A 55,526-nucleotide genomic window follows, 5' to 3' on the forward strand; every position below is an offset into this window, starting at 1 on the left:
GCCGTAGTCGCTGTCGTCGGCCGGCGCGACGGCCTCCTCCTCGTCGTCGAAGGGGACGACCACGACGACCGGCCCGAAGATCTCCTCGCGGACGACCCGTATGCGGAGGGTGCAGTCGGCGAGGAGGGTGGGGGCCGCGTAGAAGCCCCGGCCCAGGTTGGGCGGGCCGGACGCCGCCCGTGACGACCCGCGCCCCCTCCTTCCGGCCCAGCGTCGATGGGGTCGCCCTGCGGGAGCCACCCGTCGCCCCGCACGGCGGCCCGGCGCGTGGCGGCGGGCGAGGAGCCGCCCACCCAGATCGGCACCCGCTCCTGAACCGGCCGGGGCCGCTGCCCGAGCCCGCTGAACGCGAACCGCTCGCCCGTGAACTCCGGGTACTCCTCGGGCCCGAGCGCGGCCCGCAGGGCGTCGATGCTCTCGTCGAGGACGCCCCCGCGCCCGTCGAAGTCCGCCCCGACCGCCTCGAATTCCTCCCGTACGTGCCCGGCCCCGACCCCGAGGATCAGCCGCCCGCCGCTGAGGTGGTCGAGGGTGGCGTACTGCAGCCTCCTCCCCTTCCGGCCCGGCGGCGGCCACGCCCCGGGCGACGGCCGCCATCGTCATACCTGACCGGCCATCAGACAAGAGGCGAAGGAGCATCGGGGGTCCCTGCGACGGCGACCGATGAGTGTGGGCCCGGTGGGCAACTACCGCCAGATGCTCCAGAGGCCCGAAAGCCCGTGGTGACCACAGCCGTACGCGAGGCACTGGCGACGACGAGCCGGCTGCCCCGGCCCGCCGCTCGCGACCTCCTGCTCCCGGCCCTGGACGGCTGGATCGTGGGCGAACGCCTGCTGATCCTGCACCACTTCAGCGGCGAGGACCGGCCGGCTTCGGGCCGTGCCGCTCGTGACGCACGGGAGGTGCCGGACCACGCCCTCCCGCAGGCCACAGGCGGGGGCGTCCTCGCCGTCGTACGGGAGGACGCCCCCGGGATCTACGGGCGCGGCGCGATCGGCGCCCGGACCGTGCGACGCCCCATCGGCGCGCTCCGGTGGTGACGAGCGGTCGCCCGCTCAGCAGTTCGGGATCACCGTCCCGTTGTTGTCGCGCGCCTCGTCGTTGCCCCAGCGGGAGAGGTAGTACGCGGAGACATAGGCGTTGCGGCCGTTCTTGCCCGCGTACACGGTGTCCAGGTCGGTGCGCAGCCACCAGTGGTTGAACTGGGTCGCCGTGCCGACCCGCTGCCCCCACACCTTGCAGTACACGTAGTTCGTACCGGCCTTCAGGACGCCCTGGGCGTCGGTCGTGTTCGCGGCGGCGTAGCCGGTGGCGTCGGCGAAGGTGTCGACCCAGTACTTCCCCGCGCCGCCGCGACAGCCGTTGTCGCTCGTCAGGTACTTGTTGTAGTACGAGCCGGGATACGGGGCGAGCGACCGGCCGTTGATCACGATGTTCTGGCCGACGCCGTTGTAGAGCTGCTCGTAGTGGATGTGGGCGCCGGAGCTGTTTCCGGTGGAGCCGGTGGTGCCGATCTGCTGGCCCTGGGCGACCTGGGCCCCGTTGCCGACGGAGAAGGCGGCGAGGTGGAAGTAGTACGTCTTCCAGCCGCCGCCGTGCTCGATCGCGATGTAGTTGCCCGCGCCGCTCGGCTGGGAGTAGCGGTAGGCGGTTCCGGCGGCCGAGGCGAGGACCGGGGAGCCGGCGGTGGCCCCGCCGTCCGTGCGGACGAAGTCGAGAGCCTGCCTGACCTCGGCCGAGTGATGGCTGTACGTCCATTGCTGGCCGCAGGCGTAGGGCGCCTTGAAGTTGGGGGCGGCCGCGGCCGGGCTCGCGGTGGCGGTGACGGTGAGCATGGCTCCGAGGAGCGCCAGCAGGGCCAGCAGACTGGTACGGGTCGAGCGCATGGGCGGGGAATCCTCCGGGTCGACAACCGGGCAGTGGGGTGCGAGGTGCGGAGTACGACGTGCGCGTCGCGAGGTGCGGAGCATGAAGCGTGCCTGGGTCTACGCGAGTTGCGCGGAGACCAGAGTGCCGCAACTTTCGGCGGAGGGACAGACCTCGCGGGCGCCTGGAGGGGCTTTCGGGGGCCGTTCCTCTGCGTGCCCCGGCCTTGCCCTGGTAGCGTTCAGGACATGTCTGCAGCTTCGTGCGCGGCCGCTTGTGCCGCGGTGACCAGGGCCCGCCGCTAGCGGCGGGGCGTTCTGCTCACACACCTTCCAGGGCGTCCAGCCGCTTCGTGATCAGATCCGAGCGGCCTCTTCGTGCTGCTCGGAGCCACTTCTGAGCTACGGAGCACCTGATGTTCTCAGGCATCCTCTCTTCACGCGGGTCTTCACACGGACACGGTCCGTCCCCCGTTCGCGCATGGCTGGTGCTGTGCGCGCTGTCCATGCTGCAGTTCTTCATCGCGGTCGACGTGACCGTGGTCAACATCGCCCTGCCCTCGATCGGCGCCGACTTCGGCGTCGACGGGCGCTCTCTGACCTGGGTCGTGGTCGGATACACGGTCACCGGCGGCGGAATGCTGATGCTCGGGGGCCGGCTGGGCGACCTCCTCGGGCGGCGGCGCGTGCTGCTGCTGGGCACCGGCCTGTTCGGCGTCGCGTCGCTGCTGGCCGGCCTGGCCCCCACCTTCGGCCTGCTGGTGGTCATGCGCCTGTTGCAGGGCGCCGGGGAGGCCGTCGCGCTGCCTGCCGCGATGGCCACCATCATCCTGATGTTCCCCGAGGGGCCGCGCCGGTCACAGGCCCTGGGCGTCTGGGCGGCGGTGGCCAGCTGCGGCCTGGTGCTCGGGTTCGTGCTGTCCGGCGTCGTCACCGCTCACCTGGGGTGGCGGTGGATCTTCCTCATCTCGGTCCCGTTCATCCTGGTCGTCCTGCTGGCGGCCGCCCTCCTGGTCGAGCGCGACCGGCCCGTGACCGAGGACCGGCGGGCGCTGGACCTTCCCGGCGCACTGCTGCTGACCGCCTGCCCGCTGCTGTTCGCGTTCGGCGTGGTCGAGGCCGGCGGCCCCGGCACGCCCCCGTGGGCGGCCCCGGCGGCGCTGGCCGGGGCGGTGGCGGCCGGGGCCGGGTTCGTACGGGTCGAGGCGCGGTCGCACAACCCGCTGGTCCCGCCACGCTTCTTCGCCCACCGCGCCCGGGTCGCGGCCAACCTGGCCACGATGCTGCTGAGCGGGGCCCTGTCGACGTCGTTCCTGCTGTTCACGTTCTATCTGCAGGACCGGCTCGGCCTGGGCCCGCTGGGCGCGGGGCTGACGATGCTGCCCCTGGCGGTCTCGCTGATCGTGTTCTCCCTGTTGGCGCCCCGCCTGCTGGGCCGCTGGGGGGCCCGCGCGTGCGTGCTCGCCGGCATGGGGTTCACCGCGGCGGCGATGGCGGCGATCGCGCTGGTCTCGGCCTCGTCCGCGGGCGGGGCGGCACTCGTGCCGGCGATGCTCCTGATCGCGGCCGGCATGGGGTTCGGCATCGTCGGGCTCCAGTACGCGGCGGTCGCGGGCGTCACCGAGGACGACGCCGGAATCGCCTCGGGCGTCCAGCGCGCCGCTGACCAGTTGGGCGGTGCGGCCGGGGTGGCGGTCTGCCTCGGGGTCGGCTTCGCGCCCACGCTGCACTCCTTCGACCCGTTCCTGGTGGCCACGCTGCTCGCCGGGGCGGGGCTCGTGGCCGGTGCGGTCGCGGCCTGGCGGATGCCCGCCCCTGCTCCGGCCCGCGCGCCCGCCCCCGCGCCGGCCGCCGCCTCCGATCCCTCTCCCGCAGCCGGGACGGACCGGCGGGGGAAGACCGGGTGAGCCACGCCCGCCGGGCCGTGCCGTCCCGGCACTCGGGGCGCACGGCCCGGCGGGGTGCGGCGTACGCGCGTCAGCGACCGGGCCCCGGCCCCCGCCCCTCACTTCCGGTACAACGCCTCGATCTCGCCCGCGAAGTCCCGTGCGATCGCGTCCCGCTTCAGCTTCAGCGACGGCGTCAGCCGGCCCGCCTCCTCCGTGAAGTCCACCGGCAGCACCGTGAACTTGCGGATCGACTCCGCGCGGGAGACCAGGCGGTTGGCCTCGTCGACCGCCTTCTGGAGCGAGGTGCGCAGGTCCTCGTCGTCGACGAGGTCCCGCAGCGGGACGTCCTGCTTCCCGGTCATCCGGCGCCAGTGCTCCAGGCCGTCCGGCTCCAGGGTGATCAGGGCCGTGATGAAGGGGCGGTTGTCGCCCACGACCATGCACTGGCTGACCAGGGGGTGGGCGCGCAGCCAGTCCTCCAGGGGGGCGGGGGTGACGTTCTTGCCGCCCGACGTGATGATGATGTCCTTCTTGCGGCCGGTGATCGTGAGGTAGCCGTCCTCGTCCAGTGCGCCCAGGTCGCCCGTGGGGAACCAGTCGTCCGGCAGGAGCGCCGGGGTGACCTCCGCCCGTTCGCCGTCCCAGTAGCCGCGGATGACCTGGCCGCCCCTCAGCAGCACCTCGCCGTCCTCCGCGATGCGCACCGATGTGCCGGGCAGCGGCCAGCCGACCGTGCCGAGGCGGGGTTTGAGGGGCGGGGTCACCGTGTGGGCGGCCGTGGTCTCGGTGAGGCCGTAGCCCTCGAAGACGCTGATGCCCGCCCCCTCGTAGAAGGCGGCGAGCCGGCGGCCCAGCGGGGAGCCGCCGCAGATCACGTACCGGACCTTCCCGCCGAGCGCCGCCCGGATGCGGCGGTAGACCAGCGGGTCGTACAGGGCGCGGGCGGCGCGCAGGCCGAGCCCGGGGCCCGGTCCCGTGCCGTGCTCGGCGGCCTCGACCGCCTTGCCGTAGCGCTGGGCTGTCCGTGCCGCGCGGTCGAAGGAGGAGGCCCGGCCCATCTTCTCGGCGGTCGCCCGGCCCGTGTTGTAGACCTTCTCCAGGACGTACGGGATCGCGAGCAGGAAGGTGGGGCGGAAGCCGGCCAGGTCGGCGAGGAGGTCGTCCGTCTTGATGGAGGGGGCGTGGCCCAGGCGCACCCGGGCCCGCATGCAGCCGATCGCCACCATGCGGCCGAAGACGTGCGAGAGGGGGAGGAAGAGGAGAGTGGAGGCCGGGTCCTTCGAGACGGACTTGAAGACCGGGTGGAGGAGTTCGATCGCGTTGTCGACCTCGGCGAAGAAGTTGCCGTGGGTCAGGACGCAGCCCTTCGGGCGGCCCGTGGTGCCCGAGGTGTAGATCAGGGTGGCGGGGGTGTCCGGTCGCAGGGCGGTCCGACGAGCTGTGACCGCCGCGTCCGGGACGTCCTTGCCGAGGGACTTGAGGTGGCCGATCGCCCCTGTGTCGAACTGCCACAGATGCGCCAGGTCGCCGAGCTGCCTGCGCTCCCGGCTGATCACCCGGCCCTGTTCCTTCGTCTCCACCGCGCAGGCCACCGCGCCCGCGTTCTGGAGGATCCAGCGGGCCTGGAAGGCGGAGGAGGTGGGGTAGACGGGGACCGTCACCAGGCCGGCCGCCCAGGACGCGAAGTCCAGCAGCGTCCACTCGTACGTCGTGCGGGCCATGATCGCGATCCGGTCCCCCGCCCGCAGCCCTTCCGCCATCAGGCCCTTGGCCACCGCGAGCACCTCGGCGGCGAACTCGGCGGCGCTCACGTCCTGCCAGCCGCCCTCGGCGTCCTTGCGGCTGAGCACCGGGTCCGACGGGGCCTGTCGGGCGTTGTCGAACGGGATCTCGGCCAGCGAGCCGCGCTCCACGGCGGGCGCGAACGGCGGTACGGAGACCTCCTGGACCCTTCCGTCGGGGCCTCGCTTCTTCGTCGGTTCGACCAGAACGGGCGTGCTTGCGGGGGCGGTTGCGGCAGCGGAAGGTGGCGTTGACACGTGCGGCTCCTCGGTTCGGGGGTCGGGCGGGCCGGTTCGCCGGGACGTCCGTCCGGCAGGGGTGCGGAAGCAGCGGGCGGGTCAGGGGCGTTCCAGGATGGCCGTCACCCCCTGGCCGCCCGCCGCGCAGACGGAGATCAGGCCCCGGCCCGGCGCGTCCCGTTCCGCGAGGAGCTTGGCCAGGGTGGCGACGATCCGGGCGCCCGTCGCGGCGAAGGGGTGGCCGGTGGCCAGGGAGGACCCGGCCACGTTCAGGCGGGCCCGGTCCACCGGGGCGAGGCCCCGCTTCTCCCAGGCGGCGAGGGTGGCGAGCACCTGGGAGGCGAACGCCTCGTGGATCTCGTACAGGTCGAAGTCCTCGATTCCCAGCCCGGCCCGCTCCAGCAGGCGCGGCACCGCGTACGCCGGGGCCATCAGGAGGCCGTCGTCGCCGCCCACGTGGTCCACCGCCGCCGTCTCGTACAGGGAGAGGTAGGCGAGCGGTTCGAGTCCGCGTTCCCCGGCCCACTCCTCGGTCGCCAGCAGTACCGTCGCCGCCCCGTCCGTCAGCGGGGTCGAATTGCCCGCCGTCATGGTCGGGTCGGGGCCCGCTGTGCCGAACACCGGCTCCAGGCGGGCCAGTTTCTCCGGTGTCGAGTCCGGGCGCAGGTTCTGGTCGCGCTCCAGGCCCCGGTGGGGGACCACCAGGTCGTCCAGGAAGCCGCGTTCGTAGGCGGCGGCGAGGCGCTGGTGGCTGGTGGCGGCCAGCAGGTCCTGGTCCTGGCGGCTCACCTTCCAGCGGTGGGCGGTGACGGCGGCGTGCTCGCCCATCGACAGGCCGGTGCGGGGTTCGGCGTTGCGCGGGATGTCCGGGAGAAGGTGGCGGGGGCGGACGCCGGCCAGGGCCCTCAGGCGGGCAGCCGTCGTCTTCGCCCGGCGTGCGGCGAGCAGGATGCGGCGCAGTTCGTCGTTGACGCCGAGCGGGGCGTCGCTGGTGGTGTCGGCGCCGCCCGCGACGGCCGAGTCGGCAGCCCCGAGCGCGATGGTGTTCGCGGCGGCGATCACCGCCTGGAGGCCCGTGCCGCACGCCTGTTGGATGTCGTACGCCGGCGTGCGCGGGTCGAGCGCGGAGCCGAGTACGGTCTCCCGCGCCAGGTTGAAGTCCCGGCTGTGCTTGAGGACCGCGCCGGCGACGAATGCCCCGACCCGGTCCCCGGCGAGGCCGTACCGCCGGACCAGTCCGTCGAGCGCGGCCGTCAGCAGGTCCTGGTTGGAGGCGGTCGCGTAGGGGCCGTCGGAGCGGGCGAAGGGGGTGCGGCTGCCGCCGATGACCGCCACGCGGCGCGGCCGGGGCAGCGGGAGGGGAATCAGCGGGCGCGGCGTCGTCACGGTGACCATCTCGTCTCGGTCGGTCCGGGATTGTTCATCTCGACCAGCTCCTGACTCTTCAGTAACCTTACTCAAGAGTAAATCTACGACCGAGCAGGGAGTCAGGACAATGGCCGATCGCTATCTGCACCTCACCGGCACAGCACCCGGCCGCTTCCTCACCCGGCGGCTCGGACTGCCGCAGCCGGTCCCGCTGCGCCGCTGGACCCTTGAGACCCCGCGCCTGGACGGTCCGCTCCTGCACCTGACCGCCGGAGCCTCCGCGATCACCGAGGAGCTGGCGAAGGTGCTGGCCACGACCGGGCTGACCGTCGCCGCGCACGCCGGCCGGCCCGCCGGGATCGTCCTGGACGCCACGGCCGTCGCCTCCGCCGGGGCCCTCGCCCAGGTGCACGCCGCCCTCCATCCCGTCGTACGGTCGCTGGCTCCCGGTGGCCGGATCGTCGTCATCGGCACGCCGCCCTCCTCCGAGGACCACCACCAGGCCGCTGCCCAGCAGGCGTTGGAGGGTTTCGTCCGGTCGCTGGGCAAGGAGGTCGGACGCGGCTCCACCGTCCAGCTCGTGCGGATACCGGCCGGCGGTCCCGCCCGGGCCGCCGAGTCCACCCTGCGCTTCCTGCTCTCCCCCCGGTCGGCCTACGTCAGCGGCCAGGTGATCGAACTGGCCTCCGCCGCCCCCGCTCCCATGACCGACCCGGACGCCCCGCTCGCCGCACGCACCGCCCTGGTCACCGGAGCGGCCCGGGGCATCGGCGCGGCCGTCGCCTCGGTACTGGCCCGCGACGGGGCCCAGGTGATCGCACTGGACGTCCCCGGGGCCCGGGACGCCCTGGTGCGCACCGCCGACCGGCTCGGGGCCACCGCGCTGCCGCTGGACGTCACCGCACCCGACGCCGCGGCCCGCATCACCGCCGCCGCGCCGAACGGCCTCGACGTCCTCGTCCACAACGCCGGCATCACCCGCGACCGCCGGCTCGCCAACATGCCGGCCGAACGCTGGGCCCAGGTCATCGAGGTCAACCTCGACAGCGTGCTGCGCACCACCGACGAACTGCTGGCCTCGGGCGCCCTGAACCGGGGCGGCCGGATCGTCGCCACCTCCTCCATCGCGGGTATCGCGGGCAATGACGGCCAGACCAACTACGCGGCCGGCAAGGCGGGCGTCATCGGACTCGTCCGCTCGCTCGGCCCGCGCGCCGCCGCCGAGCACGGCGTCACCGTCAACGCGGTGGCTCCCGGCTTCATCGAGACCAGGATGACGGCGGCCGTGCCGTTCCTCATCCGTGAGGCGGGCCGCCGGATGAACTCCCTCGCCCAGGGCGGGCTCCCGGCCGACGTCGCCGAGGCCGTCGCCTGGTTCGCGCAGCCCGCCTCCGGCGCCGTCAACGGCCAGGTGCTGCGCGTCTGCGGCCAGAGCCTGCTGGGAGCGTGAGCCCGATGACCCCACTCGGCGCCTCGCTCGTGCGCGGGGCCCTCTCCTCACCGTTCAAGCGCGCCGGACGGCCGGACGCCGCCCTGCCCCCGGACCGCCTCACCCGACCGGCCGCGCCCGTCGAGCCCGGCCCCCTCGCCGCGTACGGCGGGATCTGCGGGTTCGCCGCATCCGGTCCGCTTCCGCTCACCTACCCGCATGTGCGGGCCTTCCCGCTCACCCTGCGGCTGATGACCGGACGCGCCTTCCCGCTGCCGGTGCTCGGGCTCGTCCACACCTGGATCGAGATCACCCCGCACCGGCCCGTGCGACCCGCCGAACCGCTCGAACTGGCGGTGTACGCCGTGGGACTGTCGCCGCACCGGCGGGGCGCCGAGGTCACGATGGCGACCGAGGCCCGGGTCGGCGGGGAGCTGGTGTGGGAGTCCCGCAGCGGCTATCTCTCCCGCCACCGGCGGGCGACGCCGGACCACGCGGCGAGGGGCCGGACGACAGCCGCGCGCGGCCCCGCCGCCCCGGCCGCCGAGGACCTGCCCGCCCTCGCCGAATGGCGGCTGCCGAGCGATCTGGGACGGCGCTACGGAGCCGTCTCCGGCGACCGCAACCCGATCCACCTGCACCCTGCGGCCGCCCGGCTGTTCGGCTTCCCCCGGGCCATCGCGCACGGCATGTGGTCGGTGGCCCGCTGCCTGGCCGAGGCCGGGGACCCGGACGCGGTCCGCTTCCTGCGAGCCGAGTTCAGGGCTCCCGTCCTGCTGCCCGCCACCGTGACGTACGCGGCCGACGCCTCCGGCTCCGCATTCGAACTGCGCGGCCCCGACCGGCGGACGCACCTCGTGGGGTCGGTGCTCCGCAGCGCCGGCTAGGGCGTTGTCAGGGGGCGATCGGGGGCTGCCAGGGGCGGGCGTTCATCAGGTTCTCCAGGCCCGCCCAGGCGAAGTTCATCAAGGTCGCCGCGGCCTCCTTCGCCGAGACGCCCGGGGTGTCGTTGGCCCAGCCGGCCAGCGACTCCGCGGCCCCCACCAGCGCCTGGGCGAGACCGGCCACATCCCGGTCGGCGAGCGCGGGATCGCTGTGCGCCTCGCGGGCCGCAGCCCCGATCAGGCCCGTCACGAAGGCGACGATCTCGTCCCTCATACCGCCGACCTCGCTGACGAACGGCTCCCCGTGGGAGCGCGCCTGGCGGTGCAGGACCGACCAGCCGTCCGGGTTCTCGGCGGTGTGGACGAAGAACGCCCGCAGCCCCGCCCACAGTTGGCCGTCGGCGGGCAGCCCCGGCTCCACCCCGGCCCGCACCGCTTCCAGCAGCGCCTTCGCCTCGCGGCGGATACAGGCGGAGAACAGCTCCTCCTTGGAATTCAGGTACAGGTAGACCAACGGCTTGGAGACGCCCGCCAGCTCCGCGATCTCGTCCATCGACGCGGCCCGGTAGCCGCGCTGCCCGAACGTACGCACGGCCGCGTCCATCATCTGCCGCTCGCGCACGGCGCGCGGCATCCGCTTGTTCTTCACTGCACCCACGTCCGGTCTTCCTCCCCGCCCCCACTGCCCTGCTCCCCGTCCAGGGTACGGCGGCGAGCGGACCGGCGGCGCGGGGGCGATCGCCCGCGCGGGCGGGACGGAGCGGGGCACGGCAGCGCCCCCGGTCCACGTGTACGGAACGTGGCCGGGGGCGCGGTCGTGCGGGGCGTCTGCCGCCCGCGGGGCTACGCGGGGACCGGCAGGGTCACCTTCTGCTCGGCCTCGCGGACGTCGTCCTGGCCGAAGGAGTCGATCGGGGAGGACGAGGCCGAGTTGTAGGCGTCGTGGTCGAGGATCTTCTCCCGGGCCGAGACGATCACCGGGACCAGCGCCTGGCCGGCCACGTTGGTGGCAGTGCGCATCATGTCCAGGATCGGGTCGATGGCCATCAGCAGGCCGACACCCTCCAGCGGGAGGCCCAGCGTGGAGAGGGTCAGGGTCAGCATGACCGTCGCGCCGGTGAGGCCGGCGGTGGCGGCCGAGCCGATCACCGAGACGAACGCGATCAGGAGGTAGTCGCCGATGCCCAGCTGCACGTCGAAGATCTGCGCGATGAAGATCGCCGCCAGTGCCGGGTAGATCGCGGCGCAGCCGTCCATCTTCGTGGTCGCGCCGAACGGGACGGCGAAGGAGGCGTACTCCTTCGGAACGCCGAGGCGCTCGGTGACCCGCTGGGTGACCGGCATGGTGCCGACCGAGGAGCGGGAGACGAAGGCGAGCTGGATCGCGGGCCAGGCGCCCTTGAAGAACTGGAGCGGGCTGACCTTGGCGACGGTGGCCAGGAGCAGCGGGTAGACGCCGAACATCACCAGGGCGCAGCCGATGTAGACGTCGGCGGTGAACGTCGCGTACTTGCCGATGAGGTCCCAGCCGTAGTCGGCGATGGCGTAGCCGATGAGGCCGACGGTGCCGATCGGGGCGAGGCGGATGACCCACCACAGGGCCTTCTGGAGCAGCTCCAGGACCGCCTGGCTGAGGGTGAGGATCGGCTTGGCCCTGTCACCGAGCTTGAGGGCCGCGATACCGGCGACGGCCGCCATGAACACGATCTGGAGCACGTTCAGCTCGGTGAACGGCGTGATCACGTTGTCCGGGACGATCCCGGTCAGGAAGTCGATCCAGCTGCCCTTGGTCTCGGAGAGCGCGCCGTCCTTCGGCGTGAGGCCGGTGCCGGAGCCCGGGTTGGTGATCAGGCCGATCGTGAGGCCGATACCGACCGCGATCAGCGAGGTGATCATGAACCAGAGCAGGGTCCGGGTCGCGAGCCGGGCGGCGTTGTTGACCTGGCGCAGGTTGGTGATCGACACGAGGATCGCGAAGAAGACCAGCGGTGCGACGGCCAGCTTCAGCAGCTGGACGAAGAGCGAGCCGATCTCGTCGAGGGTGGTGACGAGCCAGCCGATCTCCTGGCTGCGGGCCAGCCAGCCGAGCAGGACACCGAGCACCAGACCGGCGACGATCTGGGCCCAGAACGGGACCCTGGGTATACGGAAGCCGGAGCCGGAGCCGGTGGGCTGCTCGGCCTCGGGCGCGGCGGACGCGGGATTCGCGGACACGGACACACTCCAGTGAAGGACGCATCGGGACGCACGGGGGTGTCCGTGCGGTCGTGCGATGGAACGGGGACGGGGGTCGCGGCGCCCGCGTCAGGCGCGGTGCCGCTGCATGATGCCGGTTCAGAACGTGCGGCAACAGACCGCGGACATACAGCGGCAGAGATCGACATGCAGGCGCGCCACGAGCGGGATGCTCGCGGCAGGACGGAGGCGCACAGCTGTCTTCATGACCCATACGCTAACACTGGAACTTTGGGAACCTCAAAGTCTTTCTTTGGCTCCCGGACAGAGCTCCGCCGGTCGGAAAGGGCTGGAAAGCGTCGCAGAACAGGGGAGAACGCCGCAGACCCCGGTGCTGGAGCCGGTCGGCTCCCGCCCGGGGTCCGGCGGAGAAGGGGGGCGCACGGCGTGCGCGTGTGAGAAAGCTTACGCAGCGCCTACAGGCGTTACTGGACCGCGTCCTCACGGGTGCGGTTGGCGTCGAGGCGCGCCTTGGTGCGGTCGACGGTGGAGACGATCTGCTCGGACATCTCGTCGCGCTGCCTGCGCAGCAGCACGAAGCTGAGCGGGGCGGAGAGGAGGAGACCGAGGAGGATCACCCAGACGACGTTGGCGCCTCCGAGCGCTGCGGGCACCACTCCGAAGTGGACGGCGACACCGGCGGCGAGGAAGCAGCCGACGAAGATCAGCAGGCGCAACGCCGTGTAACGGATCAACGCGCTCGGCTTGGCAGCGGACACGACTGGCCCTCTCTCTTCCCATGAACTCTCGACACGCTTCTGCCCGTCCAGTGAAGCATGGCCCGAATTCTCTCGGTTCAGGGGGTTGGCGGCCCGGAGAACGCCTTGTCGAGCGGGAGCAGCATGACGATCTCGTCCCGGTCGTCGCCGGGGGCCACCCGGATCGCGTCCGGCACCCGCCCGACCTCCTTGTATCCGCAGGAGGCGTAGAAGTGGTCGGCGCCGGTGCCGCCCCGGCAGGTGAGACGGATGGCCTCGATCCCCTCCATGGAGCGGGCGGCGTCGGCGGCGGCGGCCATGAGGTCGCGGCCGTATCCCCTGCCCTGGCAGCGGGGGTGGACCATGACCGTGTAGAGCCACAGCCAGTGCCTCATCAGCCGGTGGGTGTTGAGCGTGAGGAACGCCGTGGCGACGACGGCCCCGGACGCGTCCCGGGCGACCAGCAGCCGGGTGCGGCCGCCCTCGATGGCGACGAGGTGCTGGAGCAGTTCGGGCCGGATCTCCTCGGCCGTGACGGGCGGGACGAAGCCGACGGCTCCTCCCGCGTTGGTGACATCGGCCCAGAGGGCGGTGATGCCGTCGCGCAGGGCGGGCGTGAAGGCGGGGTCCAGCTCGAACGTAAGCGTCATAGTAGCAACTTAACCATTACACCTGATGCGGCTCAACTTCCGTCCACGCCCCGGAGCCCCGGCCCGCGCGGCACCCCGTCCGGCGGCCCGGGAGAGTGTCCCGTCGTGGCGGCCCGTGCGGCGCCGCGCACGTGCGAAAGCCCCGGCCGGGGGCGGCGGCCGGGGCTTTCGTTCGGTGCGGTGACGGGCGGGGGCGGGGGCGGGTGCGTCAGACGCGCATCGGCTGCGGCGACTCGCGCCGGTCCGCCTCCGGGCCCGGGTACTCGCGCAGGATCTCGTACCGGGTGTTCCGCTCGACGGGCCGGAAACCGGCGTCGCGGATCAGGTCCAGCAGATCCTCACGGCCGAGCTTGTTCGGCGTGCCGAAGTCGTCGGCGTCGTGCGTGATCTTGTACTCGACGACCGAGCCGTCCATGTCGTCCGCACCGTGCTGCAACGCGAGCTGGGCGGTCTGCACGCCGTGCATCACCCAGAACACCTTGACGTGCGGCACGTTGTCGAAGAGCAGCCGGGAGACCGCGAAGGTCTTCAGCGCCTCGGCGCCGGTCGCCATCGTGGTGCGCGCCTGGAGCTTGTTGCGGACCTTGCCGTCCTTCATGTCCACGAAGTCGTGCTGGTAGCGCAGCGGGATGAAGACCTGGAAGCCTCCGGTCTCGTCCTGCATCTCCCGCAGCCGCAGCACGTGGTCGACGCGGTGCCGGGGCTCCTCGATGTGCCCGTACAGCATCGTCGCCGGGGTCTTGAGCCCCTTCTCGTGCGCGAGGCGGTGGATGCGCGACCAGTCCTCCCAGTGAGTGCGGTGGTCGACGATGTGCTGGCGGACCTCCCAGTCGAAGATCTCCGCGCCGCCGCCGGTCAGCGATTCGAGACCGGCCTCGATCAGCTCGTCGAGGATCTCGGAGGCCGAGAGGCCGGAGATCGTCTCGAAATGGTGGATCTCCGTCGCCGTGAACGCCTTCAGCGCGACCTCGGGCAGGGCTTCCTTCAGCGCGCTGAGCGAACGCGGGTAGTAGCGCCACGGGAGGGTCGGGTGCAGGCCGTTGACGATGTGCAGCTCGGTGAGGTTCTCGCCCTGCATCGCCTTGGCGAGACGGACGGCCTCCTCGATGCGCATCGTGTACGCGTCCTTCTCGCCCGGCTTGCGCTGGAACGAGCAGTACGCGCACGAGGCGGTGCACACGTTGGTCATGTTGAGGTGCCGGTTGACGTTGAAGTGCACCACGTCGCCGTTCTTGCGCGTGCGCACCTCGTGCGCCAGCCCGCCCAGCCACGCCAGGTCGTCGGACGCGTAGAGGGCGATCCCGTCCTCGCGGGTCAGCCGCTCGCCGGCCCGGACCTTCTCCTCCAGCTCGCGCTTGAGTCCCGCGTCCACTAGGCCGCCTCCCATTTCTCCGTACAACAGACTCCGCCCCACGGTACTCCCCCGCCCTCCGGGCGGAATGGGCCCCCTTCGCGGCGAGAAAAGGGCCCCTCCACGGCGCCGCGCGCCTACGGCTCCTCGGGAAGTTCGCCGACCCGGTTCTCCCACTTGGTGGACAGCACGATCGTCGTACGCGTCCGCGAGACGCCCTTGGTGCCGCTCAGGCGCCGGATCGTCTTCTCCAGGCCGTCCACGTCGCCGACCCGGACCTTGAGCATGTAGGAGTCGTCGCCCGCGATGAACCAGCAGTCCTCGATCTCCGCCAGGTCCTTGAGCCGGCGCGCCACGTCCTCGTGGTCGGCCGCGTCCGAGAGCGAGATCCCGATGAGCGCGGTCACGCCGAGCCCCAGTGACGCGGCGTCGACGGTGGCGCGGTAGCCGGTGATGACACCGGCGGTTTCCAGCCGGTTGATGCGGTCGGTGACGCTGGGCCCGGAGAGCCCCACGAGCCGTCCCAGCTCGGCGTACGAGGCCCTGCCGTTCTCCCTGAGGGCCTGGATGAGCTGCCTGTCCACCGCGTCCATATGACTGAAACCTTCCATTGTTCAGCAGTACCGCGAGTCTACGTGTAGAATCTAAGGCGTACAGGGTTGGTGCCCTGTAAATCTTCTAGAACATCCAAGAAACGCTTTCGAATCTTCAGGAGTGAACTTCACCGTGTACACGATCGAGATGGCCTACGCCCGGATGCGCGAGCTGCAGGACCTGGCCAACCGCTCGCGTGCCCACCAGCCCGCCGCCGCGCACCGCGCCGACAAGGCGCGCTCCCCGCGCGCGTACAAGAAGCGCTGACCCGGACCCGTCCGGGCCGGACCCGCCGGACCCGGACCTGCCCTTAGGGGCCCACCGGACCGCGGGAGCCGCCACCGAGCTCTCCTTCCCAGCGGCGGTACAGCCGGTGCGGCACACCCGCCGCGTCCAGCACCCGCCCCGCGACGAAATCCACCAGGTCCTGGATGTGCGTCGCACCCGCGTAGAACGCCGGAGAGGCGGGCAGCACGACCGCGCCCGCCTCGTCCAGGGCCACCATCTGCTTCAGCGTCCGGCCGCTCAGCGGGGTCTCGCGCACCGCGACGACGAGCGGGCGGCGCTCCTTGAGCGTCACGCTCGCGGCCCGCTGGAGCAGGTCTTTCGACAGACCGAGCGCCACCCCGGCCACACAGGCCGTCGAGGCCGGCACGATCAGCATCCCCTTGGCCGGGTAGGACCCGGAGGACGGCCCGGCGGCCAGATCGCCGGCCGGCCAGTGGCGTACGCGCTCCAGCTCCGCGTCGCCCACCGCGAACGCGTCCGGCTTCCCGTCGGCGCCGCGGCCCAGCCAGGCCCGCAGGTCCTCCTGCCAGTGCCCGTCCCGGAACGCGATGCCGGTCTCGTCCAGCAGGGTGAGCCGGGAGGCCCGGCTCACCACGAGGTCCACGCTCTCACCGGCCACCAGGAGCCCGCGCAGAACGGCGGCCGCGAACGGGGTCCCCGAAGCGCCGGACACCCCGACAATCCAAGGCCGCCGCTGCTGATGAGTCACTGAAGTCCTGGATTCCACACCGATGAGCCTATCCGGCACGCCCGCGCGCCCGGCACCCGGAACCGGGCGGGCGCCACGCACGTTCTCCGAGTGACGGGCAAGCCGGGGGGGCAGGGGCAGACCATGGGCGACTACTGGACCACCGACCGCACCACGCACAACGGCCCCACCGGAGGCGGGCGGGCCCTGACCGCCGGAATCCTGATGGCGGGCTGGGTGGCCCTGCTGTGGGTCCTCGAAGGGGTCGACACGGCCACGGGCAACTCTCTGGACACCTACGGCATCAGCCCGCGCGAGGTCGCGGAGCTGCGGGACGTGGTGCCCGCGGCGTTCCTCCACAGCGGCTGGGAGCACGTGGCCTCCAACAGCGTTCCGCTGCTGGTCCTCGGCTTCATCGCGGCCCTCGCGGGGCTGCGCCGGTTCGCCGCCGTCGTCGTGACGATCATCCTGGTCAGCGGCCTCGGCGTCTGGCTGACCGCCCCGCCGAACACGGTGACGCTCGGCGCGTCCGGGGTCGTCTTCGGGCTGTTCGGCTATCTGCTGATCCGCGGCTTCGTGGACCGCCGCCCCTGGGACGTCCTCATAGGCGTCGGCGTCGCCGTGGTCTACGGCTCCCTGCTGTGGGGCGTCCTGCCGACCGATTCGGGCGTCAGCTGGCAGGGCCACCTCTTCGGGCTGGCCGGCGGTGTGGCAGCGGCCTTCTTCTTCCGCCGCCCGCCCCGCGCCCCGGACAACCTGGTCACCGTCTGAACCGGGCCGCGGAGATACGGCTGAGCGGCCGGCCGAGGGCCGACGTCCGGTCGGAGACCGTTCTCGGGTTACGGGGTCAGGCCGCGCACCAGCAGGTCGAGCAGCGCGCAGGCGAACAACGCGATGCCGATGAAGCCGTTCACGGAGAAGAAGGCCCGGTTCAGACGGGACAGGTCGTGCGGGCGCACCACCCGGTGCTCGTACACGAAGGCCAGCGCGACGACGGCCATGCCGATCCAGTAGAAGACCTCGGCGTCCGTGGCCAGGCCGAACCACACCAGCAGCCCGGTCGTGATCAGGTGGCACACCCGCGCCCCCCACAGCGCGGCCGGAATACCGAAGCGCGCCGGGAAGGAGAGCACCCCGTGGGCCCGGTCGGCCCGGACGTCCTGGCAGGCGAAGATCAGGTCGAAGCCGCCGATCCAGATCCCCACGGCGAGCCCGAGGATCACCGCGTCCCACGACCAGGCGCCGGTGACCGCGAGCCAGGCGCCGACCGGCCCGATGGCCTGCGCGAGACCCAGGATGGCGTGCGGGAAGTTCGTGAACCGCTTGCCGTAGGGGTAGACCACCATCGGCACGACGGCCAGCGGCGCGAGCGCCAGGCACAGCGGGTTGAGCAGCGCCGCCGCCCCCAGGAAGACGACCAGGGCGACGAGCGCACCCGTCCACGCCGACTTCACCGACACCGCACCGGTCACCAGCTCGCGGCCCGCGGTGCGCGGGTTCCGGGCGTCGATCTCCCGGTCGATGATCCGGTTGGCGGCCATCGCGAACGTCCGCAGCCCCACCATCGCCAGCGTCACGAGCAGCAGCGTGCCCCAGTGGATGGTGCCGTCCAGCCGGTACATCGCGGTCAGCGCGGCGATGTACGCGAAGGGCAGCGCGAAGACCGAGTGCTCGATCATCACGAGCCGCAGGAAGGACTTCACCCTGCTGCCCGATGGCGCGGGCCCGGGAGGGGACGCCGCCTCTGCCGTGCTGCTCACAGCCCGTATTCCTTCCAGCGGCGGTCGACCTTCGCCGCCGTCTCCGGGTCGGACTCGACCATCTCCGGCCAGCCCCCGTCCCGGGTGTAGCCCTCCTCGGGCAGCTTCCTGGTGGCGTCGATACCGGCCTTGCCGCCCCAGAACTGCTGGTAGGAGGCGTGGTCCAGGTGGTCGACGGGCCCTTCGGTGACCGTGAGGTCGCGGGAGTAGTCGGTGTTGCCGAGCGCCCGCCAGGCGACCTCGTGGAGATCGTGGACGTCGCAGTCGGCGTCCACCACCACGATCAGTTTGGTCAGCGACATCATGTGCGCGCCCCACACGGCGCTCATGACCTTCTGGGCGTGCTTCGGGTACTTCTTGTCGATCGAGACGATCGCGCAGTTGTGGAAGCCGCCCGACTCCGGCAGGTGGTAGTCCACGATGTCCGGCACGATGATCTTCAGCAGCGGCAGGAAGAACCGCTCCGTGGCCCGGCCCAGCGGACCGTCCTCGGTCGGCGGGCGGCCCACCACGATCGACTGGAGCAGCGGACGCTTGCGCATGGTGACGCAGTCGATGGTCAGTGCGGGGAACGGTTCCTGCGGGGTGTAGAAGCCGGTGTGGTCCCCGAACGGGCCCTCGGGCAGCATCTCGCCCGGCTCCAGCCAGCCCTCGATGACGACCTCCGCCTGCGCGGGGACCTGGAGCGGCACGGTCTTGCAGTCGACCATCTCGATCCGCTTGCCCTGGATGAACCCGGCGAAGAGGTACTCGTCGATGTCCCCGGGCAGCGGCGCGGTGGAGGCGTACGTCACGGCGGGCGGCGCTCCGAAGGCGATGGCGACGGGCAGCCGCTCACCGCGCCGGGCGGCGACCTGGTAGTGGTTGGCGCTGTCCTTGTGGATCTGCCAGTGCATGCCGATGGTGCGCTTGTCGTGGCGCTGGAGCCGGTAGAGGCCGAGGTTCCGGACGCCGTTCTCGGGGTGCTTGGTGTGGGTGAGGCCGAGGTTGAAGAACGATCCGCCGTCCTCGGGCCAGGTGAACAGCGCGGGCAGCCGGTCGAGGTCGACGTCGTCGCCGGTCAGCACCACTTCCTGGACGGGCGCGTCGCCGGACTTCACCTTCTTCGGCGGCACGTGCACCATCGAGCCGAGCTTCCCGAACGCCTCCCGCACCCCGACGAAGCCCTGCGGCAGTTCCGGCTTGAGGAGGCCGCCGATCTTGTCGCTGATGTCGCTGTACGACTTCAGCCCCAGAGCCTTCAACAGCCGCCGGTCGGTACCGAAGACGTTCATGGCCAGGGGCATCGAGGAACCCTTGACGTTCTCGAACAGCAGGGCGGGGCCGCCCGCCTTGTTGACCCGGTCGACGATCTCACCGACCTCCAGGTGGGGATCGACCTCGACCTTGACGCGCTTGAGGTCACCATCGCGCTCAAGAGCCCGGAGCAGGGAGCGAAGATCGTCGTAAGCCATGCGGTCCAGTTTGTCATCCCCTCCCGCGCTGCCCCGCCGGGGCTCCCCCGCCGCCGGCCCCCGATCGGTCCGCGCCCGCGCCCGGGCGGCTCCGGCTCCGCGCCCCGGATCCCTCATGACGAGCCGGTACTCTGGCCGCGATACCGGGCTGCCGTTTGCCCACCGCCGCTTCCTGGGGGACGCACCATGAGAGCCCTGATGTTTCTCGTGCCGCTGGCTCTGACGATCTACGCGTTCATCGACTGCCTGAACACCTCCGAGGAGGACACCAAGCATCTGCCGAAGATCGCCTGGGTCTTCATCATCCTGCTGTTCTGGATCGTCGGCCCGGTGGTGTGGCTGGTGGCGGGCAAGGCACGCCGCGGTGCGACGGCGGGCGGCGGCCCCTCCTCGTGGCAGCGGGGCAGGCGCACCCAGTGGGTGGCCCCGGACGACAACCCGGACTTCCTGAAGTCGCTCAAGGGCGACGGGAAGGACGGCGCGAAGGACGGCGGCACGGACGGTGCCGTGGACGCTCCCGCGGGCGAGGCCGCGCCGGAGCGGGCCGGCGCCCCGGCGGAGGGGAAGAAGGACGAGAAGGACCCGTCGGCCCTGAAGGACTGGGAGGCGGACCTGCGCCGCCGCGAGGAGGAGCTCAAACGCCGCGAGCGCAGCGCGGGCCCCGACGACGCGGCCCCGCCCGCCTCCTGACCTCGCCGGAGACCTGACCTCGCCGGAGAACGGGTACGGCCCCCGTACGGATCATCGCGATCCGTGCGGGGGCCGTACCCGTGTGCGGGCCGTATCTGCGGAGGACCTGACCGTACGGTGGTTCAGACCCCCGCGTAGGAGTGCAGGCCGGAGACGAAGATGTTCACGCCGTAGTAGTTGAACAGCCAGCACGCGAAGGCGACGAGCGCCAGGTAGGCGGCCTTGCGGCCCTTCCAGCCCGCGGTGGCCCGGGCGTGCAGGTAGGCGGCGTAGGCCACCCAGGTGATGAAGGACCAGACCTCCTTGGGGTCCCAGCCCCAGTACCGTCCCCAGGCGTCGCCCGCCCAGATCGCGCCGGCGATGATCGTGAACGTCCACAGCGGGAAGACGGCCGCGTTGATCCGGTACGAGAACTTGTCCAGCGAGGACGCCGAGGGCAGCCGCTCCATGACCGAGGAGGCGAACTTCCCGGGCGTGCCGCCGGAGGCGAGCTTGTTCTCGTAGCTGTCGCGGAAGAGGTAGAGGACCGTGCCGACCGCGCCGAGGTAGAAGACGGCGCCGCAGATGATCGCGGTCGAGACGTGGATCCACAGCCAGTACGAGTGGAGCGCGGGCACCAGCTGGTCGCTGTCGGTGTAGAGCGTCGTGACCGCGATGCCGAGGTCCAGCAGGACGGTGGTGACCAGCGGGAGGCCGATCCAGCGGACGTTCTTCTTCAGTGCGAGCAGCACCAGGTAGGAGCCGACCGCCACCGTGGAGAAGGTGATGGAGAACTCGTACATGTTGGCCCAGGGGGCCCGCTGCACCGACAGGGCGCGGGTGGCGACGCCGCCCGCCTCGACGAGGAACGCCACCACGGTCAGCGAGACCGCGATCCGGCCCCACAGGTCACCCTTGAACGTGCCGCCGGCAGCGCCCGGGCCGTCGGGCACGTCACGCGTGCCGGAGGCGGAGCGGGTGATGACCTCGGGCCGCTCCAGCACCGCGGTGCCGCCGCTCTGCGCCTTCCCCGTGGAGACCGCGGCGGCGGAGGCAGCCGCTCCGGAGCCGGACAGCGCGGCGGCCGTCCGGCCGACCTTGCTGCGGCTGCCGAGGACCCACTCCGCGATGTGCGCGAAGAAGGCCAGGGTGTAGACGGCCATCGACGAATAGATCAGCACATTGCTGGTGTGCGCCAGGCTCTCGTTGGTTGCGGCGGCGAGATTCACTTCTCAGCCCCTTCGGCAGGTGCTTCGGCAGGATGTACGGGCCGGTTCCCGGCCTCGTTCGTGGCATCGGTCGTGGCGTCGGCCGCACCGGGCCCGTCCGGCGCATCCGGTGCGTCCGGCGCTTCCAGTGCGTCCGGCGCTTCCGGCTTCTCCGGAGCGGCGGGGGCGACGGGCGCCTTGGTGACGAGAGCGGCCGACAGGTCGCCCAGCTCCTCGGGGAGTTTCGCGGACTCACTGCGCCCCAGGCCCGCCATCTCCACGACCGTGACGCCGTCGGGGCCCCGGACCGCCCGCACCCACACCCGGCGGCGCTGGATGAACAGCGAGCCGGCGAGACCGGCGATGGCGGCGACGGAGCCGCCGAGGGCCCAGCCGTTGCCCGGCTGCTGCGAGATCTGGAAACTGGCCCACTCCTCGACGCCCTCGAAGGTGATGGACCCGGCGCCGTCGGGCAGGTCCAGCTTCTCGCCGGGCATCAGCATCTTCTTGAGGAGCTCGCCGTCCTCGCCCGTGAACTCCTCCATCTTGGACGTGTCGAGCTGATAGACGTTCTGCGCGAGCCCGGAGTCGACGCCCAGGGAGCCCTGGTAGGCGCTGAGCGCCAGCACGGGGAAGTCCAGGCCGGGGAACTGCGAGAACATCTGGCCCTTGCCCTCGCCGGCGAAGGTCGGCACGAAGAACGCCTTGAAGCCCAGCTGGGTCTTCTCACCGTTCCTGTCCTTGTAGCCGTCCATCACCTTGATGGCGCCGGACGAGGTGATGTTGTTGTCGATCGGCAGCAGCGGCACGGCGGACCGCGAGACGACGTCGCCCTTGCCGTCCCGGACGGTGACGACGGGCGCGTAGCCGTGGGCGATCAGATAGACCTTGGTGCCGTCCACGGTGAGCGGCTCGTTGACCTTGATGACGCCCTTGCGCTCCGCGCCGTCGGCCCCCTCGGCGTAGGTCACCCGGGCCTCGAAGGTGCGCGGGGTGCCGCGCTGCGGGCCGCTCTTCTCGTACGTACCGACGAAGTCGTCCAGCACGAAGCTGAACGGTGCCAGCGAGTCGGAGTCGTAGAGCGAGCCGGACCTGAAGTCGTCGTACTGGGTGAGCGTGTTGGAGAAGCCGTCGCCCTCGACGATCAGCTTGCCGCCCTCGGACTTGAACAGCTGCCCGGCGGCGAAGGCCACCAGCATCACGATCAGGGCGATGTGGAAGACCAGGTTCCCGGCCTCGCGGAGGTAGCCCTTCTCGGCGGCGACCGCGTCGCCCACCACGTGCGCCCGGAAGCGCCGCTTGCGCAGGACCGCGAGGGCCGCCTCGCGGACCTCCTCGGGCTCGGCCCCGGTGCGCCAGGTCGTGTACGCGGGCAGCCGGGTCAGCCGATTCGGCGCGCCCGGCGGGCGGCTGCGCAGCTGGCCGACGAACTGGCCGGTGCGCGGCACGATGCAGCCGATGAGCGAGACGAACAGCAGGATGTAGATCGCGGAGAACCACACCGAGCTGTAGACGTCGAAGAGCTGGAGCTTCTCGTAGATCGGGGTGAGGGTGCCGTGCTGGTCCTTGAACGCCTGCACCTTCATGTCGTCGACGCTGGTCTGCGGGATCAGCGACCCCGGGATCGCGCCGAGGGAGAGCAGGAAGAGCAGGATCAGGGCCACCCGCATCGAGGTGAGCTGACGCCAGAACCAGCGGGCCCAGCCGATCACGCCCATCGCGGGCACGCCCGCCCCGGTGTCGGGGCGCTCCTCGCGGGGGGCGGTGGAGAGCCGTTCGCCGGCCGCGCCGTGTGCGGAGTCCTGCGCTCGCTCGTCAGCGCGCCGCGTCTCCGTGCCGTTCGCCTTGCTCATTGGACTCAGATCCCTACAACGAAGCCGCTGGACCAGCTCTGCATGTGCTGCATGAGCGTGGCCCACGCACCGGTCAGCAGCAGGATCCCGGTCACGATCATCATGCCGCCGCCGATCCGCATCACCCATGCGTAGTGGCGCTTGACCCAGCCGAACGCGCCGAGTGCCCTGCGGAAGGCCACCGCGGCGAGGACGAACGGGACACCGAGACCGAGACAGTACGCGACGGTCAGTATCGCGCCGCGTCCGGCGGTGCCCTCGGTGAACGCGAGCGTGCTGACGGCGGCGAAGGTCGGACCGATGCAGGGGGTCCAGCCGATCCCGAAGAGCGCGCCCAGCAGCGGTGCGCCGGCCAGTCCGGTCACCGGCCGCTTGTGGAACCGGAACTCCCGCTGCGTCACTCCTGGCAGGAGCCCCATGAAGAAGACCCCCATGAGGATCATCAGGACGCCGAGGACCCTGTTGAACAGCTCGGCGTGCACCTGGAGCTCCCGGCCGAAGTAGCCGAAGAGGGCCCCGCCCGAGACGAAGACGACGGTGAAGCCGAGCACGAAGAGGGCGGCGCCCGTCACGACACGCCCCCGGCGCGCGTCGGCGAGATCGGTGCCGCTGACTCCCGTGACGTAACTCAGGTAACCGGGGACGAGGGGCAGCACGCAGGGCGAGAAGAAGGAGATGAGGCCGGCCAGCAGGGCGATGGGCAGGGACACCAGGAGGGTCCCGCTCATGACGGTCTCGTTGTACGCGGCCAGCGTGACGGTCTCGTGGTGCGCGGCGAGCGGGATCACCGGATCACTTCTCCGCGATGATCGGGTCGATCATCTTGCGCAGCTCGTCCGCGTCGAGCGCCTGGAGCGTGCGGGCCGCGATCTTCCCGTCCCGGTCGAGGACCACGGTGGACGGGATGGCCTGCGGGTTCAGGGTGCCCTTGGGGAAGCGGAGGATGAGCTTGCCGATCGGGTCGTAGAAGCTCGGGTACTCGACCCCGTAGTCCTTCTCGAAGTTGATCGCCTTGTCCCGCTCGGGGTCCCGGGTGTTGATGCCGACGAACTGGACGCCCTGGTCCGCCGTCTCCTCGGAGACCTGTGCGAAGTACTTCGCCTCCAGGCGGCAGGGACCGCACCAGGAGCCCCAGACGTTGAGCACGATGACCTTGCCCCGGTAGTCGGCGAGGTCGAGCGGCTTGCCGTCCAGGCCCTCGCCGTCGAGCTTCGGCGCCGCCACCCGGTCGCTCTTCGCGACGGTGGAGATGCCCCCGCTGCCGGTGACGAAGTTGGTGTTGCCACCGCCCCCGGCCTGGCTGCCGCCACTGCACGCCGACAGCGTCAGGGCACCGGCCACTGCGGTGGCGGCGAGCAGGGTGAAGCGGCGTCGGGACGCACGGCCAAAGCTCATGTGAAAAGTTTCGCATGGCCCTTTCCAGGCTTGCCCGCGCCCCCCTCAGTGCCCGTAAAGCCCCTTGTCAAGCCTGTTTAAAGAAGGAGTTCCAGCCGCCGGCCGGCGCCTGTCCGACGTCCAGCGTCCGCAGCTTGGCGAGCACGGCGGGATCCTGCACGTCGAGCCAGTCGACGTACTGCCGGAAGGAGACGAGACGCACGTCGTCCTTGTCCGCCACCTTCTTGATCACTTCTTCGACGGCGTCCATATAGATGCCGCCGTTCCACTCCTCGAAGTGGTTGCCGATGTAGAAGGGTGCGCGATTCGACTCGTACGCGCGCTGGAATCCGGCGAGATACGCCCCGGTCGCCTGGGTGCGCCAGCCCGGATAGCGCGAGGGCATGCCCTTCGTCGAGTTCTTCGACTGATTGGCGAGAATGTTGTAGTCCATCGAGAGCACCTCGAAGGAGTGCCCGGGGAACGGCATCGCCTGCAACGGCAGGTCCCAGACGCCGCCGCGCTTCACGGGCCAGGTCTGACGGCCGCCGGGCGAACTGGCGTCGTAGCGCCAGCCGAGCTTGCTCGCGGTCGGCAGGAGATTGTCCTGGCCGAGCAGGCAGGGGGTGCGTCCGCCGATCAGTTCCTTGCGATAGTCGAACGGGAGCGGATCCTCGTTCTCCCAGCCGGTGTTGGTCCGCCATTCCGTGACGAACGACACAGCCTGATTGATCTCGCTGTGCCATTGCGCGGGCGTCCAGCGCTCCACGGACCCGGAACCGCCGCAGAAATGCCCGTTGAAGTGGGTGCCGATCTCGTGGCCGTCCAGCCACGCCTGACGCACGTACTTCAGCGTGTCCTTGACGTGATCGTCGGTGAGATAGCCGATGTCGGAGGCGCCTCGGGGGTTGTTCGGCGGGCGGTAGAGGGATTTCTTCGACTCGGGCAGCAGATAGATGCCGGAGAGGAAGAACGTCATCGCCGCGTCGTGTTCCTTGGCGAGTTCGAGAAAGCGCGGGAAGAGCCCATTGCCGACCTCGCCCGCACCGTCCCAGGAAAAGATCACGAACTGCGGCGGCTTCTGGCCGGGTTCGAGTGGCACCGGGGCCTGCGGCTGATGGGGCTGCTTGCCGGTGTCGGCCGTCGAGCCGTCACCGATCAGCCGGACCTTGTTCTTCGGCGCACCGTTTCCGCTGCCGCTGCCGCCGGTGTCGCCCCCTCCGCCCCGGCCGGACCCTCCGTCGCCGGAGGAGCCCGAGGCGCCACAGCCGGCGAGTCCGATCGCGGCTGCGGCGCCGAGCCCCGCCCCGAGCAGGCCCCTTCGATTGATGTCGCGCATACCGTCCCCATCTGCGGTCGTTTTAACTCAAGCTCATACAAACTGCTGAACAGTGAGATGAAGCGCGCAACACGTCGGTTCCGCGCATTTAGGGACTTTCTTTACGCTTTACCTTGCGGCCGTCCGGCTGACCATGGTGCGACGTCCGTACGGTGCTCGTACGCGCAGACGGGCCGCCCGGACGGGGGACGCAGGAGCGGTCCTCCGCAGTTCTTCCGCCGGCCGACGGGTCGGATTCCCGGAATCCTCGAACTCATGCGCGGGTGCGGCGCGGAGACCGGCCACCCAGGGCACAAACGAGGACGGGACCGGCCGCCGTCCGTTCGGCGACCGGTCCCGTCGGGTCCCGTCATATCCAGCTCTGCCCTGCTGGTGGTCCTGCTCTTCGTGCTTCCTGTCGGTGCCGCTCGTCCCGGTGGTCGCGCTCTTCGCGCTTCCTGCCGGTGCTGCCGGTGCTGCCGGTGCTGCCGGTGCTGCCGGTCCTGCTGGTCCCGGTCCGCCCTGCCGGGCAGCCGTGTGGTGCGGCGGCGACTACGCGCCGAACGCCTTGGACTGCCCGGGCTTCCCCTTCACCGGCTTGGCCCCGGCCAGCAGGTGCACGGGAACCAGGTCCCGGGCCGGCTCCGAGTAGCCCACCGAGACGATCCGGTCGCCCCGGTAGGTGAAGCTCGTCAGCGAGGCGAGCGTGCACTGCCGCTTGCGCGGGTCGTGCCACAGGCGGCGGCGCTCGACGAAGGAGCGCAGGATCCAGATCGGCAGCTGGTGGCTGACGCACACCGCCTCGTGCCCGCGCGCCGCGTCCCGGGCGGCGTCCAGCGCGCCCATCATCCGGACGACCTGCTCGATGTACGGCTCACCCCACGACGGCTTGAACGGATTGGTGAGGTGCTTCCAGTTGTCCGGCTTGCGCAGCGCGCCGTCGCCGACGCCGAAGGTTTTGCCCTCGAAGACGTTGGCCGCCTCGATCAGCCGCGCGTCCGTGGCCAGGTCCAGGCCGTGCGCCTTGGCGACGGGCTCGGCCGTCTCCTGGGCGCGCTCCAGCGGGGAGGCGACGACATGGGTGACGTCGCGCTTCGCCAGGTGCCCGGCGACCCGGTCGGCCATCTCCCGGCCCAGCTCGGACAGGTGGTAGCCGGGGCGGCGCCCGTAGAGGACGCCGTCCGGATTGTGCACCTCGCCGTGCCGGACCACGTGCACCACGGTCAGCTGGTCGGCGTTCGCGTTCTCGCTCATGCGGTGGCCTCCGATGCCGCGCGGGCGGCGGCGGGCAGGGCGGCGGCGATGCGCTCGACCGCCCGCTCGTCGTGGGCCGTGGAGACGAACCACGACTCGAACGCCGAGGGCGGCAGGTAGACGCCCTGCTCCAGCATGGCGTGGAAGAACGCGGTGAAGCGGAAGACGTCCTGCTTCCTGGCGTCGTCGTAGTCACGGACGGGCTCGTCGGTGAAGAAGACGGAGAACATGTTGCTCGCGGCGGACACGGTGTGCGCGACGCCCTCCTTGGTGAGGGCCTCCCCCACCAGGCCGCGCAGCTCGGCGGAGACCGCGTCGATCTTCGCGTACGCCGCGTCGTCCAGCAGCCGCAGCTGGGCGAGCCCGGCGGCCGTGGCGACCGGGTTCCCCGAGAGGGTGCCCGCCTGGTAGACCGGGCCGGCCGGGGCCAGGTGCGCCATCACGTCGCCGCGGCCGCCGAAGGCCGCGGCGGGGAAGCCGCCGCCCATCACCTTGCCGAAGGTCATCAGGTCGGGCCGGACCCCGTCGACGCCGTACCAGCCGGCCTTCGACGTACGGAAGCCCGTCATGACCTCGTCGGAGATGTACAGGGCCCCGTTCGCCGCGCACAGCTCCTTGAGCCCGGCGTTGAAGCCGTCCGCCGGCGGGACGACGCCCATGTTGCCGGGCGACGCCTCCGTGATCACGCAGGCGATCTCGCCCGGGTGCGCGGCGAAGGCGGCGCGCACGGCGTCCAGGTCGTTGTACGGCAGCACGACGGTGTCCCCGGCCGTGGCGCCCGTGACCCCCGGGGTGTCGGGCAGCCCGAAGGTGGCCAGGCCCGATCCGGCGGCGGCGAGGAGCGCGTCCACGTGCCCGTGGTAGCAGCCGGCGAACTTCACGACCTTGGCCCGGCCGGTGAAGCCGCGGGCCAGCCGGATCGCCGACATCGTCGCCTCGGTGCCCGAGGAGACCAGGCGTACCTGCTCGACGGGCTCGATCCGGGCCACGATCTCCTCGGCGAGCGCGACCTCGCCCTCACCCGGCGTACCGAAGGAGGTCCCGCGGGACACCGCCTCCTGGACGGCGGAGATGACCTCGGGGTGAGAGTGGCCGAGAATCATCGGTCCCCACGAGCACACGAGGTCGACATACTCACGGCCGTCGGCGTCGGTGAGGTACGGACCGGTGCCGGACACCATGAACCGGGGCGTACCGCCCACGGCCCGGAAGGCACGCACGGGAGAGTTCACGCCGCCGGGCGTCACGACGGACGCCCGGTCGAACAGCGACTGCGAAACTGGGGCTTCGTATGAATACGCCACTTTGGTCCTGATCTGCGATTCGGGTATCGGGAGGCCGGGCCGGGAACTCCCTAGGAATCTCGGCCACCGGTGAGCAGGGAGCGCGCTCCCCACGTATCACGAAAGAGCGTCAGCCCCCTCACGTCTGCGAAACTGGGGCGTCACAGGGAAAGCTCACACATGCCATGGTGTCAGAGGCACGGACGGTGTTGCGGACAGGTGTTTCACCGCACGCCCGCGGGGGAGGTCACTGACACGATGATCGGGTTGCGCGGCCGGGGCTGTGTCTCCTTAAGAAGTAGTCGGGTGGATGAGATATGCATCGCGGTGGCGGAGTGGGCGAAGGGACCGACGACCTGGGGCCCGAGCCTGCCCGGCGAGGGCGGCACCGGCGGAGGGCCGAGCGCGCGCAGAGCAGGGGCGCGGAGAGCACGCCGCCCCCCGGGACCAGGAGCGGGGGCGGGATGGGGGTGACCTACAAGTATTTCGGCGCCCCGGACGGGGCCACCGCCGCGCGCGTGCCGATCTCGATGCGCCCGGAGGAGCTCGGGGGTGACGAGCTGGGCATGGGCGGCATGTTCACCAAGATCAAGCCGGAGACGGTGGCCGCGATGGTCCTGACCGGAATCCAGGGCATACCCCTGCACAAGGTCCCCCCGCTGGAGCTGGTCGTCCTCCACCCCGACTACGCCGTGGTCAAACTCCCGATGACCGTCGTCGACCCGCTGCGCGGCGTCGGCGAGGAGTCGGTCGGCGCGGCGGCCTTCATCTGGTCCACGGTCCCCGACCGCGGCGGCCCGCGCGACGCCTTCAACGTCTACCAGCTGCTCCACGAGTGGCAGGACTTCTCCCACCGGCTGCACGACGCGGGGCACCAGGCGTACTGCCTGGTCTGGCCCTGATCCCGGATCGAGCGGAGTCCGGGCGGCCTCGTACTCCGCCAGCCGCTCGTACGTGGCGCACCGGTGCGGCTCGGTCGACGCCCTTGGAACAGACGCGGCTGCGCCCGCCGTCGATCGCCGCGACGGCGACGTGCAGAGCGTTGAGGCCGACGTCGCGGGGAGCGCACACCTGCGCCGTTCGGACACCGGGTGGGCCGACCGCTTCGGGGGACGCCGCCGGTCGCACACCCGCACGCCCCGGCACATCTCTGGCAGACCGTCCCGCCCCGGTGGCATCCTGGCCGGGTGAACGGACCCGAGATCACCCTCGAAGTAGCCCCTGAGCTGCGGCTCTTCGTCCCGCATGACCGCCGTGGCGGGCCCACGTCCCTCGTCACGGACGGCTCCTCGACCCTCGGCCACGTCATCGAGTCCCTCGGTGTCCCGCTCACCGAGGCCGGGACGCTGCTGGTGAACGGCAGCCCGGTGGCCCGCTCCCATGTGCCCGGTCCGGGCGAACACGTCGACGTGCGCGCCGTGGAACGTCCCCAGCGGGTGCCCGGCGCGCCCCTGCGCTTCCTCCTCGACGTCCATCTCGGCACGCTGGCCCGCCGGTTGCGGCTCCTGGGCGTCGACGCGGCGTACGAGAGCGAGGACATCGGCGACCCCGCCCTGGCCGCCCTCTCGGCGCGGGAGCGGCGCGTCCTGCTCTCCCGGGACCGGGGGCTGCTGCGCCGCCGCGAGATCTGGGCGGGGGCGTACGTCTACAGCGACCGCCCGAAGGAGCAGCTCCGCGACGTCCTCGGCCGCTTCGCCCCGGCCCTGGCCCCGTGGACCCGCTGCACGGCGTGCAACGGCCCGCTGGCCGTGGCCGCCAAGGACTCCGTGAGCGGACTGCTGGAGCCCGGCACCCAGGAGACGTACGACGTGTTCGCCCAGTGCGCGGAGTGCTCCCGGGTGTACTGGCGCGGCGCCCACCACGGCCACCTGGAGACGATCGTGTCCGAGGCGGTCCGCGAGTTCGGGGGCGCGGCGGCGTAGTCGCGGACCCGCGCCGGGCACCGGGCGCCGGGCACGCCGCACCCGGCGGACGTACGGCTCAGAAGGCGTACGCGTCCCCCGTCGAGGGCGCCAGCACGGTGTGCGCGTCGTTCGCGCTCTCCGCGTCGCGCGCCCCGCCGCTCCACAGCGTGTCGACCCGCACGACCACCTCGGCCGGGCGGTTCACCAGCCGCAGGTCCAGGGCGGTCCGCCGGGCCTGCCCGCCGGCGGCCAGGGCGCCCGTCTCGCACAGCACCGCCGCCCTGCCGCCCCACAGGCAGCCCGGCGGGAGCTGCTGCCGTACGGCCGGCGGCTCGGAGAAGCGCAGCCGCACCGTCGAGGCGGGTACGTCGGCGGGCCCGCGGTTGGCGGTCCGGAGCCGGATCTCCAGCCGGTCGCTCCACAGGGAGACGTTCCCGTGGTGGGAGACGTCCGCCTCGGGAACGGCGGAACCGGAGGCAGCGCCAGGAGCGGCGGGCGCGGCGGCCTCGAAGCGGGCCGGGCCGGCGTCCGGTACCGGAACCGGCACCGCGGTCGCGGCCGGCACGGTCGTCGCCGCGGCCACGGCGAGGGCGACGGACAGCGGTGTCAACAGTCTTCTACTCGGCGTCAGCATGCCGGGAACATACCGACCACGCCGATCAGTGCGATGAACGTACCGGCATGGCGCGCTCTCCCCCACCCGCACAGCCCACGGCCGCCCGCACCGTCCCCTGGGGCCTCCCGGCCCGTGCCCGGCCCGAGCACGGCCCGGGCCGCGGCGCCTGCCTATCCTTTCCCCGTACCCCGACCAGCAGTCCGAGGAGATCGCCATGGCCGCCACCCCCATCGCCGTCATCACCGGCGCGAGCAGCGGCATCGGCGCCGCGACCGCCCGTACGCTGGCCGCCGCCGGCTTCCGGGTCGTGCTGACCGCCCGCCGCAAGGACCGCATCGAGGCGCTCGCCGCCGAGATCACCGAGGCCGGTCACCAGGCGACGGCCTACCCGCTGGACGTCACCGACCGCGCGGCGGTCGACGAGTTCGCCACCGCGTTCCGCTCCCTCGCCGTCCTCGTCAACAACGCGGGCGGGGCGCTCGGGGCCGACCCGGTCGCGACCGGCAACCCGGCCGACTGGCGCCAGATGTATGAGACGAACGTGATCGGCACCCTCAACGTCACCCAGGCCCTGCTGCCCGCCCTCACCGCGAGCGGCGACGGCACGATCGTGATCCTCTCCTCCACCGCGGCCCTCTCCTCCTACGAGGGCGGCGGCGGCTACGTGGCGGCCAAGCACGGCGAACACGTCCTGGCCGAGACCCTGCGGCTGGAGATCGTCGGCACCCCGGTCCGCGTCATCGAGGTGGCCCCCGGCATGGTCAGGACCGAGGAGTTCGCCACCACCCGCTTCCGCGGCGACACGGAGAAGGCCGCCAAGGTCTACGCGGGCGTGGAGGCCCCGCTGACCGCCGAGGACGTGGCCGACACGATCGGCTGGGCGGTCACCCGCCCCAGCCACGTCAACATCGATCTCCTGGTGGTCCGCCCCCGTGCCCAGGCGTCCAACACGAAGGTGCACCGCACCGGGTGAGCCCCTCTCACCCCTTCGGGGACGGGGCGGCGCCTCGCCCGGCGACGAGCACCGGGTTGTCGTGCGGGGTGATCGTGCAGCGTGTCCCCGGAACCAGCGCGGACGCCTCCCAGCTGGGCAGATCGGCCTTGCACGCGTCCCCGGAGTCCGTGGTGAGGTGCAGCCGCGTGGTGGGGCCCAGGAAGGTCGCCACCCGTACGGTCGCGGGCGTTCCCGTCCGGCCGTCGGCCGAGCCGACCGCCAGGCCCTCGGGGCGCAGCAGCACGTCGACCTCCGCGCCGGAGGCGGGCCTCTCGCCGTGGATGGGCAGCCGCCGGCCGAACAGCTCGACGACCCCGCCGTCGCGGACGGTGCCGGGCAGCCGGTTCATCGTGCCGACGAACTCGGCGACGAAGGGCGTGGCCGGCCGGTCGTACAACTCGCCGGGCGCGGCGCACTGTTCGAGCCGCCCGTCCTTCATCACGGCGACGCGGTCCGCCATGGACAGCGCCTCCTCCTGGTCGTGGGTGACGAAGACGGTGGTGATGCCGAGGTCCAACTGGATGCGCCGGATCTCCTCGCGCAGCGTGAGCCGCACCTTGGCGTCCAGGGCGGACAGCGGTTCGTCGAGGAGCAGCACCTTGGGCCGGACGGCCAGCGCGCGGGCGAGCGCGACGCGCTGCTGCTGACCGCCGGACAGCTGGTGCGGGTAGTGGTCCTCGCGGCCGGGGAGGCCGACCAGGTCCAGGAGTTCCCGCGCCCGCTCCCGGCGCTCCGCGTTCGCCCTGCCGCGCACCCGCAGGCCGTACGCGATGTTCCCGGCCGCCGTCATGTTCGGGAACAGGCTGTACGACTGGAAGACCATGCCGATGTCGCGGCGGTGGGCCGGGACCGAGGTGACGTCCCGGCCGTCCATCAGCAGTTCGCCGCCGTCGGCGCTCTCGAAGCCCGCGACGATGCGCAGCGCGGTGGTCTTGCCGCAGCCGGACGGTCCGAGCAGCGCGACCATCTCGCCGGGGGCGATGTCCAGGTCGAGTCCGTCGAGGGCGACCGTGGAGCCGAATTTCCGGCGCAGTTGCTTGAGGTGCACGGGGACGGTCATGACGCGGTCTTCCTTCGGTTCTCGCGGCCGGAGACCGCACGACGGCGGCTGCGACCGCCGGCCAGGGTGGTGAGCAGGAGCAGCAGCCCCCAGGTGATCAGCAGGCTGAGCATCGCGGCCGCGACCGAGAGCTGGGCCTCGGAGTCCTTGATCTCCACCATCCACACGGAGAACGGGCGGTAGGAGAGCACGGAGGCGACGGTGTACTCGCCGAGCACCATGGCCAGGCTGAGTACGGCGCCGCCCATCACGGCGGCCCGCAGGTTCGGCACGACGACCTGCCACAGGGTCTGCAGGCGCGAGGCGCCCAGGCTGCGGGCGGCCTCCACGAGGGTCCGCAGGTCGACGGCGCGCAGCCCGGCGTCCAGCGAGCGGTACAGGAAGGGCAGGGACATGACCGTGTACACGAGCACGAGGACCAGCGGAAAGTCCTCGTCCCGCAGGAGCTGGAAGGTCATGTACAGGGGTGTGTCGGCCAGGTCCTGTTCCCAGGACAGCACCGTGGTGACGCCCGCGACCAGCGCGATCGGCGGGACGACCAGCGGCATCATGCACAGGACCTCGACGATCCGGCGCAGCCTGGGCAGGTAGAGCGAGACGGCTACCAGGGTCGGCACCATCAGGAGCAGCCCGCAGACGATGGTGGCCAGCCCCAGGCGTACCGAGAGCATCAGGCTGGTGGTCAGCCCCTCGGCGCCGAGCCCCTCCGTGTACGCGTCGAAGCTGACGCCCTCGACCTCGTTGACGCTGAACCAGATCGAGGCGCCGATGGGGACCAGGAAATACAGCGCGGCGAGCGGCAGGACGATGCCCCGCGAGGTGAACTTCATCCGAGCCATCGGGTGCTCCTGCGCTGCAACGGTATCTGTACGGCCATCACGAGCAGCGCGATCACGACCATGTTGAGGCTCATGGCGAGGGCGAGGTTCTCCTGGCCCACCAGGACGTTGCCGTTGAGGGCGTTGGCGATCTGGATGGTGATCAGCGGCTGCGACGAGCCGACCATCACGGCGGCGGTGGCGTGCGAGGCGAACGCGGTGCCGAACATCAGCACCGCGCCGCCGAGCAGCGAGGGGGTCAGCACCGGGATGCCGACGTGCCGCCAGTACTGCCCGCGGGTCGCCCCGCAGGACGCGGCGGCCTCCTGCCACTGGGAGCGCAGGCCGTCGAGCGCGGGCAGGACGGTCACCACCATCAGCGGAACCATGAAGTAGAGGTAGGCCAGCACCAGGCCGGTGAAGCTGTAGAGGCTGAAGCCCGTCCGGTCCAGGTGGAACAGCTGGGTGACGGTGCCGGTCGTGCCGAGCGTCGCGATGAAGGCGAAGGCCAGCGGCGCGCCGGAGAAGTTGGCGAGCACCCCGCTGGCCGAGACGACGACGCCCCGCAGCGCCGGCCGCGGGGAACTGACGACGGCCTGCGCGATCAGCGTGCCGATCACGGTCGCCAGCAGCGCCGTCACGGCCGAGAGTTCGACGCTTCCGGTGAGCCCGGTCGCGTACGCCCCGGACAGCGACCCGCTGACGTTCCGCATCGAGAACGCGCTGACGCCGCTCGCCGGGTCGACGACGGTGAACGCCCCGTACGCCATGGTCCCGGCGGGCAGCCCGAAGCACACCGCGAGAAACGCGAAGAAGGGGACGACGACGGGCCACCGGTGCCGCCGCGCGCCGCGGCGCCGGGCGCCGCCGTCCCGTGGAGGACGCGCAGGGGCGGCCGGGCCCGCCGCGGGCGCGGAGCCCACCGGGGTGGCGGCTCCGCTGCCCGCGAGGGAGGATGCGGTCGTGTCGGCCATGGTCAGCTGACCGCCTTGCCCCAGCCCTGCACGACCGTCTCCTTGGCCTTGGCCTCCTGGTCCACGGTCGGCTCCTGGGGAGCGCCGTGGACTTCGGGGATCTCGGCGAGGGCGGCCTTGTCGGCGGTGCCGTCCTTCTTCATCGCTTCGAGGAGCGCGGGCCGGGAGAAGCCCTTGAGCCAGATGTTCTGGCCCTCGGGGCTGTAGACGAACTCCAGCCACAGGCGTGCGGCGGCCGGGTGCGGGGCGTGCTTGTTGACGCCCTGGTTGTAGTAGCGCGAGTACAGACCGTCGGAGGGCACCGCCACCTGCCAGTCGACGCCCTTGGGCTTGAGCTTCTGGCCGTAGCCCAGGTTGAGGTAGTCCCAGTCGATGGAGATCGGCGTCTCACCCTGCTGGATGGTGGCGAGGGTGGACTTCGCCGGGACGAAGTTGCCCTTCTCCTTCAGCTCCCGGAAGAAGTCCAGCCCCGGCTGGGCGTCGTCCAGGGAGCCCCCGTTGGCCAGCGACGCCGCGATGACCGCGCCCAGCGCCGAGCTGGACTCGGTCGGGTCGCCGTTGAGCGCGACCTTGTTCCGGTACTCGGGCTTGAGGAGGTCCTTGAACGTCCCGGGGCAGTTCTTCACCGCCTTGGCGTCGCATCCGATGGACATGAAGCCGCCGTAGTTGTTCATGAAGGAGCCGTCGGCCTGCTTCTGCGCGTCGGGGACGCTGTCCCAGCCCGCGACCTTGTACACCGCGAGCAGGTCCTGCTTCTTGGCCTCCTGCATGTAGGAGGTGCCGAGGTCGAGCGCGTCGACGGCGCGGTCCTGGCCCTTGCGCTTGGCAGCGGCGTTCAGCGCGCCCTGGCTGCTGCCGCCCGGGTCCTCGTTGTTGACCTCGATGGCGTACTTCTTCTCGAAGGCCGCGATCATCTCGCCGTAGTTGGCCCAGTCCGGCGCGAGGGCGTAGACGTTGAGCTCGCCCTCCTTCTCCGCCGCCGCGACGAGCTCCTCCATACCACCGAGGTCCGCGGCCGACTCCGCCTTCGCGGCCTCGCTGTTCCTGGCGCCGGCGTCGTCGGGTGCGGAACCGCAGCCGGCGGCCACCAGAACGGTGAGGCCGGCGAGAGCCGCGGCGGTCAGGGCGCGGCGGGGATGGTGTGCCTTCACGATGAGTACTCCTGGGTCTGCGGCGAGCCACCTGTATGGACAAGCCATCGTCAGTAAGCGAGCCGAAGCTAGCAGCCAAGTGACCGACGGGTAAAGCTTTGTGAGGGTAAAAAGTGCAGGTCAGAAGCGTTATAGAGACGTAGGTTTACCCGTCTCCAAACCGGTTAGACGCAGGGTTCGCACTTCGAGGAAATCACCGATTGCGCACAGTCCGGAGGTGCGCCGCGTCTCGTGCGAATGACATGATCGTCCCTGCGCACCCAACACGCGCCGCGCGTCCGGCGAAGCCCCTCCCCGGAAGCCCGGCGGCCCGAAAGCCCCAAGGAGAGACGTGACCCGACGGCACCAGCAGATCGCCGAGGACCTGCGCCGCGCCATCGCCGAAGGCATCCACCCCGTGGGCTCCGAGCTGCCGTCCGAGTCCGAACTCGCCCTGGCCCACGGCGTGTCCCGGGGCACCCTCCGGCAGGCTTTCGGCACGCTCCAGTCGGAGGGCCTGATCGGCTCCCGGCAGGGCGCCCGCCGGACCGTCCTGTCCACCACCCCCAGCCAGAGCTTCACCGAGCTGCGCAGCTTCGCCCAGTGGGCCAGGGCCGGCGACCGCACCCCCGGCGGCCTGGTGCTCCGCTCACGCCGCGCGAGGGCGACCGAGGCGCAGGCCGCCCAACTCCAGCTCGCGCCCGGCGACACGGTCCTGCACGTCCTGCGGGTGCGCACCCTCGACGGCGAGCCGGCGCTCCTGGAGCGCACGGTGTACGCCGGGTGGGCGGCGGCGGCCGTCGAAGGGCTCCCGGACGACTGCGAGTCGGTCACCCAGAGCCTGTACGACGAGGCAGGCGTGGTCATGAGCCACGGCGAACACCACCTGGACGCGGTCGCCGCGGGCACCACGGACGCCCGGGAGCTGGGCGTCCGGCGCGGCTCCCCGCTCCTGCGGGTCCGCCGCACCACGACCACGTCCGAGGGCCGTCCCGTCGAGACCTCGGACGACCGCTACCGGCCCGGCTCGGTCGTCTTCACCGTCCGCAACTCGGTACAGGCCAACCCGCTGGTCCGCACCGCGGCCGACTGACACCGCGAGCACCACAGCCTTGTCCCGCCCCGCACGGGGCGGCCCCGGGCCACCCCGCAGGGCCGCCCCGGGCCGGCGGAACCCCCCGCGCCGGCCGCCCGGTTCACCCACCCCCCAGGAACAGCGAGCCCCGTATGCTGCCCCCGCTCCCCCGCCCCGCCGCCCTGCTGTGCGACATGGACGGCACCCTCGTCGACACCGAGCACGCCTGGCTGGACACCGTCGCCGGCTTCCTGCGGACGCAGGACTCCCCGGCGGACGCGGACACCCTCGCCCCGTTCGCGGGCGCCGCGCTGCGCGACGCGGCGGGCCGTCTCGTACGCGACGGCCTCACCACCCTGCCGGAGACGGAGACGGCCGCCCGGCTCGACCGCGCGTTCACCGCACGGGTGGCGGCCGGAGTGACCGTCCAGCCGGGCGCGCTCCGGCTCCTGGACCGGGCCCGCGCGCTGGGGGTGCCGACGGCCCTGGTGACCGCGTCCGAGCGGCATGTGGCCGACCTGGTGCTCGACACCCTGGGCCGCCACCGGTTCGACACGTCGGTCGCCTCGGGCGAGACGGCGCGCGGGAAGCCGCACCCCGACCCGTACCTGGCCGCGGCCGCCGCGCTCGGCGTCGACCCGCGGGACTGCCTGGCCGTCGAGGACACCCCCACGGGCGCCGCCGCCGCGCTGGCCGCGGGATGCCGCCTGCTCGCCGTCCCGTCCGTGCCCGGCATCGAGCCGGGCCCGCGCACGGTCCTGGTCGCCTCCCTCACGGAGGCGGACCTGACGGCGGCGGCGTAACGCCCCGTCCGGGACGGCGCCCCCCAGGGCCCGGGGCCCCGGACGAGGACACCAGCGGCGGGCTCGCCCGGGACTGGCCGCGGATGACCGACCGCCCCTTCACCGCCGCCCTGAGGCCGGCCTGCGGCTCCTCAGCCACCGGACGACCCCGGCCGGGGTCTCCGTACACGTCTTCACGACGACGGGATCGCCGGACTACGCGACATACGGGGGCGGGGAGTAGCCCGGTCCGCCGGACCCGCGCTCCATGCCACTGCTCTCGATCACTCGTGCTGGTGATCGAGACCGGATCCCCCGCCCGGCCCTCGAAGCCGCTGCCTAGGCTCGGTCGCACCCGGACACAGCACGGCCCCCGGTCAGGATTCCCGTCCCGGCCGAGGGCCTCACCATCAGGAAGTAGGGCTTCCCATGGCTGAGCACGACACTAACGCGCCCCCACTGTTCGAGATCGGAGCTCTCCTGTCGGCCCCAGCCGCCGGCCCGGCCTTCATGGACCTCGAACTTCTGCGTGAAGCCGGGCACCTCTACTACCCGGGCTGTCTGTCCCTCGCGCGCAAACAGACGGCGGCCGCATCCCTGGCTTCCTGGGAGCGCCCGGCGGACATGCGCGTCCGCCTTCCGGGACGGCGCTGGAAAGCCTGGGAGGACCGCGTTCTGCCGGCTCACGACGACGCCGGAGCGGCGGCCGCCGAACTGGGGCGCAGCGCGGCCTCCTGCTCCGTACGCCTGTGGCGGCTGAAGACCGGAGAGGTGCGGCACCCCGAAGACACTCCGCCCGGCGCGTAAGCACCCCCGGGGGGTGAGGGGCTTCGCCGGCATCGGCGGCGAAGCCCCTCACCTCAACCCTTGATGCAGATGACCTGCCTGAGCTTCGCTACGACCTCGACCAAGTCCCGCTGCTGCTCCATGACCTGCTCGATCGGCTTGTACGCGGCCGGGATCTCGTCCAGAACGCCGGAGTCCTTGCGGCACTCCACACCGCGTGTCTGCTCCTCCAGGTCACGTACCGTGAAGCGGCGCTTGGCCGCGTTCCGGCTCATCCGGCGACCGGCTCCGTGGGAGGCCGAGTTGAAAGCCTTCTCGTTGCCCAGGCCCTTCACGATGTACGAGCTGGTGCCCATCGAACCGGGAATGATCCCGTACTCGCCGGAGCCCGCGCGGATCGCCCCCTTGCGGGTGACCAGCAGGTCCGCTCCGTCGTACCGCTCCTCCGCCACGTAGTTGTGGTGGCAGGAGATCTCCTGCTCGAAGACCGGCTTCGCCTTCTTGAACTCCTTGCGGACCACGTCCTTGAAGAGCGCCATCATGATCGCGCGGTTGTACTTGGCGTACTCCTGCGCCCAGTACAGATCGTTCCTGTAGGCGGCCATCTGCGTGGTCTCCGAAATGAAGACGGCCAGGTCCCGGTCGACGAGGCTCTGATTGTGCGGAAGCTTCTGTGCGATGCCGATGTGGTGGTCGGCGAGCTCCTTGCCGATGTTGCGGGAGCCCGAGTGCAGCATCAGCCACACGGCGCCCTCACTGTCGAGGCAGAACTCGATCATGTGGTTGCCCGAGCCGAGCGTTCCCATCTGCTTCGTGGCGCGTTCCTGACGGAACTTGACCGCATCGGCGATCCCCCCGAACCGCCCCCAGAAGTCGTCCCATCCCGCCGTCGGGAACCCGTGCAGCTTCCCCGGGTCCACCGCGTCGTCGTGCATCCCCCGGCCGACCGGAATGACCTGCTCGATCCTGGAGCGCAGCCGTGACAGGTCACCGGGAAGATCGTTCGCGGTGAGGGACGTCCGGACGGCGGACATCCCGCAGCCGATGTCCACACCCACCGCGGCCGGGCACACCGCGCCCTGCATCGCGATCACCGAACCGACCGTGGCGCCCTTGCCGAAGTGGACGTCCGGCATGACGGCGAGACCCTTGATCCACGGCAGCGTGGAGACGTTGTGCAGCTGCCGCATCGCGACGTCCTCGACCGACGCGGGGTCGGCCCACATCCGGATGGGAACCTTCGCCCCCGGCACCTCTACGTACGACATAACTCCCCGATTCCCCCGAAAAGACTGAAAGCGCAAAACCGGTGCCAAGGTCGGCAAACCCGTCGGCCGACCGGCATTCACAGCAGCGCGTGCGATACACATTGTGTCCATCGGCCGCATGGGAGCGGCAACTCGTTTTCCGTACCGAAGGGAGCCTGGGACGTTGCGACACATGCCGTACGTGCCCGGCGTCGCCATTCTCGCGGCGCTCGTGGCCGGCTGCAGCGCCGGCGCCGACAGCAACGCCAACGGCGCCGACAGCAAGGCGGGCAGCCCGACGGTCACCCCCGCGCCCCCGGGCAAGTACCTCACCCTGCCCGCCCCCTGCCGCGCCGTGCCGCGCGGCACGCTGAAGGACCTGCTGCCGGGCGCCGCGGAACTCTCCGGGGACCAGCAGGAGAAGGTGTTCCGGGGGACGGCGTCCGTCACGTACGACACCGACCGCAAGGTCGGCTGCAGCTGGAAGTCCGACGCCCCGAACTCCACGCGGAGCCTCTCCATCGACTTCGAGCGCGTCGTCTCGTACGACCCCGCGGTCAGCGACGACGACCGCGCGGACACGGTGTACGCGAAGAAGCAGAAGGCCGCCGGCCTGACGACCGCGGCGGGCTCCGGGCCGGAGGCGGAGAAGGACGCCGAGACCGCGGGCGAGAAGGACCAGGGCAAGGGCTCCGGTGAAGGGGAGCCGGAGGGAGCGGAGGCGGAGGACTCCTCGGCCTCGGCGGACCCCTCGGCCTCCTCCGGATCGCCCTCCTCCTCGCCCTCCGGAGGGTCCGGGGGAAGCGGCGGTCCGCGGGACGCCCTCCCCTCGCGCGTCCTCGACGACCTCGGAGATGCCGCATTTCTGCAGGATCTGCCCAGTCGGGCAGGTTCCACCGCACAGCGCCGCACGGTGCACGTGGTATTCCGCACATCGAACGTGGTCGTGACCGTCCGGTACGCCGAGCAGCCGGCCCTCGTCACCCAGGCCCCCGACAGCGAGGAACTCCAGGAGAAGGCCCAGGCACTGGCCCGGAAGCTGGCCGAGGACCTCAGCGACTAGCCCCCGGCCGAAGGCCCCGGCGGGCCGGATTCCGGCCCGTCGGGGCCTTCGGCGGCGGCGCGGGAGGGCCGCCGCCCGTCGTACCGTGGCTCTCCGGAAGACGTACCGACCCGCCACCGAGCCCGCCCGTACACCGCACGCACGAACAAGACCTCCCGCACCGAGAGCTCCGTGCCATCCGAGTGAAGGAACCATGCACCGATCAGCCCCGCGCCTGTCCCGCATCCTCGCCTGCGCCGCCGTTCCGGTGATGCTCGTAGCCGTCGGCTGCTCGTCGGACTCCGGCTCCGACGGCAAGAAGAACGCGGGCTCCTCGTCGTCCGGCAGCCCCAGCGCCAAGCCCTCGGAGCCCACCGTCGAAGCGGCGAAGTTCGCCGATCTGCCCGACCCGTGCGCCTCGGTCACGAAGAAGACGATCAAGGACCTGGTGCCCGAGGCCAAGAAGAAGGGCGGCACGGCCGGCCGCTCCAACGACCTGTCGGCCAGGAGCAGCTGCTCCTGGAACGGTCTGGACGACAAGGGCGTCAAGGGCTCGCAGTACCGCTGGCTGGACGTCGGCTTCACCCGGTTCGACTCGGACCAGGCCCTGGGCAGCGGCGCCGAGCGCGCCACCGCCGAGTACGCGAAGCAGGTCACCAAGGCGAAGGCCACCGAGGGGGCCGAGAAGGTCGCCGCGGAGCCCACCGCCGGCATCGGCGAAGAGGCCACCCTCATCACCTACGGCCTCAGCAAGACGGACGAGGACTTCGCGTACGCCACCGTCGTGGCCCGCACGGGCAATGTCGTCGTCGCCCTGACGTACAACGGCGCGGGTTACGCGGGCGCGAAGACTCCGTCGTCCGAAGACATCGTCAAGGGCGCCGAGAAGGCGGCCAAGGAAGCGGTCGCCGCGGTCGCCGACACCGCCGACGCCAAGACCACCGCCCCGGCGAAGGGCGATGCCACGGACGGCCCGAAGGACAGCACGAAGGACACGGCCACGGGCGGCGACAGCGACAGCGACAGCGACGACCCCAAGTCCAAGCCGAAGACGAAGTCGAGCTGACGTTCCGTCCGGGCGGGCGCGACGTGCGGCCGTCCGGCGCACTGACCAGCGCCCTCCGGCGGTGACGGCCTTACCGCCGCCACCGCCGAAGTCCCCCGCGCCCAGGCCGAGTTCCCCCCGACGGCCGGCGGTGGCGGATACGCCGGCGCGGAAGTCCCGGCCCCGCCCGGGACGCCTCGCGCCCTTCCCCGCGCAACGGAACTCGCACACATGTGCCAGGCTGTGCCATCGCTGGGCGTCGGACGCCCGGTGCGGAGCGCCGAAAACCGCCGCCCAGCGGTGACGAGCGCTGAAGAACAAGGCCGGACACTGAAGTCGGGTTCGGGTACAGAGGTCGGGGAGGGGATCGCGCGTGGCCGCGATGCAGCTGACACGCACGCACCGCATACTCATCGGGGTCGTCGTCGCCGGTGCGGTGCTCATCGCCGCGATCGGTTTCGCGGGTTCCTACGCCGCCGTGCGCGAGCTCGCGGAGGAGAAGGGCTTCGGAAGTTTCTCCGTGGTCTTCCCCATCGGCATCGACGCGGGCATCTGCGTCCTGCTCGCCCTGGACCTCCTGCTCACCTGGATGCGAATCCCGTTCCCGCTGCTGCGCCAGACGGCGTGGCTGCTGACGGCCGCGACGATCGCGTTCAACGGTGCCGCCTCCTGGCCCGACCCGCTGGGCACCGCGATGCACGCGGTGATCCCGGTGCTGTTCGTCGTCTCCGTCGAGGCCGCCCGGCACGCGGTCGGCCGGATCGCGGACATCACGGCCGACAAGCACATGGAGGGGGTGCGCCTCACCCGCTGGCTGCTCTCGCCCGTGCCCACGTTCAAGCTGTGGCGGCGCATGAAGCTGTGGGAGCTGCGCAGTTACGAGCAGGTCATCAAGCTCGAACAGGACCGGCTGATCTACCAGGCGCGCCTCCAGGCCCGCTTCGGCCGCAGTTGGCGACGCAAGGCCCCGGTCGAGTCGATGATGCCGCTGCGGCTGGCGAAGTACGGCGTGCCGCTCGCCGAGACGGCCCCGGCCGGGCTCGCCGCCGCCGGCACCGAACCGGCCCTGCTGCCGCCCGCGCCCAAGGCGGAGCTGCCGTACGAGCCCCGGCAGGAGCAGGCACAGCAGCACCCGCAGCAGCAGCAGGAGGGGCAGGAGCGGCAGCCGACGTCGCTCCAGAAGCAGAGCCCCCAGCAGGATCAGCATCAGCAGGACCGGCAGGACCGGCGGGACCAGCATTCCCAGCAACAGTTCCAGCGTCAGGCCGTGGACGCCGGGGACGCCGGGGAGGTGCCGCCCACCCACGACAGCCCCTGGTTCGCCGCCCAGAAGCTTCCGGAGACCACGCACCCCGGCAGCGCTTACGACGCCCAGCACGCCGAGGGCCTGGAGCCCACCCCGGCGGCCGTCCCCCTGGGTCCCGGCCGCACCCGCCCCCTCGGCGACGTCGGCACGATCGGCGCGGTCCCGCACCCCCGCCGCGAAGGGCTCCCCGAAGACCACCGCGAGGCCCCGGGCCCCGTACAGCAGACCCAGCAGACCCAGCAGACCCAGCAGGCCCGGGAAGTCCAGCAGGCCGCCGACGAGGAGCCGCCCGCCGTGCCCGCCCCCGGGCCCGAGGACGCGCCGCAGCTGGAGGAGTGGTCCCAGGAGGACAACGACTTCGCCGACCGCGCGTACGAGGAGTTCAGCGCGTACACGGACCAGGAGGGCCAGTACCCGAACGTCGAGACCCTCGACATTCACCTGGCCGACCGGCACGACGTGCACCATCCGCGCTCGACCGAGCTGCTCCAGAGCCTGATGCCGCAGTTCAGGGACCACTACATGCAGCGCGTGACGGCCGACCAGGGCGCCTGAGCCGCGCAGCCGCAGCCGCTCAGCACGACGCAAGGGGCCGCCGCCCGGGAGAGATCCCCGGGCGGCGGCCCCTTGTCGTGCGTTCCGCGACGGCGCTACGCGCCCAGCAGCCTCCGGACCCGGTCCGCCCCCACCGCGAGCAGCAGCGTGGGCAGGCGCGGGCCCGTGTCGCGGCTGACGAGCAGCCGGTAGAGCAGCGCGAAGAAGGACCGCTGGGCGGCCTTCAGCTCGGGAGTGGGCTTGGCGTCGGGCTCCAGTCCCGCCAGCACCTTCGGCACGCCGTAGACGAGCGTGGTCAGGCCGTCCAGCGACCAGTGCGTGTCCAGCCCCTCCAGGAGGAGGCGCAGCGACTCGCGGCCCTGCTCGTCCAGCGAGCCCAGCAGCTCCTTGTCCGGCTCGTCCCGGACGATGGTGCGGGCCTCGGCCGGGACCTGGGTGGTGATCCAGTTCTCGGCGCGGTCGAGGCGCGGGCGGGCCTCGTCCAGCGAGGTCAGCGGGTTGTCCGGGTCCAGTTCGCTGAGGATGCGCAGCGTCTGGTCCTCGGCGCCGGCGGTGATGTCGGCGACCGAGGCGAGTGTCCGGTACGGCAGCGGGCGCGGGGTGCTCGGGAGCTCCCCCGCCGCCGTGCGGACGGCCCGGGAGTACGCGGCGGCGTCGGCGGGCAGCACCGTGCCGTCGGCGACCTTGCGGCCCAGCGAGTCCCACTCGTCGTACAGCCGCTGGATCTCCTGGTCGAAGGCGATCTTGAACGACTGGTTGGGCTTGCGGCGGGCGTAGAGCCAGCGCAGCAGCGGCGCTTCCATGATCTCCAGCGCGTCGGCCGGGGTGGGCACCCCGCCCTTGCTGGAGGACATCTTGGCCATGCCGGAGATGCCGACGAAGGCGTACATGGGTCCGATGGGCTGCACGCCGTCGAAGACCTCGCGGACGATCTGGCCGCCGACGACGAAGGAGGAGCCGGGCGAGGAGTGGTCGACGCCGCTGGGCTCGAAGATCACGCCCTCGTAGGCCCAGCGCATCGGCCAGTCGACCTTCCAGACGAGCTTGCCGCGGTTGAACTCGCTGAGGCGGACGGTCTCGGCGTAGCCGCAGGCCGAGCAGGTGTAGTTCAGCTCGGTCGTGTCGTCGTCGTAGGAGGTGACGACGGTGAGGTCCTTCTCGCAGTTGCCGCAGTAGGGCTTGTACGGGAAGTAGCCGGCGCTGTTGCCGCTGCCGTCGTCCTCGTCGGCGGCGCCGGAGCCCTCGGCGGCCTCCAGCTCGGCCTCGTCGGCCTTCTTCTGCTGCTGCGGCTTCTTGCCGCCCTTGCCCTGGGCCGCCGGGTCCTTCTTCGTCCGGTAGCGGTCCAGCACGGCGTCGATGTCGGCGCGGTGCCTCATCGCGTGCAGGATCTGCTCGCGGTAGGTCCCGGCGGTGTACTGCTCCGTCTGGCTGATCCCGTCGTACTCGACGCCCAGCTCGTCCAGGGCCGCCGTCATGGCGGCCTTGAAGTGCTCGGCCCAGTTCGGGTACGCCGAGCCGGCCGGGGCGGGCACCGAGGTCAGCGGCTTGCCGATGTGCTCGGCCCAGGACGCGTCCACGCCCGGGACCCCGTTCGGGACCTTGCGGTAGCGGTCGTAGTCGTCCCAGGAGATCAGGTGGCGCACGGTGTACCCGCGGCGGCGGACCTCGTCGGCGACCAGGTGCGGCGTCATGACCTCGCGGAGGTTGCCGAGGTGGATCGGGCCGGACGGGGACAGGCCGGAGGCGACGACGACCGGTTTGCCAGGCGCACGACGCTCCGATTCGGCGATGACATCGTCCGCGAAGCGGGAGACCCAGTCGGTCTCGGTGCTGGTCTGACTCTCGGCCACGGTCGGCACGTCCTTCTCTCGGCTGTCGTTTCCCGATGGGGTACGGACCATTCTCCCAGCTACCCCCCGCAGCGCGAAAACGGCTTTACGCCCCGTGGGATACTGGAGCGATCCCTTGTACCCCTACGGAAACGGCAGCCCGTCCCATGCCTGAGCACGGCTCGGTCCCCTCCCTCGCTTCCACGCTCCAGCAGCAGCTGGCGGACGCCCTGACGGCAGCTCTGCCGGATGCCGGCGCCGCCGACCCGCTGCTGCGCCGAAGCGACCGGGCCGACTTCCAGGCCAACGGCATCCTGGCGCTCGCCAAGAAGCTCAAGGGCAATCCGCGCGACCTGGCCGCCCAGGTCACCGCCGCTCTCCCGGCGGGCGGCCTGATCCAGGACATCGAGGTCTCCGGTCCCGGCTTCCTCAACATCACGCTCACCGACCGGGCGATCGTCGAGACGCTGGCCGCCCGGGCGGCGGACGCCGGCGGCCGGCTCGGGGTGCCCTCGAACGACGACGCCGGGACGACGGTCATCGACTACGCCCAGCCGAACGTCGCCAAGGAGATGCACGTCGGCCACCTGCGGTCGGCGGTCATCGGCGACGCCATGGTCAAGATCCTGGAGTTCACCGGCGAGAACGTGGTCCGGCGCCACCACATCGGCGACTGGGGCACCCAGTTCGGCATGCTCATCCAGTATCTGATCGAGCACCCGGGCGCGCTGAGGCACGAGGGCGGCGCGACCGACGGCGAGGCGGCGATGTCGACCCTGAACCGGGTCTACAAGGAGTCGCGGGCCCTGTTCGACTCCGACGAGGAGTTCAAGGCCCGCTCCCGGGACCGGGTGGTGGCCCTCCAGGCCGGGGACCCCGAGACGCTCCAGCTGTGGCAGGGCTTCGTCGACGAGTCGAAGATCTACTTCCACTCGGTGTTCGACAAGCTCGACATGGAGATCAGCGACCCGGACATCGTCGGTGAGTCCGGCTACAACGACATGCTGGAGGAGACCTGCCGCATCCTGGAGGAGACGGGGGTCGCCGTCCGCTCCGAGGGTGCGCTGTGCGTGTTCTTCGACGATGTGAAGGGCCCGGACGGCAACAAGGTCCCGCTCATCGTGAAGAAGACGAACGGCGGCTACGGCTACGCGGCCACCGACCTCTCCGCGATCCGGAACCGGGTGCGGGACCTCAAGGCGGACACCCTGCTGTACGTGGTGGACGCACGGCAGTCGCTGCACTTCAAGATGGTCTTCGAGACGGCACGCCGGGCGGGCTGGCTGGGCGACGGCGTCAAGGCCGTACAGCTGGCGTTCGGCACGGTCCTCGGCAAGGACGGCAAGCCGTTCAAGACCCGCGAGGGGGAGACCGTGCGGCTGGAGGACCTCCTCGACGAGGCGGTCGACCGGGCCACGGCCGTCGTCCGGGACAAGGCCGAGAAGGTGGGCCTGTCCGAGGAGGAGATCGTCGAGAACGGCCGGTACGTCGGCATCGGCGCCGTGAAGTACGCGGACCTGTCGACCTCCGCCGTACGGGACTACAAGTTCGACCTGGACCAGATGGTGGCGCTGCACGGCGACACGTCGGTGTACCTCCAGTACGCGTACGCCCGGATCCAGTCGATCCTGCGCAAGGCGGGGGACGCGGTCCCGGCCGCCCACCCGGAGCTGGAGCTGGCCCCGGCGGAGCGGGCGCTCGGTCTGCACCTGGACCAGTTCGGCGAGGTGCTCTCCGAGGTCGCGGCGGGTTACGAGCCGCACAAGCTGGCCGCGTACCTCTACCAGCTGGCGTCCCACCTGACGACGTTCTACGACCAGTGCCAGGTGCTCAGCCCGGACAACGCCCCGGAGGTCGTCGAGAACCGCCTCTTCCTGGTGGAGCTGACCGCCCGCACCCTGCACCGGGGGATGGCGCTGCTGGGCATCCGGACGCCCGAGCGGCTCTGACCCCGCACCCGGCTGTACGTACGTCGGCCCCGGCACCGTCACAGGCGCCGGGGCCTTCGCGTACGCATCAGCTCACTGCGGGCGGCCCAGCGCCCACCCCGACACGTCGGAGAGGCGTCCGCGCCACAGCGGCAGGGAGACCGGGTTCAGGGAACCGGCGGCGAGCGTGACGTCCCGCAGATGGATCCAGCGGGGCAGCCGGCCCGCCTCCGCGTCCTCGCCGGCGCGCAGTTCCCGCACGCCCTGGTCGACCGTCTCGGGGAAACCGGCGAGCAGATTGGCCCCCTCCCCCTCGACCTGGCGCAGGCTCCGGGCCCACTCGGCCTTCCACTGCTCGTGCCCGATGAGATCCCCGTGCAGCGGGCCGCCCGGGTGCGTGAGGGTGAGGGGCAGGCTGGAGCGCGGGTCCTCGTCGAGGAGCTGGATGAGCAGCTGTAGCTGAAGGTCGGGCAGGGGTTCGGTGATCACCGCGGCGGACGGCGCCGGTGAGGTGTCGGCGGTGGCGCTCATGGGCCCTTCCCTTCACATGGCGGACGGGGGTCGTCCTCTCCGCCTGCCCGGCGAACGCGGGAGCACGCCCCGGGGAGCAGGCCGGCCTCAGCGGCAGCACGCCCCCAGGACGGGCCCGGCCTCAGAGGAAGCGCCGGATGGGCACGACGGCCGCTTCCCGGGCCCGCTGGAGGAGGTCACGGCGCTTCCACCGGCCGCGCTCGATCAGCACGCTCCGCTCCCGGTCCTCGGCGAAGTGGCCGTCGAGGGTGGCGGTGAAGTCACGGTCCAGGACGGCGAGCATCACCTCCTCGTCGTGGTCGAGCGAGCGCCGGTTGAAGTTGGTGGAGCCGATGAGGCTCGCGATCCGGTCCACGGTGAGGGTCTTGGCGTGCAGCATCGTCGGCTGGTACTGGTAGATCTTCACGCCGCAGTCGGTCAGGTCCTCGTAGAAGCGCTGGCCGGCGAGCTGGCAGACCCGCTTGTCGGTGTGCGGGCCGGGCAGCAGGATCTCGACCTCCACCCCGCGCCGGGCGGCGTCGCAGAGGAGCCCGGTGAAGTAGGCGTCGGGGGCGAAGTAGGCGGTGGTGAGCCGGACGCGTTCCTCGGCGGACTCCAGGACGACCCGTATCAGGGTCTGCATGTCCTGCCAGCCGAAGGACGCGGAGCCGCGTACGACCTGGACGACGGCGTCCCCGTGGTGCTCGCCGACGACGAACCGGTCGCGCTCGTCGAACAGCTCCTCGTGGCACTCCGCCCAGTTCTGGGCGAACGCGGCGGCCAGGCCGTCGACGGCGGGGCCGGTGACCCGGACGTGGGTGTCGCGCCACTCGTGCTCGTTTCGGGCGTCGCCGCACCATTCCTCGGCGATCCCGACACCGCCGGTGAAGGCGGTGCGCTCGTCGACGACGAGGACCTTGCGGTGGCAGCGGTGGTTCTGCTTGAGCGGCGAGAGGTAGAGGGGCTTGCGGAACCAGGTCACGGTGACTCCGGCCCGGTCCATCAGCTCCAGCTGGTCCTTCTCGATGAGCCGGCAGCCGAAGCCGTCGAGCATGAGCCGCACCCGGACGCCGGCACGGGCCCGCTCGGCAAGCGTCTCCGCGAACCGGAGTGCTATGTCACCGCGCCAGTAGACGAATGTCATCAGGTCCACGGTGTGCTCGGCGCCCCGGATGGCCTCCAGCATCGCGCCGAAGATCTCGTCCCCGTTGCGGAGCGGGAGAAGGGCGTTGCCCTCGGTGGCGGCGATGCCGATCAGCCGCTCCAGCCTGCGCCGGAGCCGCAGGGACCGCTCCTCGCAGGTACGGGCGTCCAGCGCCGTGGGGTCGGGGGCTTCGGCGGTCGCGGCCATGGGGTCACCTGCGGGGACGAGGGCGGGGCGGCGGTCCGGCGGGAAGCCGGGCACACCGCGAGGGGCCCGGCGACTGTACTCCTGTGCGCATACGGACGGAATTCGGACACCTTTCCGTCGCCGGGGGCGGGACGGGCCGGCGCCCGGCCGCCCCGGGCCACCCCGGGCCACCCCGGGCCACGACGAGCCACGACGAGCCACGACGAGCCACGACGAGCCACAACGGGCCACGACGGGAGAGCGGCGAGGAGAACCTCAGTTGCTGAGCTCCCAGCCGGACTCGGCGTTGCCGTACACGTACTCCGGCCGCCCCTTCATCCCGCTGGTGCGGAACGGCTTGCCGTGGTCGTCGATCCGCAGGGTCCCCTCACGCCCGCCGCTGCTCCACTCCAGCTCCAGGTACCAGGTGACGTCGTACCCCACGGCCTTCATGTCGAGGTTGAAGACCTCCACGTCCTCGGACGACACCTTGTACGGGAAGTCCACCGCCGGGACCACCGTGTCCCCCTGCGTCCCCGGCACCGGGCGGAGGGTGGGGTGCCCGGCGTCGAGGTGGGAGGCGAAGGTCTGGGGCATGATCCCGCTGCCGCAGCCGTTGCCCATCAGATACGCCGACCAGGGCAGCGGAGCCTTGCGGGACACGACGCGTACGTGCATGCCCTTGAGGACGACCGCCTCGCGGGATGTGCCCTGCACGGTCAGCTGGAGCAGCATGCTCCCGGCGTCGACCCCGCCGTACGACTCCGCCCAGCCGCGCCGGTCCTGCGGCGGGGGCGGCGGATCGACCTCGTCGGGCTCGCGGTCGACCAGATAGTGCTGGCCGCAGGGCTCGTCCCAGTTGTACGAGGAGATGCTGACGGTCGGCGGGGCTCCGAGGCCCGTGGCCTTCCCCGGCCCTGCCGGGCCGGAGCCGGCCGAGGGCTTCGCGGACGGCGGCGCCGAGGGGGAGGCGGTGGAGCTCGCCGGAGGAGCGGCCGAGCCGGGGCTGCCGGAGGGCCGGGGGGTACCCGGGGCGGAGCCCTCCGGCAACGCCGCGGGACCCGCGCCCGCACCCTGCACCCGGTCGGCGGCGACGTCGCCGTCCTTCTTCTGCGACCCGACGAGATCGGCGGCCACGACGCCGGTGGGCACGAGGAGGGCGGCCACCCCGGCGGCGGCGATGAGCACCCGCGTACGCCGGGAGAGCCCGGACCACCGGGACGGCGGCCGGCCGTCACCGGCGCCACGGGCCCCGTCCGACGTGACGGACGGCTCGGCTGGCGAGGCCGCGGGAACGGCCGGGGTGACGGGACCCGGCGCGTCGACGGAGGCGGGCACGGGGCGGGATCCAGGGGCAGGCGCCGGAATCTCCCCCGCCGGAGGCCGCCGCCGCGCCGCGTCCGCCACGATCCACCGCCGGTGCACCTCCACCATCTCGTCGCCGGACGCCCCGCACAGCCGCGCGAACCGCTCCACCGGGGCGAACTCGTTCGGCACCGCGTCCCCGTTGCAGTACCGGTGAAGAGTCGACGTGCTGACGTGCAGCTTCCCCGCCAGGGCGCCGTAGCTGCGCCCCGAACGGTCTTTCAGATCCTTCAGCAGAGCCGCGAACTCCACGGCCTCCGGCGTCGCCACGACGGCGTTCCCCTTCCTCGTGCGTCCCGGAACGGCGTTCCAGGGACGCGGAATCCCCGCAGGTCACCGTACGCGTAGACGTTCCAGCATCCCCAATGGTTCGGCAGGCGTTGCGGCCGGAATCCGCCGTGCCACAAGCTCGGACCAGACCACAGCACGGACCGGCCGTTCAACCGGATCAGCACATCAACCGAGTACGGGGAGTACCACCGCCATGCGCACCAACCGCATCCGCACCACCGCCCTCGCCACCACCGCCCTCGTGGCCGCCCTCTCGCTCACCGCCTGTGGCGGCGAGGACAAGGCCATGGGGACCAAGGCAGCCGGCTCGACCGGGACGGCGGCCCCCGCGGCGACGAGCACCGAGGCCACCGACACCGCCGACGCCACGGCACAGCCCGACGCGCCGAAGGCCGGCGCCCCCGACACGCAGACCGTCCCCGCCGGAGGGAAGCACGCGGGCGGCAACGGCAACGGCGCCGGCAACAGCAAGAAGCCGGAGATCGCGCCGAACGTGAAGGCGGCGGCCTCGATCCCGGCCTGCACGACCACCAACTCCCAGGTGAAGGTCTCCTCGGTGAGCCGCCCGATCAACCACCTGCTGCTCACCGTGACCAACACCGGCTCCACCGACTGCGCCGCCTACTACGCACCGTTCCTCCGCTTCGACGACGCGCAGGCCGTGTACCCGGTCTACGACGACAGCAAGCCGCAGGCGGTCGTCACGCTCTCCCCCGGCGAGAAGGCGTACGCCGGCATCGCGCTCCTCGGGGAGCCCGGCGAGAACGAGCCGGTCAAGAGCGACAACCTCGGCGTCACCATGGTCGACAGGAACAACCAGCCGAAGGGCGAGTCCACGCTGAAGCTCCCGGCGGAGACCTTCACGGACAGCCTGGGCTTCGTCACCTACTGGCAGTCGGACGTCGAGACCGCCCTGATGTACTGAGCGGACGCGGTAGCCCGGGCCAGTGCCTGACGTGCGGTAACTGTGCGCGACCCGTACACATTTCTTGTACGGGTCGCGCAGGCGTGAAGTGGGTTCCGGGGTGGGAGTGGGAACCGTATGCACCCCAGAAAGCGACAGCGTAAGAACGCGTCGACCATGAAGCTCGTGGGCAAGCTGCTGGCCCGTTTCCGCAAGGAGGCGGGCCTCACGCAGACCGAACTCGCCCAAGCGGCAGGCGTACAGGAGGACACGATCGCCTCCGTCGAGCAGGGCAGGCGCTCGCTCGTCCCGGATCTGGCGGAGACGATCGACGATCTGCTGGACACCAAGGGCGCGCTGGCGACGGCGGTCGACAACATGCCGGAAGTCGACCTGATCCCGCTGTGGGCCGAGGACTACATCGACATGGAACAGGACGCGCTGGCGCTGTCCTGGTACGACAACCAGGTCATCCCGGGCCTCCTCCAGACGAGGGCGTACGCACAGGCGGTGTTCAGCAACAAGGTCCCGGTCTACAGCCAGGAGGAGATCGAGACGCAGACGGCGACGCGACTGCAACGCCAGCAGATCCTGGACCGGAAGAAGCCGCCGACCACCAGCATCGTGATCTGGGAACCGGTCCTGATGATGAAACTGACGTCGGACGAGGACCACCGGGAGCAGCTCCGCCACCTCTACGCGATGGCCCAACTCCCGGGCGTCTGCCTCCAGGTGCTCCCGCTCGACAGCCGGGTCCACGCGGGCATCGACGGCCCCTTCATCCTCCTGGAAACACCGGACCACCAACACGTCGCGTACACGGAGACCCAGCGCGGCAGCCAGCTGATCTCCGACCGGAACGAGGTCAGCATCCTCGCCCAGAAATATGCGATGCTGCGAGCCCAGGCGCTCAGCCCCGTGGAGACCCTGCGCCTGCTGGCACGCTTACTGGGAGAGACATGAGCACCGCACTGAACTGGTTCAAGTCGAGCTACAGCGGCAGCGAAGGCGGCGCGTGCCTCGAAGTCGCCTACGACTGGCGGAAGTCGAGCTACAGCGGCGACGAAGGCGGGCAGTGCGTCGAGATCGCCGCCCACCCCGCCGCCGTCCACGTCCGTGACTCCAAGGACATCGAAGGCCCGACGTTCACCGTCGCGCCCACGGCCTGGTCGGCGTTCGCCGCCTACGCGGCCACCGCCTGACCCCGCACCGCCGTCATCCCGCCCGGACCGTCTCGTAACGGAGCAGCACGACCCCGTTCCCGAAGGTCCGGGTCTCCAGCAGCCGGAGCATCTGCCGCTCCTCCGCGTCCCGGAAGAACGGGCGGCCCCGGCCGAGGATGACGGGGTGGACGTAGATCCGGTACTCGTCGATCAGGTCGAACCGCCGGAACGACTCCACCAGGTCCGCCCCGCCGACCACCAGGTCCCCCGAAGCGGCGTCCCGCAGACCGCGCACCTGCTCGGGGGCGACCTCGTGCAGCAGCGTCGCGTTCGGCCCCACGCTCTCCAGCGTCCGCGAGAAGACGAACTTCGGCATGTTCCGCCAGATGCCCGCGAACTCGGCCATCGGCCCATCGCTGTCCGGGCCCTGATCGGCGGTCGGCCAGAACTCCTCCATCAGCTGGTAGGTGACGCGCCCCTCGACGAAGCCGCCCATCGTCCGGAGGTAGTCGTTGAAGTGCTGGTGCACCTCCTCGTCGACGGTGTGCCAGTCGATGTCCTGGTCGGGCCCTTCGAAGAAGCCGTCGAGGGAGAGCGAGATGGACGTGACGATCCTGTTCACGGCGGCTCCTGCCGGTATCGGCCCGGCCGACGGTGGGCGGCCGAGCGGCGTGCAACCGGACTCGACGATAGGCCCGGGCACTGACAGCCCGGTCGACATCCGCCGGACACGCCCTAGCCGCGCCCGTCCCGCCGTACGTACCCCGGCCCGCTCCCCCGTACGGCCCCCCGCCGGTCCAGCTCCTCCCGCCAGTCCCGCTCGACCGGCTCGTCCGGCCGTACGGTCTCCGCCAGCGACGCGAGGATCGGCTCGGCGGTGGCCCAGAGCAGCGCGCCGCCGACCCCCGGCACGACCGTGCGCCGCGCCCCGGGGATACGGGAGACGAGCCGGCGGCCGAGGTCGGGCGAGTGGGAGGCGTCCTCCTCGCCGTACCAGACCTCGACCGGGACGGTGATCGCCCCGAGGTCGATGGGCCAGCGCCCCATCGCGAGCACGGCGTCCCGGGCGTACCCGGCCGCCGCCGCGCCCTGGGAGAACGCCTCGTCGAGGGCGCGGCCGTAGGCGGCGGCGAAGCCGGGGTCCTCGTACACGGCGAGGTCGCACGCCGGGCTTCCGGCCAGAACCATCCGCCGCATCGCGTCCGCGTCGAACCCGGCGAACACCTTCTCCGCGCCGACCGGGTCCTTTGCCACCCGCGCGACCAGGTCCCGCAGATCGTCGGGGAGGGCGGCGGCGAACTCGGGGGCCGCGATCTCGTCGGCGGCCGAGACGAGCGTCAGCGCGGAGACGAGGCCCGCCGCCGCGCAGGCGAGGGCGAAGGGCGCGCCCTGGGAGTTCCCGAGCATGGCGGGACGCGGGCCCAGTCCGCGCAGCGCGATCAACTCCCGTATGTCGTCCGCGAAGTCCGCGAAGGTCCGGTCGGGCGCGGGCGTGGAGACCCCGAGTCCGGGACGGTCCACCGAGACCAGCCGGACGCCCTCCGCTTCGACGGCCCCGGCCCCGATCCCGAGCCACCGGCTGGTCGCGGCCCCGGGGCAGAGCAGGACGGGCAGCCCGTCCTCCGGCCCCCACTCGGCCCATCCGAGGACCCTCCCGTCGGAGAGGCGGGTGGTTCCGATGCGGGCGGGATCGTCGACGTACAGGCTCATGCTCGACATCATTATCCAGCCACCATCGCCGCGCACCGGCTTTCGGTCCCCGGGCACGTCGGGACGGCCAAAGAGCCCGCAGAGCGCCGCCGCCGGTGTCCGCGGCCCGCAGGCCACCGGCGGCGAAGAGGTCGTCGTACGTGAAGGTCGCCGCCCCTCACGTTGTCAGTGCCGCCGCTTAGGCTCACCAGCATGGCGACGCTCCCCAATCCCCTGCCCTCCCTGGCCGCTTCCGGCCTGGACCTCCCGCCCGGCTCCCTGGTGGACGCCACGCTGGACGGCCCCTGGCACGAGCCGCTGCTCTGGTACGCGGACGGCCCGGCGGCCCCGCGCGACTGGCCGGACCTGCGGGCGGCCGGGCGGCGGGTCGGGCTGCTGCCGGTGCTGGTCACGGGCGGCCGGCGCGACCAGTGGCCCGAGGACTGGGACCTCTGCCCGGACGGCACGTCGTATCCCGGCGACCACGACGCCGAAGAGGTGCTGGCGGGCTACTGGACGGAGTACGCGGACGACGGGACGGTCGACGGCACGGCGTCCGGGGAGGGCGAGGAGCAGCCCGGGGGCCCCGGTTCCTGGCCCGGCCTCGCGCCCGCCCCCGCCCGGGAGGCGGCCGAGGACGCGGACACGGCGGCCGCGGGCCTCGCGGGCGTGATCGCCGCCGACGCGGACGAGTGGCCCGGCGGGGCCCGCATGGCCCTCGTTCCGGCCCGCCGCAGCGCCGACATACCGGCGGCGATCGGCTGGTCGGGCCCGATGAACCACGAGAACGACGTGGCCCGGCTCTGCGCGGTGCTCCGCTCCTGGGAGGACCGGTACGCCGCCCGGGTCGTGGTGCTCGGCTTCGACACGATGATCGTCTCCGTGGGCCGCCCGCCCGCCACGATCGAGGAGGCCCGCGCCCTGGCCGCCGAGCACTACGCCTTCTGCCCGGACAACATCGACCAGTCCCCGCCGCACGACCTCGACGTGTACGCCGAGAAGGCCGTGCTCGACCAGGAAGCGTGGTCGTTCTGGTGGGACTGAACACGA

52 protein-coding genes and 2 pseudogenes (1 of these 54 cut by a window edge) are annotated in these 55,526 nt (G+C 71.7%); 21 read left to right on the forward strand and 33 right to left on the reverse strand.

Features of this window, described 5'->3' with window-relative positions; genetic code table 11:
- Both ACIQMU_RS21300 and ACIQMU_RS21305 read right to left on the reverse strand, forming a co-directional pair.
- Positions 1-214 (reverse strand): annotated as a pseudogene (locus tag ACIQMU_RS21300) (aldehyde dehydrogenase family protein); its annotated part reaches 207 nt to the left of the window's first position; the annotation flags it as partial.
- Positions 204-542, reverse strand: a pseudogene (locus tag ACIQMU_RS21305) (LLM class flavin-dependent oxidoreductase); the annotation flags it as partial. The pseudogenes ACIQMU_RS21300 and ACIQMU_RS21305, both read right to left, overlap by 11 nt.
- Positions 543-719: 177 nt before the next feature.
- On the opposite strand from ACIQMU_RS21305, the gene ACIQMU_RS21310 reads away from it, so the two are divergent.
- Entirely contained in the window at positions 720-1,040 is a 321-nt protein-coding gene (locus tag ACIQMU_RS21310; RefSeq protein ID WP_402689454.1) for a hypothetical protein, read from the forward strand.
- A gap of 15 nt (positions 1,041-1,055) precedes the next feature.
- Here the strand turns inward: ACIQMU_RS21310 and ACIQMU_RS21315 are convergent, their stop codons facing one another.
- Positions 1,056-1,886 carry a M23 family metallopeptidase gene (locus ACIQMU_RS21315; RefSeq protein WP_402689455.1) on the reverse strand — a complete coding sequence of 277 codons (831 nt, stop codon included), beginning with the start codon at positions 1,884-1,886 and terminating at the stop codon, positions 1,056-1,058.
- Between the two features lie 479 nt (positions 1,887-2,365).
- On the opposite strand from ACIQMU_RS21315, the gene ACIQMU_RS21320 reads away from it, so the two are divergent.
- Positions 2,366-3,772: an MFS transporter gene (locus ACIQMU_RS21320; RefSeq protein ID WP_402689477.1), complete on the forward strand. Its 1,407-nt coding sequence runs from the start codon at positions 2,366-2,368 to the stop codon at positions 3,770-3,772.
- Positions 3,773-3,870: 98 nt separating this feature from the next.
- Here the strand turns inward: ACIQMU_RS21320 and ACIQMU_RS21325 are convergent, their stop codons facing one another.
- Both ACIQMU_RS21325 and ACIQMU_RS21330 read right to left on the reverse strand, forming a co-directional pair.
- On the reverse strand, positions 3,871-5,793 hold the full coding sequence (locus ACIQMU_RS21325; RefSeq protein ID WP_352240117.1) for an AMP-dependent synthetase/ligase: 1,923 nt from the start codon (positions 5,791-5,793) through the stop codon (positions 3,871-3,873).
- Between the two features lie 81 nt (positions 5,794-5,874).
- Positions 5,875-7,170, reverse strand: coding sequence for an acetyl-CoA C-acetyltransferase (locus ACIQMU_RS21330; RefSeq protein WP_352240118.1), 1,296 nt, complete (start codon positions 7,168-7,170; stop codon positions 5,875-5,877).
- Positions 7,171-7,270: 100 nt separating this feature from the next.
- On the opposite strand from ACIQMU_RS21330, the gene ACIQMU_RS21335 reads away from it, so the two are divergent.
- A complete protein-coding gene (locus ACIQMU_RS21335; RefSeq protein ID WP_402689456.1) occupies positions 7,271-8,593 on the forward strand; it encodes a 3-oxoacyl-ACP reductase in 1,323 nt (440 codons plus the stop codon).
- A 5-nt stretch (positions 8,594-8,598) separates the two neighbouring features.
- A complete protein-coding gene (locus ACIQMU_RS21340) occupies positions 8,599-9,459 on the forward strand; it encodes a MaoC/PaaZ C-terminal domain-containing protein (RefSeq protein ID WP_402689457.1) in 861 nt (286 codons plus the stop codon).
- A gap of 7 nt (positions 9,460-9,466) precedes the next feature.
- On the opposite strand, the gene ACIQMU_RS21345 is transcribed toward ACIQMU_RS21340, so the two are convergent.
- From ACIQMU_RS21345 to ACIQMU_RS21370, 6 genes are all read right to left on the reverse strand, one after another.
- Positions 9,467-10,114: a TetR/AcrR family transcriptional regulator gene (locus ACIQMU_RS21345; protein ID WP_352240121.1), complete on the reverse strand. Its 648-nt coding sequence runs from the start codon at positions 10,112-10,114 to the stop codon at positions 9,467-9,469.
- A 185-nt stretch (positions 10,115-10,299) separates the two neighbouring features.
- Positions 10,300-11,670: a dicarboxylate/amino acid:cation symporter gene (locus ACIQMU_RS21350; RefSeq protein ID WP_352240122.1), complete on the reverse strand. Its 1,371-nt coding sequence runs from the start codon at positions 11,668-11,670 to the stop codon at positions 10,300-10,302.
- A gap of 446 nt (positions 11,671-12,116) precedes the next feature.
- The gene (locus ACIQMU_RS21355) at positions 12,117-12,410 is read right to left on the reverse strand and encodes a DUF4229 domain-containing protein (protein WP_352240123.1); all 294 of its coding nucleotides are present in this window, start codon (positions 12,408-12,410) and stop codon (positions 12,117-12,119) included.
- 77 nt (positions 12,411-12,487) lie between these two features.
- On the reverse strand, positions 12,488-13,039 hold the full coding sequence (locus ACIQMU_RS21360) for a GNAT family N-acetyltransferase (RefSeq protein WP_402689458.1): 552 nt from the start codon (positions 13,037-13,039) through the stop codon (positions 12,488-12,490).
- A gap of 208 nt (positions 13,040-13,247) precedes the next feature.
- The gene (gene mqnE / locus ACIQMU_RS21365; protein ID WP_352240199.1) at positions 13,248-14,411 is read right to left on the reverse strand and encodes an aminofutalosine synthase MqnE; all 1,164 of its coding nucleotides are present in this window, start codon (positions 14,409-14,411) and stop codon (positions 13,248-13,250) included.
- A gap of 116 nt (positions 14,412-14,527) precedes the next feature.
- Positions 14,528-14,983 (reverse strand): Lrp/AsnC family transcriptional regulator, encoded by a 456-nt coding sequence (locus ACIQMU_RS21370; RefSeq protein WP_352240126.1) that lies wholly within the window; start codon positions 14,981-14,983, stop codon positions 14,528-14,530.
- 121 nt (positions 14,984-15,104) lie between these two features.
- Here ACIQMU_RS21370 and ACIQMU_RS21375 point away from each other — a divergent pair, with 121 nt between their 5' ends.
- Positions 15,105-15,251 (forward strand): hypothetical protein, encoded by a 147-nt coding sequence (locus ACIQMU_RS21375; RefSeq protein ID WP_352240127.1) that lies wholly within the window; start codon positions 15,105-15,107, stop codon positions 15,249-15,251.
- Positions 15,252-15,294: 43 nt separating this feature from the next.
- Here the strand turns inward: ACIQMU_RS21375 and ACIQMU_RS21380 are convergent, their stop codons facing one another.
- Positions 15,295-15,981 carry a UbiX family flavin prenyltransferase gene (locus ACIQMU_RS21380; RefSeq protein WP_352240128.1) on the reverse strand — a complete coding sequence of 229 codons (687 nt, stop codon included), beginning with the start codon at positions 15,979-15,981 and terminating at the stop codon, positions 15,295-15,297.
- Positions 15,982-16,104: 123 nt separating this feature from the next.
- On the opposite strand from ACIQMU_RS21380, the gene ACIQMU_RS21385 reads away from it, so the two are divergent.
- Positions 16,105-16,731, forward strand: coding sequence for a rhomboid family intramembrane serine protease (locus ACIQMU_RS21385; protein WP_402689478.1), 627 nt, complete (start codon positions 16,105-16,107; stop codon positions 16,729-16,731).
- A 68-nt stretch (positions 16,732-16,799) separates the two neighbouring features.
- Here the strand turns inward: ACIQMU_RS21385 and mqnP are convergent, their stop codons facing one another.
- Positions 16,800-17,720 carry a menaquinone biosynthesis prenyltransferase MqnP gene (gene mqnP, locus ACIQMU_RS21390; RefSeq protein ID WP_352240129.1) on the reverse strand — a complete coding sequence of 307 codons (921 nt, stop codon included), beginning with the start codon at positions 17,718-17,720 and terminating at the stop codon, positions 16,800-16,802.
- The gene (locus ACIQMU_RS21395; protein WP_352240130.1) at positions 17,717-19,174 is read right to left on the reverse strand and encodes a menaquinone biosynthesis decarboxylase; all 1,458 of its coding nucleotides are present in this window, start codon (positions 19,172-19,174) and stop codon (positions 17,717-17,719) included. The genes mqnP and ACIQMU_RS21395 overlap by 4 nt, the downstream gene beginning before the upstream one ends.
- A gap of 186 nt (positions 19,175-19,360) precedes the next feature.
- Here ACIQMU_RS21395 and ACIQMU_RS21400 point away from each other — a divergent pair, with 186 nt between their 5' ends.
- The gene (locus tag ACIQMU_RS21400; protein ID WP_352240131.1) at positions 19,361-19,864 is read left to right on the forward strand and encodes a PLD nuclease N-terminal domain-containing protein; all 504 of its coding nucleotides are present in this window, start codon (positions 19,361-19,363) and stop codon (positions 19,862-19,864) included.
- 122 nt (positions 19,865-19,986) lie between these two features.
- On the opposite strand, the gene ccsB is transcribed toward ACIQMU_RS21400, so the two are convergent.
- The 7 genes from ccsB to hemL all read right to left on the reverse strand — a co-directional run bounded on the left by ccsB (position 19,987) and on the right by hemL (position 28,070).
- Positions 19,987-21,072, reverse strand: coding sequence for a c-type cytochrome biogenesis protein CcsB (gene ccsB / locus ACIQMU_RS21405; RefSeq protein ID WP_352240132.1), 1,086 nt, complete (start codon positions 21,070-21,072; stop codon positions 19,987-19,989).
- Entirely contained in the window at positions 21,069-22,904 is a 1,836-nt protein-coding gene (locus ACIQMU_RS21410; protein WP_352240134.1) for a cytochrome c biogenesis protein ResB, read from the reverse strand. The genes ccsB and ACIQMU_RS21410 overlap by 4 nt, the downstream gene beginning before the upstream one ends.
- Before the next feature lie 5 nt (positions 22,905-22,909).
- Positions 22,910-23,632 carry a cytochrome c biogenesis CcdA family protein gene (locus ACIQMU_RS21415; RefSeq protein ID WP_402689479.1) on the reverse strand — a complete coding sequence of 241 codons (723 nt, stop codon included), beginning with the start codon at positions 23,630-23,632 and terminating at the stop codon, positions 22,910-22,912.
- A 64-nt stretch (positions 23,633-23,696) separates the two neighbouring features.
- Positions 23,697-24,299: a TlpA family protein disulfide reductase gene (locus ACIQMU_RS21420; RefSeq protein WP_402689459.1), complete on the reverse strand. Its 603-nt coding sequence runs from the start codon at positions 24,297-24,299 to the stop codon at positions 23,697-23,699.
- 67 nt (positions 24,300-24,366) lie between these two features.
- The gene (locus tag ACIQMU_RS21425) at positions 24,367-25,617 is read right to left on the reverse strand and encodes a hypothetical protein (protein ID WP_352240136.1); all 1,251 of its coding nucleotides are present in this window, start codon (positions 25,615-25,617) and stop codon (positions 24,367-24,369) included.
- A gap of 531 nt (positions 25,618-26,148) precedes the next feature.
- Positions 26,149-26,850 carry a histidine phosphatase family protein gene (locus tag ACIQMU_RS21430; protein ID WP_352240137.1) on the reverse strand — a complete coding sequence of 234 codons (702 nt, stop codon included), beginning with the start codon at positions 26,848-26,850 and terminating at the stop codon, positions 26,149-26,151.
- Positions 26,847-28,070: a glutamate-1-semialdehyde 2,1-aminomutase gene (hemL, locus tag ACIQMU_RS21435; RefSeq protein WP_402689480.1), complete on the reverse strand. Its 1,224-nt coding sequence runs from the start codon at positions 28,068-28,070 to the stop codon at positions 26,847-26,849. Before hemL ends, ACIQMU_RS21430 begins: the two co-directional genes overlap by 4 nt.
- Positions 28,071-28,450: 380 nt before the next feature.
- On the opposite strand from hemL, the gene ACIQMU_RS21440 reads away from it, so the two are divergent.
- Both ACIQMU_RS21440 and ACIQMU_RS21445 read left to right on the forward strand, forming a co-directional pair.
- A complete protein-coding gene (locus ACIQMU_RS21440; protein ID WP_073780093.1) occupies positions 28,451-29,035 on the forward strand; it encodes a hypothetical protein in 585 nt (194 codons plus the stop codon).
- Between the two features lie 285 nt (positions 29,036-29,320).
- Positions 29,321-30,055 carry a Mut7-C RNAse domain-containing protein gene (locus ACIQMU_RS21445; RefSeq protein ID WP_352240138.1) on the forward strand — a complete coding sequence of 245 codons (735 nt, stop codon included), beginning with the start codon at positions 29,321-29,323 and terminating at the stop codon, positions 30,053-30,055.
- Between the two features lie 58 nt (positions 30,056-30,113).
- On the opposite strand, the gene ACIQMU_RS21450 is transcribed toward ACIQMU_RS21445, so the two are convergent.
- A complete protein-coding gene (locus tag ACIQMU_RS21450; RefSeq protein ID WP_352240139.1) occupies positions 30,114-30,671 on the reverse strand; it encodes a hypothetical protein in 558 nt (185 codons plus the stop codon).
- A 196-nt stretch (positions 30,672-30,867) separates the two neighbouring features.
- Between ACIQMU_RS21450 and ACIQMU_RS21455 the strand changes: the two genes are divergently transcribed.
- Positions 30,868-31,626, forward strand: a complete 759-nt coding sequence (locus tag ACIQMU_RS21455; protein ID WP_402689460.1) for an SDR family NAD(P)-dependent oxidoreductase — start codon at positions 30,868-30,870, stop codon at positions 31,624-31,626.
- 7 nt (positions 31,627-31,633) lie between these two features.
- Here ACIQMU_RS21455 and ACIQMU_RS21460 read toward each other — a convergent pair whose 3' ends face one another.
- From ACIQMU_RS21460 to ACIQMU_RS21475, 4 genes are read right to left on the reverse strand one after another with little or no spacing between them, the layout of a single operon-like run.
- Positions 31,634-32,707 (reverse strand): ABC transporter ATP-binding protein, encoded by a 1,074-nt coding sequence (locus tag ACIQMU_RS21460; RefSeq protein ID WP_352240141.1) that lies wholly within the window; start codon positions 32,705-32,707, stop codon positions 31,634-31,636.
- Positions 32,704-33,537, reverse strand: coding sequence for an ABC transporter permease (locus ACIQMU_RS21465; protein WP_402689481.1), 834 nt, complete (start codon positions 33,535-33,537; stop codon positions 32,704-32,706). Before ACIQMU_RS21465 ends, ACIQMU_RS21460 begins: the two co-directional genes overlap by 4 nt.
- Entirely contained in the window at positions 33,534-34,499 is a 966-nt protein-coding gene (locus ACIQMU_RS21470) for an ABC transporter permease (protein ID WP_352240142.1), read from the reverse strand. Before ACIQMU_RS21470 ends, ACIQMU_RS21465 begins: the two co-directional genes overlap by 4 nt.
- Before the next feature lie 2 nt (positions 34,500-34,501).
- Positions 34,502-35,650 carry an extracellular solute-binding protein gene (locus ACIQMU_RS21475; protein ID WP_352240143.1) on the reverse strand — a complete coding sequence of 383 codons (1,149 nt, stop codon included), beginning with the start codon at positions 35,648-35,650 and terminating at the stop codon, positions 34,502-34,504.
- Positions 35,651-35,981: 331 nt separating this feature from the next.
- Between ACIQMU_RS21475 and ACIQMU_RS21480 the strand changes: the two genes are divergently transcribed.
- The 3 genes from ACIQMU_RS21480 to ACIQMU_RS21490 all read left to right on the forward strand — a co-directional run bounded on the left by ACIQMU_RS21480 (position 35,982) and on the right by ACIQMU_RS21490 (position 38,293).
- The gene (locus ACIQMU_RS21480; RefSeq protein ID WP_352240144.1) at positions 35,982-36,722 is read left to right on the forward strand and encodes a GntR family transcriptional regulator; all 741 of its coding nucleotides are present in this window, start codon (positions 35,982-35,984) and stop codon (positions 36,720-36,722) included.
- 134 nt (positions 36,723-36,856) lie between these two features.
- Positions 36,857-37,507: an HAD family phosphatase gene (locus ACIQMU_RS21485; RefSeq protein WP_352240145.1), complete on the forward strand. Its 651-nt coding sequence runs from the start codon at positions 36,857-36,859 to the stop codon at positions 37,505-37,507.
- Positions 37,508-37,915: 408 nt separating this feature from the next.
- Entirely contained in the window at positions 37,916-38,293 is a 378-nt protein-coding gene (locus tag ACIQMU_RS21490; protein ID WP_402689461.1) for a hypothetical protein, read from the forward strand.
- 53 nt (positions 38,294-38,346) lie between these two features.
- Here ACIQMU_RS21490 and ACIQMU_RS21495 read toward each other — a convergent pair whose 3' ends face one another.
- Complete coding sequence (locus tag ACIQMU_RS21495; protein ID WP_402689462.1) at positions 38,347-39,540, reverse strand: RtcB family protein; 1,194 nt, start codon at positions 39,538-39,540, stop codon at positions 38,347-38,349.
- 172 nt (positions 39,541-39,712) lie between these two features.
- Here ACIQMU_RS21495 and ACIQMU_RS21500 point away from each other — a divergent pair, with 172 nt between their 5' ends.
- The 3 genes from ACIQMU_RS21500 (at position 39,713) to ACIQMU_RS21510 (ending at position 43,467) form a co-directional block, all read left to right on the forward strand.
- Positions 39,713-40,582, forward strand: a complete 870-nt coding sequence (locus ACIQMU_RS21500) for a DUF3558 domain-containing protein (RefSeq protein ID WP_352240148.1) — start codon at positions 39,713-39,715, stop codon at positions 40,580-40,582.
- Positions 40,583-40,775: 193 nt separating this feature from the next.
- Complete coding sequence (locus tag ACIQMU_RS21505) at positions 40,776-41,627, forward strand: DUF3558 domain-containing protein (RefSeq protein WP_352240149.1); 852 nt, start codon at positions 40,776-40,778, stop codon at positions 41,625-41,627.
- Positions 41,628-41,979: 352 nt separating this feature from the next.
- Positions 41,980-43,467 carry a DUF2637 domain-containing protein gene (locus ACIQMU_RS21510; RefSeq protein WP_402689463.1) on the forward strand — a complete coding sequence of 496 codons (1,488 nt, stop codon included), beginning with the start codon at positions 41,980-41,982 and terminating at the stop codon, positions 43,465-43,467.
- 95 nt (positions 43,468-43,562) lie between these two features.
- On the opposite strand, the gene lysS is transcribed toward ACIQMU_RS21510, so the two are convergent.
- Positions 43,563-45,326, reverse strand: a complete 1,764-nt coding sequence (gene lysS, locus ACIQMU_RS21515) for a lysine--tRNA ligase (RefSeq protein ID WP_402689464.1) — start codon at positions 45,324-45,326, stop codon at positions 43,563-43,565.
- 137 nt (positions 45,327-45,463) lie between these two features.
- Here lysS and argS point away from each other — a divergent pair, with 137 nt between their 5' ends.
- Complete coding sequence (gene argS / locus ACIQMU_RS21520; RefSeq protein WP_352240152.1) at positions 45,464-47,245, forward strand: arginine--tRNA ligase; 1,782 nt, start codon at positions 45,464-45,466, stop codon at positions 47,243-47,245.
- A 72-nt stretch (positions 47,246-47,317) separates the two neighbouring features.
- Here argS and ACIQMU_RS21525 read toward each other — a convergent pair whose 3' ends face one another.
- From ACIQMU_RS21525 to ACIQMU_RS21535, 3 genes are all read right to left on the reverse strand, one after another.
- Positions 47,318-47,755: a hypothetical protein gene (locus ACIQMU_RS21525; RefSeq protein ID WP_402689465.1), complete on the reverse strand. Its 438-nt coding sequence runs from the start codon at positions 47,753-47,755 to the stop codon at positions 47,318-47,320.
- Between the two features lie 121 nt (positions 47,756-47,876).
- The gene (locus ACIQMU_RS21530; RefSeq protein ID WP_352240154.1) at positions 47,877-49,085 is read right to left on the reverse strand and encodes a phospholipase D-like domain-containing protein; all 1,209 of its coding nucleotides are present in this window, start codon (positions 49,083-49,085) and stop codon (positions 47,877-47,879) included.
- Positions 49,086-49,340: 255 nt separating this feature from the next.
- Complete coding sequence (locus ACIQMU_RS21535) at positions 49,341-50,699, reverse strand: helix-turn-helix domain-containing protein (RefSeq protein WP_352240155.1); 1,359 nt, start codon at positions 50,697-50,699, stop codon at positions 49,341-49,343.
- Positions 50,700-50,913: 214 nt separating this feature from the next.
- Between ACIQMU_RS21535 and ACIQMU_RS21540 the strand changes: the two genes are divergently transcribed.
- From ACIQMU_RS21540 to ACIQMU_RS21550, 3 genes are all read left to right on the forward strand, one after another.
- On the forward strand, positions 50,914-51,645 hold the full coding sequence (locus ACIQMU_RS21540) for a DUF4232 domain-containing protein (RefSeq protein ID WP_402689466.1): 732 nt from the start codon (positions 50,914-50,916) through the stop codon (positions 51,643-51,645).
- Between the two features lie 156 nt (positions 51,646-51,801).
- The gene (locus tag ACIQMU_RS21545) at positions 51,802-52,587 is read left to right on the forward strand and encodes a helix-turn-helix domain-containing protein (protein WP_402689467.1); all 786 of its coding nucleotides are present in this window, start codon (positions 51,802-51,804) and stop codon (positions 52,585-52,587) included.
- On the forward strand, positions 52,584-52,826 hold the full coding sequence (locus ACIQMU_RS21550; RefSeq protein WP_018961587.1) for a DUF397 domain-containing protein: 243 nt from the start codon (positions 52,584-52,586) through the stop codon (positions 52,824-52,826). The genes ACIQMU_RS21545 and ACIQMU_RS21550 overlap by 4 nt, the downstream gene beginning before the upstream one ends.
- Positions 52,827-52,839: 13 nt before the next feature.
- On the opposite strand, the gene ACIQMU_RS21555 is transcribed toward ACIQMU_RS21550, so the two are convergent.
- Together ACIQMU_RS21555 and ACIQMU_RS21560 are read right to left on the reverse strand one after the other, a co-directional pair.
- Positions 52,840-53,409, reverse strand: coding sequence for a dihydrofolate reductase family protein (locus ACIQMU_RS21555; protein ID WP_402689468.1), 570 nt, complete (start codon positions 53,407-53,409; stop codon positions 52,840-52,842).
- 113 nt (positions 53,410-53,522) lie between these two features.
- On the reverse strand, positions 53,523-54,497 hold the full coding sequence (locus ACIQMU_RS21560; RefSeq protein ID WP_352240160.1) for an alpha/beta hydrolase: 975 nt from the start codon (positions 54,495-54,497) through the stop codon (positions 53,523-53,525).
- Between the two features lie 192 nt (positions 54,498-54,689).
- Between ACIQMU_RS21560 and ACIQMU_RS21565 the strand changes: the two genes are divergently transcribed.
- Positions 54,690-55,520 carry a DUF4253 domain-containing protein gene (locus ACIQMU_RS21565; RefSeq protein ID WP_402689469.1) on the forward strand — a complete coding sequence of 277 codons (831 nt, stop codon included), beginning with the start codon at positions 54,690-54,692 and terminating at the stop codon, positions 55,518-55,520.
- The last annotated feature ends 6 nt before the right edge of the window (positions 55,521-55,526 follow it).

The organism is Streptomyces sp. NPDC091649 (assembly GCF_044756785.1).
Classification (GTDB): domain Bacteria; phylum Actinomycetota; class Actinomycetes; order Streptomycetales; family Streptomycetaceae; genus Streptomyces.

Coding starts and splice junctions, on each gene's coding strand:
- ACIQMU_RS21410 (WP_352240134.1), bottom strand. CDS start 22,904: ATGAGCAAGGCGAACGGCACGGAGACGCGGCGCGCTGACGAGCGAGCG.
- ACIQMU_RS21335 (WP_402689456.1), top strand. CDS start 7,271: ATGGCCGATCGCTATCTGCACCTCACCGGCACAGCACCCGGCCGCTTC.
- ACIQMU_RS21550 (WP_018961587.1), top strand. CDS start 52,584: ATGAGCACCGCACTGAACTGGTTCAAGTCGAGCTACAGCGGCAGCGAA.
- ACIQMU_RS21370 (WP_352240126.1), bottom strand. CDS start 14,983: ATGGACGCGGTGGACAGGCAGCTCATCCAGGCCCTCAGGGAGAACGGC.
- ACIQMU_RS21455 (WP_402689460.1), top strand. CDS start 30,868: ATGGCCGCCACCCCCATCGCCGTCATCACCGGCGCGAGCAGCGGCATC.
- ACIQMU_RS21460 (WP_352240141.1), bottom strand. CDS start 32,707: ATGACCGTCCCCGTGCACCTCAAGCAACTGCGCCGGAAATTCGGCTCC.
- ACIQMU_RS21540 (WP_402689466.1), top strand. CDS start 50,914: ATGCGCACCAACCGCATCCGCACCACCGCCCTCGCCACCACCGCCCTC.
- ACIQMU_RS21360 (WP_402689458.1), bottom strand. CDS start 13,039: ATGACGCTTACGTTCGAGCTGGACCCCGCCTTCACGCCCGCCCTGCGC.
- ACIQMU_RS21505 (WP_352240149.1), top strand. CDS start 40,776: ATGCACCGATCAGCCCCGCGCCTGTCCCGCATCCTCGCCTGCGCCGCC.
- ACIQMU_RS21500 (WP_352240148.1), top strand. CDS start 39,713: ATGCCGTACGTGCCCGGCGTCGCCATTCTCGCGGCGCTCGTGGCCGGC.
- ACIQMU_RS21415 (WP_402689479.1), bottom strand. CDS start 23,632: ATGAGCGGGACCCTCCTGGTGTCCCTGCCCATCGCCCTGCTGGCCGGC.
- ACIQMU_RS21560 (WP_352240160.1), bottom strand. CDS start 54,497: ATGAGCCTGTACGTCGACGATCCCGCCCGCATCGGAACCACCCGCCTC.
- ACIQMU_RS21565 (WP_402689469.1), top strand. CDS start 54,690: ATGGCGACGCTCCCCAATCCCCTGCCCTCCCTGGCCGCTTCCGGCCTG.
- ACIQMU_RS21485 (WP_352240145.1), top strand. CDS start 36,857: ATGCTGCCCCCGCTCCCCCGCCCCGCCGCCCTGCTGTGCGACATGGAC.
- ACIQMU_RS21330 (WP_352240118.1), bottom strand. CDS start 7,170: ATGGTCACCGTGACGACGCCGCGCCCGCTGATTCCCCTCCCGCTGCCC.
- ACIQMU_RS21400 (WP_352240131.1), top strand. CDS start 19,361: ATGAGAGCCCTGATGTTTCTCGTGCCGCTGGCTCTGACGATCTACGCG.
- ACIQMU_RS21525 (WP_402689465.1), bottom strand. CDS start 47,755: ATGAGCGCCACCGCCGACACCTCACCGGCGCCGTCCGCCGCGGTGATC.
- ACIQMU_RS21495 (WP_402689462.1), bottom strand. CDS start 39,540: ATGTCGTACGTAGAGGTGCCGGGGGCGAAGGTTCCCATCCGGATGTGG.
- ACIQMU_RS21470 (WP_352240142.1), bottom strand. CDS start 34,499: ATGGCCGACACGACCGCATCCTCCCTCGCGGGCAGCGGAGCCGCCACC.
- ACIQMU_RS21315 (WP_402689455.1), bottom strand. CDS start 1,886: ATGCGCTCGACCCGTACCAGTCTGCTGGCCCTGCTGGCGCTCCTCGGA.
- ACIQMU_RS21385 (WP_402689478.1), top strand. CDS start 16,105: ATGGGCGACTACTGGACCACCGACCGCACCACGCACAACGGCCCCACC.
- ACIQMU_RS21545 (WP_402689467.1), top strand. CDS start 51,802: ATGAAGCTCGTGGGCAAGCTGCTGGCCCGTTTCCGCAAGGAGGCGGGC.
- ACIQMU_RS21465 (WP_402689481.1), bottom strand. CDS start 33,537: ATGAAGTTCACCTCGCGGGGCATCGTCCTGCCGCTCGCCGCGCTGTAT.
- ACIQMU_RS21425 (WP_352240136.1), bottom strand. CDS start 25,617: ATGCGCGACATCAATCGAAGGGGCCTGCTCGGGGCGGGGCTCGGCGCC.
- ACIQMU_RS21340 (WP_402689457.1), top strand. CDS start 8,599: ATGACCCCACTCGGCGCCTCGCTCGTGCGCGGGGCCCTCTCCTCACCG.
- ACIQMU_RS21530 (WP_352240154.1), bottom strand. CDS start 49,085: ATGGCCGCGACCGCCGAAGCCCCCGACCCCACGGCGCTGGACGCCCGT.
- ACIQMU_RS21420 (WP_402689459.1), bottom strand. CDS start 24,299: ATGAGCTTTGGCCGTGCGTCCCGACGCCGCTTCACCCTGCTCGCCGCC.
- ACIQMU_RS21450 (WP_352240139.1), bottom strand. CDS start 30,671: ATGCTGACGCCGAGTAGAAGACTGTTGACACCGCTGTCCGTCGCCCTC.
- ACIQMU_RS21440 (WP_073780093.1), top strand. CDS start 28,451: ATGCATCGCGGTGGCGGAGTGGGCGAAGGGACCGACGACCTGGGGCCC.
- ACIQMU_RS21395 (WP_352240130.1), bottom strand. CDS start 19,174: ATGGCTTACGACGATCTTCGCTCCCTGCTCCGGGCTCTTGAGCGCGAT.
- ACIQMU_RS21490 (WP_402689461.1), top strand. CDS start 37,916: ATGGCTGAGCACGACACTAACGCGCCCCCACTGTTCGAGATCGGAGCT.
- ACIQMU_RS21430 (WP_352240137.1), bottom strand. CDS start 26,850: ATGAGCGAGAACGCGAACGCCGACCAGCTGACCGTGGTGCACGTGGTC.
- argS (WP_352240152.1), top strand. CDS start 45,464: ATGCCTGAGCACGGCTCGGTCCCCTCCCTCGCTTCCACGCTCCAGCAG.